The organism is Phaeodactylibacter xiamenensis (genome assembly GCF_000759025.1).
Lineage (GTDB): Bacteria > Bacteroidota > Bacteroidia > Chitinophagales > Saprospiraceae > Phaeodactylibacter > Phaeodactylibacter xiamenensis.
This window is the reverse complement of sequence record NZ_JPOS01000090.1, coordinates 288,358-346,028: the sequence shown is the minus strand read 5'-3', so window position 1 is coordinate 346,028 and position 57,671 is coordinate 288,358. Positions and strand designations below refer to the sequence as shown.

Below are 57,671 nucleotides of genomic sequence, written 5' to 3'. Positions count from 1 at the left end.
GGCGGGCTTTGCACCGGATTACACCTACGTGGAGGAGCAGATCAACCTTTGCACTAATGGGATTGCCTTTGTGCGGAGCCTCAATAATGGCAAAGCAGCGATGGGGCGTGAGAACTACCGCCTGGCCCTGCAGTATTTCAATGAGGCAGCCCAACATGGCGATGACCCCAAGCTGGAAGACCTGATCAGGGTTTGCCGGCAACGGCTCAATAGCCCGGCTCCGGCTGCTTCGCGAGAGACAGCTTACGCCAACACCATCACCCGGGGTACCAAAACAGCAACACTGCCAAAAAAACAAAAGGGCAACTGGGGCGGAACCCTGCTGAAATGGATTGGAGGGTTTGCCCTGTTTTTCATCATTTTGGGGGTCATTGGCAACCTGCTGCCAGAAGAAGAGCTCTATACTGATGAACCGGTTTACCAGTCGCCGGAAAGCGTACAGCAAATGCCTCCTGCGGAAACAGCTTCTTCCGGTCAGGGCAAGCCTGCGGCGGCTAAGCCTGCTGCCACCCCACAGGAGCTCATCCTCGGTGACTGGGCGGTAGAGGATATCGTGATGAACGGGCAGTCTCTGTCTGATTTGGCCGGACAATACGGGACCGACCTCTCGGAGTACGTGTATTCCTTCAGCAGTAATGGTCAGGTCTCTGTCTACAGCCCGGCCGGCACAGAGCAGCAAACGTATTCTATTGAAGGTCAAAATATTTACCTGTATTCCAGCGTATGGGGCGGAAGCCCGGGGGTGATCAACTATATCCGGTCTTCGGAAATGCAGCTCACCTTTTATGTGGCGGATGGCTTTGGAGGCTCAACGCCCATGATCGTTACCTTTGCCCGGGGATAAAAAGAAAACCTGTGCCGTTTATGCTCAGCACAGGTTTCCACATGTCGTCCTGCATACCGTAAATTAGTAGTCCCGGAAGACCCGGCTGGCGTTCCGGTTGAAATTGTCCATCACATCGGTGCCGCCGAAGGGGTCATTCCCGTTGAGCTCGTTGGCTGGCGCATCACGGTAAAGCTCTCTGAGCCAGCCCGGATTGTTACGTTCGCCAATAGCAGTGGAGTGGAGCAAGACGTAGTCTCCCGGAGAAAGGGACGGGTTGTAGAAAACGAACTTCACGTTATTCTGATTGGTGTACGGGAATTCGTAATAGGTCCAAATCTCGTAGGGTGGGGCAGAGGGTTCCTGATCCCGCATTTCCATATCATCGGGCTGGCCATATTTGAGGTAGTAGTATCCGCGGTCGGTTTCAAAGCCGTGGCGGAAGCCGCTGTCGTACATTTTATCGACTGCGGCGGCAATCTCCATATACTTATCGTAAGCGGTCTTAGGATTATTAGGGGACTGCCCGGCCCAGTAGCTGAACAGGTATAGCCGTTGTGCTTCGAGGTTCTCTGATTTGATCATGGTATTCACCGCCTCCACATCATTTTGTGGCATCTTCGGTGTCAGTGCGCGAAGACTATACTCCAGCTCTTCCGCATCCAGTAGCTGAACGAACTCTTCCTTTACATCGAAGTCTACCATTTCGATGGGGGCCTCCTCCAGGAATGGGTTGCTGCGCTGGAAAAAGACGGTCTTACTGCTAAGGAGCCCTTTGGTGCGGTCGCGTACTTCCACAATCAGGTTGTAGTTGCCGGAGGGTAGCTCTGTGATGTCCATACCGATGAGCACGGGTACAATGGGAGCGGGTTTCTGCCGTTTATGCCCGATCATGATGGGTTTGGCGTTTTCTTTGTTGGCAGGCTCCACAGAATAGCTGACGAGGTAGTCCTCACCCAACGCCTGGTCAGAATTGTAAACTTCATTATAAAAAATCAGTCGGGAAGCGTGGCGGCTGTAGAAGTTAAAAGGCAAGGGCTCCATTTTGATACCGTTCTTGACAAACATGTTATTTTGTCCGGGCTCGGCTTTTGTGTAGCTGGAAAGCAGGGTCAGCCCTGACTGGCATATTTCTGTTTCCGGGAAGCCAATGCTGAAGTTGGTATTGTACTCTTTGGCATTGTCCTTCTCGTTGAGGTCAGAAACGGCGACCACGAGGTTGTAGTCGCCAGGTTCAAGTGCAAAACGCTTGAGATCGATGAAATCAATCCGGGTTTTGGTCAGCGGACTGTTGAGGGCATACTTGTCAAATTTAACAATCTCCTCTCCCTGCTTGAAGAGAATAACCACTTCTACATTTGCCTGGTACAGGCTATCGGGCATCTCATTGAAGGTTACCGTTTGCCCGGCAATGTGCAGGTAAACTTCGATGTAAGGATTATCCGGCGTCCTGAAAGTCGCAAAGGAGATACTGGCGTCTATTGCGAAGAGCCCGAGCGTAAAGCAAAGGCTGGTGATCATGGTTAGGATAAACTTTTTCATGGTATAGCGTTTGAGTCTTACAACTTACAATAAAGATAGCAGTTAAGCCAGCCCAAGGGCGGGAAAAACGGGTGAATGTCAGCCCGGCGTTCGTAATTGCAACTTTTGAACTCCTGAATGAGATGTCTTTTTAATAAAAAAAAGGAAAAGGAAAAAGTTGTATTTTGGTAACAGACAATTGGCCCGCTTAAAAAAGTCAATCTTTTATGCCGTACAAATCTACCTTACAGCAGGTGTTAAGGCAGAGCCTGCTGGTCCTGGCTTCTGCATTTTTAGTTTTTCAGTCTTTTGGGCTGCTGTCCGGCATGGATTACTATGCAGATATTCGCTTTTGGCCGGCCGTATTTCTGGCCTGGGTGATCAACATGTTTATAACCGGCATATTTGCGTTTGCCGGTTTTGCCCTGCCTACACAAAGGTTACTGCCAGCCCGGTACTACCATATTGCTAACCCCGGTCAGTTGAAGCGGCTTTATCAGGCCTTTGGGGTGGAGCGTTTCCGGAAGTTACTGTTGGCTACGCTGTGGCGCAGCAAAGCGAAGCAGCAAAGGTATTTTAACGGCCGTGCCGATGGGCTGAAGCATCTTGCTGAGCAGTCGAAAAAGGCAGAGTTCGGGCACCTTCTTCCTTTTGTACTCTTGAGTGCAGTTGGCACATATATTGTTTTTTTCGTACAGCCTGTACTGGGTATTTCATGCCTGTTCATCAATTTCCTGGGCAACTTCTATCCGGTTTTGCTACAGCGGCACCACCGGATGCGGCTTCAGCGGATAGGAGCCATCAGAACAACGGCTCGTGCATAAAGGGGATAAGCGCAAAAATCAGTGGTTGGATATAGAGGGCTTCCCGGCTCACAAGCCCATTGGTGAGCAGGCCTACGGCACCACCTTTGTGTTTGGTGTTTTGCTCTTTGAAAAGGCCATCCATGACCGGCCCAAGTTCCTCGCCGCCTTCAATAGCCGCCACTGCTGCTCTTGGAAGCGGGAAGCTGGCACTTCGGGCACTGTATTCCCGGCTATCGGTGCGCACACACATCCAGCCAAAGGCTTGAAGCCCTAACCCCTGTGCATCGGCCACGCCACCCTCCAGGCCTACCCAAAAGTCAGCGTGTGGTTGTTCCTGCTGGGCCCGCTGCGCTCTTTGCCGTGCCCCGAGGAGCGTCTCCGCGTCTGTCATGGGCTGATCCCGGACACCTGAAGGGACATCCACTCCGGTGATAGAAATGGCCATATCCGGAAAGGCTTGCTCGAAAGCTTGCCGGGCTGCAGCCTGCTTTACGGGATTGAGAGAGGCAACAATCACCTTTAGTGAGGCCATAGTGGAATTTTATTCTTGGTTAGGGATAGCCCGCAGCAGGTTGAATTGGAAGGGCGTATTTCTAAGTTCAGTTTGCAGGACGAGTGTGCTGTCGGTGATGGAAGCAACGGTATATGCGATAATATTGCCATCCTGGTTTTGCTCAATACTTTGACCGGAGATTTGATAGTCGCTTTCGCCTTTAGCTACCGGCAGATTGGTCCGCATGCTGCCATCGGCGTCAAACTCGTAGTAAAGATCAGCCAGTGACCGGGTCGGCTCACCATTGCGGGTTGCCTGCTGTAATTCCCACCTGCCAGGTAAAAGCTCCTGAATATTCTGCGGCTCCTCTGTACAGGAAACCGCTAGCAGCATCAGGCCAATACACAGCATAAAGGAGTTGGAAATGCGCATAGAGTTCATAGTTATCCAATAATTTATTCGCAAAAGTACCAATTATTTTGAGCTGACCTTGAGAATCATCTGGCAAAATCAGTGGCCAAACGTACGCTATCCGGCAGGCAATTATTATAAGCTAAAAAATAGCCAGATGTTTCGTACATGACGAATTAGTTCGTAAACGAACGGTTATTTGAAGAATGTTAATTTAATTCAGGAATATTCGTTTATTTTGAGCACCGTTCAAATAATTCAACCCGTCGCTGAAGAAATGATAATACATGGCTAAAGGAACTGAAATTGACGACCTGGACAGAAAGATCTTGTCTATCCTGATGCGGAACGCAAAGAAGCCCTATACCGACATCGCCAAGCAACTCTTTGTATCAGGTGGTACCATTCATGTACGCATGAAAAAACTGGAAGATGCCGGCATCGTGAAAGGGTATCATCTGGCAGTCGACCCCAGCAAGCTTGGGTACGATATTTCTGCATTTCTCGGAATTTATCTTGATAAAAGCTCGCTCTACGAGGATGTGGCCCGAGAACTTGCCAAAATTCCGGAAGTGGTAGCGGCTCACTATACTACCGGGTTGTATTCCATTTTTGCGACTATCGTTTGCCGGGATACCAAACACCTGCGGGATGTCTTGCATGATAAGGTGCAGAAAATCAATGGTATACAACGTACCGAAACCTTTATCTCCCTTCAGGAGAGTATCAACCGGCCCATCCATATTACAGATGAGCCATTCCTGGATGAAGAAGGGTAGGTCATAACTTACTGCATTAGCAGGACGTGCCCGCCAATCGTTTTCCGACCACCGGAGGTTAGCTCCAGGATCGCCATGTAAGTATACACGCCGGGGTCCATCTGCTGTCCGCGGAAAGTGCCATCCCATCCCAGCTGTTCCCGGTTGGGCGGAAAGTCTTTGTTTTCGAACATCAGGCCTCCCCAACGGTCGAAAATCCGGAAAATCAGAACCTTCTCTACCTGTGAGGTATTGGCATAGATGTTCAGCCGGTCGTTGACCTGATCACCGTTGGGGGAAAAAGCGGTGGGGACATAGATATCCACCGACTCATCAAGGGTGATTGCAATCGTCAGCTCCGTGGAGCAGCCATAGAGGTCAACCACCCGCAAGGTGTAGGTTTCGGGCTGAGAAAGCTGTACGGTAGGGAATGGGCAGTCTGTACAGCTCAAGCCGTTAGCCGGTGACCACCGAATACTTGAGATCAGGTTGAGAGGTATGTTATATTGGGGTTGTAGCGTATCGGTCAGGCCTGATTTCAATTCCATCAAAGCTGGCAGGTCTGCAATGCGTTCATAGGCAGCCGGCCAGAGCGTGGCCTGTTCGACTTCACAGCCCATGGCATCCTGAATAGTGATCAGATAATGCTCGCCCGGCGTGAGTTGATCCAAAATTGCAGGTCCGCTAAAAGTGCCGCCATTGATAGCATACTGATAGGGGGGAGTGCCACCGCTGGCACTGGCTTTAATTGAGCCGGAGCTAATGGATTCACAGTCAAACTGCAAAGGCAGCAGGGGCGGGGGAGCGTTAATTTCGAAAGTCGCCTCCTTCTCACAGCCACTGTCATCCGTTACTATAATGGTGTAAGCGCCCGGGCTTAGCTGTTCTCTTTCCAAATCAGGCTCGGGCGTATCCAGCCAGAACCAGTCATAGGGAGGCGTGCCTCCGCCGAGGCTTACCTTAACTCTGCCATCTGTACCGGCCGAGCAGGAAGCGTTGGTAAGCTCTGCGGTTATCGTAATGGCGTTTACTTCCACCCATGCGCTGCCCCCAACTTCGCCCTCGCAGCCTAAGTCAGCCACGCGGGTCAGCTGATGAGAGCCCCGCAAAGTAGTAGGGAGCAGATAGGGCGACTGTTGGATGTTGTTCACTTGAAATGGTTCACCTTCCACCTCATAACCAATTGACCATGGCGGACTGCCCTCAAGGCTGATTGTCAGCCAGGCGGTGTCTCCTTCGCAAATAAGCTCCTCTCCACTTATGTAAGCAGTGGGTGGAGGTGTAGTGTAGGTACTGGCGGAATCCGTTTCCACATTCCCACAGGCATCAGTCACGGTCAGATAATAAGGTGTGGGTTGCTCACCGGATACGGTGATCGAGCTGCTGTTCTGGCCGTTGCTCCATGCATAAGTGAAGGCACCTGTGCCGCCGCTTATTTCTGCCGACATCGTATTGGTCCCACCCTCACATACGGCTATATCCGGGACAGAAAGCTCGAAGCCCGGGCTGTCCGTGATGTACATCGTGGTGGAGTCAGAATAGCAGGCGCAGGGAATATCGAGCTTAAGGTCAATATGCTCCAGTGGCTCTCCCAGCCCGTCATTGATCAGGTCAATGGGCAGGGTGGCATAATTCTGAAAGGCGGGAATGGTGATACTGCCGGGTAGAACCGGGAAGTCGATACCCTCCTCAGCGGTACTGCTGCTGCTGACCAGGTAACTGACAGAAAGCGGGGAGGTGTTGTCCGAACCCGGGGCTCTCTCAAACACGAAGTAATTGCCGGGGCATCCTTCCGGGGCCGGCGCTTGTGCTGTAATTCCTGTGCCAGCTCTCACCTGCACTTCGCCGCCCAGGTTAAAGCTTTCTGCCTCCAGGAAAACCGCCGAATCAAAATAGTAGTCCCCCACATCAGAAACGACCAGCCGGATATGGTAGGTCTCGCAGGGGATGAGGTTCAGAATGGCTGTAAGCTTGGTGGTGAATCCATCGTATTCAATAAACGGATGGTAAGTGCCGGTCGGTGTCGGTAGGTCGCATACATTAGCGTCCGTTGCCAGTTCATTGTGGACGTAAAGGTGGGGGTTATCCGCATAATTAACGTTGTTGATGGATACGAAATCAGATGTACCCGGGAGGATGGCAACGTTTTGGGCATTATTGGAAAACGAACCATTGATACCAGGCCCTGAGATGAAGAACCCGAAGACATCGTTGTAGATACTTCCGACAAATTCGCAGTATTCTTCAGACGCAAAAACATAGCGGAAGGCTACCACAGAGTCAAGCGGCATAAAATCAAATTCGATCCCCACTGCATCTTTAACCTGCCCGGTCGCCAGGCTGTTGAGGTCCGGGTCGCCGGAGGCATCTTCAAAGTAGCCGGACAAATCAGTATAATTGTTGGGGCCTTGGGCATTCTCAATGGGGCCGGTGGCGAGGATGACGCCCCGTTCCATCCCGATACTGCTGCTGCCTTGTTCAAAATACCCAATGCCTTCCTTGTGGCCAATAGCTTGTATGTTGGTGATGGTATTGCAGGCGCCATCCACGAAGATGTCCTGCACCAGCTCCTCAACGGTGTAGGTATTGTCGGTGACAATACTGCCTGTGGGCAAGGCATAGCTGTAGCGCTCAGACCGGTGGCTTCCAGCGAGTGTAAGCAGTACCAAAATCGTCCAAAGGCTAATATTCGCCAACCTGCACATGTTATCTGGGTCTTGGATATTTGAATCCGCACGGCCTTTCTCCAATAAGAGGCCTGATGCAAATTAATAACGGGAAAATACGCAAAATAAACTGATCAATCCGACAGGTAGAAAGGGGGTGGGTTTCAGGGATAAGCTAAACTTAAAGGTAGGCTTAATTTAGTAATAATTGGTGTGCGTTTATTCGTCAATTTGTGACACGCTAAATTTGTCTTTGATTTTGTTGCCGGGCTAAGCTTGAACAATCCAACTAATTGCCTTACCTTTGCACCCGTTAAAAACCCGCCGCTTGATATTCAAGTTACGCGGGTACGTTTTCACCACAATAATTTTAACAAGCCAATGGCAGTTAAGATGCGTTTACAAAGAAAGGGCCGCCGAAAGCGTCCTTTCTACCACATCGTTGTCGCAGACGGACGCGCACCGCGCGATGGTCGCTTCATCGAACGACTGGGTTCTTACAACCCGATGACAAAGCCTGCGACGATTGAGATCGACCGGGAAAAAGCTTTTGATTGGTTGCAAAAGGGTGCACAGCCTACGGATACCGTACGTGCTATCCTGCGCTTCAAAGGCGTGTACTACAAGCGCCACCTGATGCGTGGAGTTGCTAAAGGTGCCCTCACAGAGGAGCAGGCTGAAGCCAAATATCAGGAGTGGATCGACGCGAAGGAGTCTAAAATTGCTGCGCGCTTTGAGCAAACTGCTGCTGAGCGTGCGGATTTACTGGCTAAGCTATCTGGTACGCCTCCACCTCCTCCTCCGGCCCCTGAGCCCGAAGAGGAAGAAGCTCCTGCTGAAACTGCTGAAGCAGCAGCTGCTGCTGAAGAGACTCCTGCTGCTGAAGAAACAGCCTCTGAAGAGCAACCTGCCGAAGAAGAGAAAAAAGAAGATTAGTCTTAATTTTTTCCTCAAGGATGAAACAAGAGGGTTTGCCAGGTATAGGTAAACCCTCTTGCCATTTTGCGAACTGATGTGGATAATATTCATAAGAAAGCTTTGCGCTTTATCCCACATTAAGTTATATTTGCAATTCAAAACCAAGGCAATACTTTAATTCTATAATATCTGACCTGGTAGTGCATTAATTTGCACTATCAGGTTTGTTTTTAAAATATACATTCATGCAAGCGTTAGCCGAAGCGTATAAAACCAAACTGGAAGCCCTGGGCGCTGAGATTCAGGAGTCCGATGAACTGCAGGCCTATCTCGAAGAAGAAGAGGAAGAGCAGTATATGCAGCTCAAAGAGATGTTCGAGCCCCGCATCGCAATGGTCTACGATGAAGTGGCGGGAGCACATCCCCTGCAACTGATCGCTCTCGAGACCCTCCTTTTGCAACCGGAGTTTGAGGGGCTTTTCCTGCCGAAAATTCTTGGCTTCACTGTTTTGCGCGGAGAAGTGGATGTTGCGCTGATGAAGTACACCCGTACGCAGGAGCACTTTAAGGAAGTCCTGATGGCTATTTGCAATTCTGCTAATTTTGACCTGCTCCGTAAGCGGATCGGGCAGTCTATCCAAATGGGCTTTGCGCTGAGCAGCGATATCTGGGTGACCAACCTGATCAACGAAGTGGACAACAAGCGGGTCCGTTACTTCCTACAGGGGCAGAAATTGGACCGCTACCGGGTGCTGGAGGAGCGCGTCAAAGGTTATCAGCGCTATCAGCGGCAGTTTCGGAGCGAGAACTTTATGTCTGCAGAATTCCCGCAGGCGTTGTCCGATCTGAAAACGCTTTACTCTCCGCTCAAGCGATTCCTGCTTTACCGCGTGGATGGCAATTACGATAACAGCAGCATCATACCCCACCTGCGCAGTTTTGTGGAGCATAAAGACTTTAAGGGCCACCGCGAGTATCTGGAGGTCCTGGTGCTTTATGCTTCTTTCTTTAATCTGGAAGGCGATGACCTCGACCACTTGCGGAAGCATTTCAATGAGGTGCGCCAAAGCATGGATGATTTTCAGGAGCAATACCTGGAATACCTCCTGGAGCTGCATTTGAAAGAGGAAGTGGTTATCGACCCCGATGCCGACAAGCGCATTTCCTCAGTGATGGACCACAAGGTGAAAGACGATCTGTCCAAATATTACGACCTGCTCGACGAAGTACACAGCAAGGGTTATACTACAGATGAAGCGCAAGAAGCCGTGAAGGCATTCTATACCCAATATCAGGGCCTAAGCAACATCAATGAGTGCCTGCGGCAGACCATTTACGGCTATTTTAACCGCCTGATCAGCAACCTGGAGGAAACTGACTACCCGGAACTGTTTGAGATTTCCAAGCTCTACCCGGTCTACATGAATATTTTCGCCAATCAGCAGTTCAATCAGCAGCTCAAGGAGCTGAGCCTGGAATACGTGGGCAAGCTGCTGAAAAAATACACCGACAAGCGCGGAAAGGACTATCAGGATATCAAGAAGTTTGTAGCCACAACCTTCCAGGATCTTGGATTCCTCAAGGAGAAAGAAGTCGTGGAGATGTTTAAAACCCGCCGTAAGCGGAAGAAAACTTCATAACACGCAAAATACCAATAGAACTCTACAGCCCTTTGCTTTCCCGCGAAGGGCTTTTTTGTTAATTTTGGCAAAGACTTACTTTACATACTATGGAACCCCTCCGTCGTTTTTTCAATTGGCTGTCTCAGCTGCTTTTTGGACCATCTAACGGGCCGGGAACCTTAAAGATCATCAAGCAAAACGTCTACACCATGATCAACAACATTACCTTCTCTACAGAGATGGACACCCTTTATCTGATCGATAATGACCGGGCTATTCCTTTCTCTCTAGACAATAAAAAGGGCATCCTCATTGGCGTGCTCAAGGGGCAGCTCACGGTAGCTACCGATTTTGAGGCCCCGGCTTCACCAGAGCGCATCGAACTGGAAGATGGCCGGCAGATTGGCTTCAGCCGGTCCAAAACGGAGGTGAAGCTTTCAACTGAAAAAACAGTTTGGTCGGCGGCTTACCACCGGCGGCGGCGGGTGCTGTCTTTTATTGGCGCCACAGAGGTAGAGGTCCGCAGCAATAATGCTGAATATGACTATAAGCCGGAACTGGTATTTTTTGAGTTGGACGGCCGGGTGCTCAACATTCAGCGCAAAGGCAATTCGATCGTCGTTAAAAGCATGATTTTGGCAGATACGGATTCACCGGATCGTTAGTGCTGAGTCTTTGTTTTTGTTCTAAGTACCATTTTGAGGGGGCGATTTTGTATTCTGCTTTCCAGCCAGTTCAGCACCAGATCATCCAGTCCGAGGGGGATACGCTCAGGCGGATCCGTTTTGTACTGCCCGAGCAGGCTGGAAAATTCCTCCAAAGTGCTCCTCCGGCTACCGGAAGGCTGATCGTACAGTTTCCTTAAGTACTTAGCGCAGGCTCTGAAAAAGCGGGTAGGCGTTTCAGTCTTCTGCTGCCGTATGCTGCGCTGAAGGGCTCGCAGTCCGGAATCAAACTCGTCAATTTCATCCAGAGCATAAGTGGCCATGAGGCGGATGAGCAGGGTGGCCAGGCGAAACTGCTCGCTTTCCACCTTCCGGTTATAGTGTTGCAATACTTTGTCCGCCCATGTCCGGCATTCCTGATGCTGCTCCAGGATGAGCAAAAGTACCGTAACGTTGAAGGCGATAATCAGCTGGCTTACCGGATTCAATTTGTAAGTGGTGATGCCTTCTTCTACCCGTTGCAGTAAGCGCTCGTACCCCTCTTCAATCCCGAGGTTGATGTGATAAAGCAGCTGGTAGTTGGTCAGTTGTTTGAAAACCAGCACCTGATCGTGGTAGCTGCCCGCTTCCTCCTGCTGTATTTTGGTCAGCAACTGTTCAAACTGATCATACTTTTTCTGGCTGTAGGAGGCATGCAGCAGGTTGAAGGCATCGGCCAGATAGCGGTTGTATTCCTCGTCTTTGATATGTGGGTACTCATCCCACCATTCCACCATCTTAGCGTAGTAGGTATTGGCTTGTTCCACATCGCCAATCAGGTCATTAAGCAGAGCATGGCTTTGCAAAAACCGGCGTTGCGCATGCGCTGTAGAAGGCAGGGGCGCAGATTGTGCCTGCAGCTGTTCCGCATAAGCAGCGCTGCTGGCCTTACGGTCGGTCGCCTGACGCTGCTCTTTGGCTACCTGTATCTTATAAGCCAGGGAAAGGTAGCGAAGCTCCTCATTAATATGGTGTATGTACTCATCTTTGTCTGCCAGCAGATCTTCAATTTGCGAACCGTAGTCGCCCTGCTTCATTGTCCAGACATAATTCAGCTGCTCCCGGCTGATCTCCAGAAGCGCCAGCTGATCGTCCAGGTCCCTGGCCAAAGCTTTGGCTTGCCCCAGCCGCTCCTCGCTCTGGTGGTATAGCCCTCTTTTATAAAGGTATTTAGCGTCGAGCAGCATTTCCTTGATCCGGGCGGCTTTGGATTTGGAGCTGTTATAGTCCCGCATGCTTTTCAGGATCGCGTTATACAGGTAGTGCTTATCGGTGGGCAGGCTGTTGCCAAATTTTTGCTGTAGCTTCTCTTCCTCATAGGCTTCCATCCGGTTGATGGCCTTAAAAAGGTCCAGGTAGCGGCTACTGCTGCGCCCGCTTTTCTTTGCATCCAGTGAAAAATAGCGCTTTTCGGATTTCGACATGGATTGTATGAGGTCGAACAGGTCATTTTGATGCTTCATGGTGCCGGTTAATAGTTATTTTATACCGTTTATTGGGTTTAAACTACCGTTTAGTGGCTTTTTGTGCATTTTTTTAAAATAATTCAAGTTTTTTTGAGGAGCTTAGGAATTTAATCTGATTTAGAGTGTTGTTGAGCTGTAAGGAATTGAAAAACAGTATCTTGAAGAGGAAGGAAGCCTCTTCGAGTACAAATATAAACGTTTTTTGAGTGATTAGAAGTTTAAAGTGGGTGGGGTTGGTGGTTTGAGCGGCGGGATCAATCCCCCTACATTTGTAAATGTAATTAGTCAACAACGTTATTTGAAACACCGGGCACTACTAAGGTTAGAAACTTACTATGAGAAAATTTTCGTAGAGCAAATGTGAAGCCGTATTGTCCTCCGGGGCAGTCGGCTCCGCTCTCCGGAGTTCGGGTGAGAACCTGAAAAAAGCTATGAACAAGATATAACTGCCGAATCAGGCAGCTGAAGAATTTAGGGTGTTTTATTTTCAGAAGGGCGCGTCCACAACGGTGGGCACAACCTAATTGGAGATAAGTAGATAGTTGCTATTATTCCGGGCTGGGTAGGGGTTAAACCACTGCCCAGTTCTTTTTTTTGACAGCAACTAAAAAACCAAATGAAAAACCATCGGGACAAAGGCCGTCGTTATATCGGAGGGACAAACGGTGTGCCTGCCCGATGGTCCTGAAAAAGTTGTATTTTAGAGGCAGGAGGCTTTGGTGTAAGCCAAAAAGCTTTACCAAAAATGCTCCTTGCAGAACATGTAGACCCCGGCAATTGCCGGCACCTAAAAACCACGAGCAACTATGAACTTGAAATCTTTCCTCCTTACCCTGGGTTGGGTAGGCTCTTTCCTATTCCTATTTGAAGGGACAACGATTGCCCAAATTACCGGTAACCTAAAGGACGCTGACGCCCCAGCTGTTCTTACCCTCAATCTTGCCCCTCTGTCCCCACTCGAAGGGACCGATGTGCCCCAGCCATACCGGCAGCTTTTCCTGATTTTTAACGATGGCCAGTTTTACACTGCTGATGAAGCTAATACGGTATTCCAGCAGTCTCATGGCTTTGATGGCGCCATCCTTGGCGGCGCTACGGCGGAAGCGGTGGTCTTCTCCAAAGCCATATACAGTGATGAAGATGGTGACCCGCCCCCAAAAATTGTGTCTGGGACCGGGCCAACGGTTGCAGCGGCCACCCCGGACAAAACCAAAGCGGTTCCCGATACGGCGCTTATCGCGATCACCCCTGATCATCCGGCACTAACACCCGATGGCCGAACGGTGCTGACCGTCTCTGTGAAAAATGACAGCAACGGCGTTGTGTCCGCAGCAGCGCCATATAATGGGTATCTATTGCTTTTCCACGAAAGCAAACTCACCGTTGAAACCGCCCGGCGCCTGAAAAAGAAAGGAGTCGGTGTCATTGAGAAGCTGGAGTTCTCAAAATCAGAAATCGATGCCTTTATTGAACAAAGTTCTGAAATTTCCGGCCTGCCTAATACACTCAGGTTAGGTGCTTATGATGCCGTAGACCTGTCAGGTACCAGTTCCGGGAATACCTATCGGGCCCTTCAGGTCTTTCGGGTATCCGGTCTTCAGCCCGGTCAGGAGCAACACTTCTTCCTGCCTGTCTTCAACCGGAATGTACATTATGACTCTATTCCGGAAGGTGGTTCCGGTGCGGCCAGCTACGCTGCAGTGCTGTTGCTGGAACCCGGCAACTTCAGCTTTCCTCAGCTGAGTGCTGAAGAAGCGGAAGGGGTAAGCAAACTTAACCTGTCTGCCCTGTTGGAGCAAGGCATACCACTTGCCACTTTAGGAGACCCATCGGGTACGTTGACACTTGGGGAGTTGCAGCCGGCAGCTTACACGAGCGCCATGCAGAGCGTCCGCAGGTCCTATGATCCGAACCTCATTGAGCTTTGGGCGTGCGCCTGCCCGGATACGAGCCTTGCCGGGCAAAAACTGCTGATCAAGGTCGCCTTTGAGAATGAAGGAGCCGGGGCAACCGGTGCGGTAAAAGTGCGCATACCGCTGCCTGCTGCTGTGGATGTGGCCAGCATTTCCGATCAGGAACTGTTTTCTGTAGCGCCGGGTATTGAAACTTTTGATATTGAGAAAGACACTGCTGCCAATACGCTGACAGTCACTTTTCCCAAGCTAAGGCTTGCAGGCACGAGTGAGCACAAAAGCCTGGCTGCACGTTCCGGCTACTTTTCCTTTCTGGCCTATACCCGTTCGGGCACCGATATTGGCACGCTGCCTCCTACACAGGCTTGCATAGCCTTCAGGGATGAAAATGCGCCCCCCGACACCTACAATAGTGAAGTGTGCACTCCGCGGGGCACCGTTACCCTGATTGACGAGGCAGGTATCGCTGCCAATGACCTGGCGCTTAGCTGTACTATTTGTGAGGTGAAAATGGCAGAAGGTATCACGGTGCTGGGTATGCCACTGTGGCTGTTTTTGCTGCTTCTGGTAGTTGTCATTGGCGCCATTTTACTGGCGTTCTACAGCGATGACTGGCTGGGGTAACCCATTTTCTTAAGTTTTTCGCACAACCCTCCTCCTTATGAAAACTACGATTCAGGGGCTGCTGCTTTGTTTCGCCCTACTGCCTTTTCTATCGGCCCATGCATCCGTTGGCCTGGATTCCCTTGGGCAAGTTTACCAGGCACAGGCTATCGCCGCTATCGATGAGCAAGACCGGGATTGTTTTTTCGCAATGCTGGAGAATGCCGGAGCGGCTTTCCAAATTACTGACGACCTGGAAGGCTGGCTGAAATTGTACAAGGAAGCAGGCAAGGCTCTGCGGCAAAGTGACTGGGCAGATGCTGTGCAACAGTCGGTACAGGTGATGCAACAAGGGCTAAAAAAGGATTTCGGCCGCTCACCGGATACCCCTGAGGAGTGGGATGCCTTAATCTGGCTGCATGTCAACCTGGGATATATACATTTGCACTATCAGGACGATTATCAAAACGCCCTCGTGCAATACGAAACGGCCAGCCGGCTTTTCCAGCGTCATTTTGAAGAAGAAGACTACTACACGGTCAACTACATCTATCGGCCCTTAGCCAACCTGTACAGTCGCTTCGGTGATTTTCAGACGGCCATCGGGCTGCTTCGTACGGCTTACCGTTTTTTTAAAGATACCGGCCGTGTTGCTGCTCAGGCCAAAGTCCTGAATGACCTGGCTATCGCGGAGGAATTGGCAGGGGAGCCGGATGCTGCCTTGGGGCATATTGAAGCAGCCCTGAATCTGGAAAACCTTTCGGCCAAAGACCTGGTGCTCCTGCATAGCGCACGGGCAAGAGTGCTTGGGGTGTTGGGCCGGCACGAAGCGGCACTGCACGCTATTGACGCTGCGTTTGCCCATTTGCCGAAAGTGGAACAGGTGCCACCTGCTTACCTTCGCGAGTGGGAGGGCTCCCTCTGGAATGTCCGGGGCAGCATTAATGCAGCACTCCAGCGATGGGCAGCCTCCGCGCAGGATTTTGCCGAAGGCGAAGCCATCCTGCGCACCTCCGGCGAGGTCAGCTACCGACGCTCCCTGGGGAAACTGCTGGTAGACAAAGGCGAGATGCTGCGGCAAAAAGGGGCTTATCAGACAGCCGCAAAGTGCCACCAATCGGCTATAGAAGCCCTGCTGCCCGGCTACCGTTTCCATCACTGGCAGGAATTGCCTGCACTGGAGTTGCTCTATGCCGAAAATACCTTTTCGGAAGCCCTGACCGGCTGGGCCAATAGCCTGTGGGCATGGTACGAACAGGAGGGCGGGCAGGAGAAACTGGAGCCTGTGCTGCAAGCCTGCAACCTGATTTTTGAAGTCGAGCAAATGCTGCGCCGCCGCTATCAGGGCGAATCGGCCAAGCTGTCGAGTGTGCAGGGCATCCGGGCGCGGACGGAGCTTGGTGTCCGTGCCGCTTTGGAACTTTGGGCACAGACCCGTCAGCCGGGCTACAAGGAAGCAGCGTTTGAGCTTGCCGAGCAAAGTAAAAGCCTGCTGTTGCGGGAAGCCATGCAAAAAGCCACTGCCGAAAGACAGGCTGACCTGCCCGCTGCAGTCCTGCAGAGAGAGCGGGCGCTTCAGCAAGCCCTGGCTGATGTTGAAGAAAAGTGGTTCCGCCTGCAATTGGAGGAAGTCAATGCTGGCTCAATGGAGGAAGCCGAAGCGGCGTTATTCGGGCACCGGCAGGCTTATGCCGCCTGGATCGATAGCCTGGAACAGCATTACCCGGATTACTACCAGCGCAAGTACGACCTGGAGGTGGCTAGCCTGGCGGAGATACAGCAGGATTTGCTGCAATCAGGGCAGGCGCTGGTGGAGTACTTCACCGGTAGCAGCCTGAGCTGTGCTTTTGTGGTTACCCAAGATCAGTTGGAAGTCATTCCTCTGGATGTCTCTTATCCGCTGACGGAGCAAGTAAGCACCTGGCGGTCTGCGATTGAGGCATTCCAGTTTGGCAGCGCTGACCGGCAGGCGCTCTGTGAAGTATATCGGCAGGTGGGCCACGAATTGTATGAGGTATTGATAGCACCGCTTGAAGCGCAGTTGGAACTGCCGGAGCAGTTGATCATCGTGCCGGGCGGGGTGCTGGGGCTTTTGCCCTTTGATGCGCTTTTGACCGAGCCGGCCGGGCATTGCAATTTCCCTGAGATGCCTTACCTGATCAACCGATACGAAATCAGCTATGCTTACGCTGCGACTTTCCAGCGTACCGTGCAGCAGCGTGCGGTGAAGGGAAAGGGGCTTGCGGCTTTCGCACCGGATTTTGACGGCCGGGGCGGGTTCGGCGCACTAGCCTACAATCAGCCGCAGGCCGCAGCGGTAGCCGGCTTGTTCAGAGGGCGGGCATTCTTAGGGCCGGATGCGACGCGGGCGAAATTGCAGGCTGTGGCAGGAGAGGCCGGTGTGCTGCACTTTTCCACCCATGCACAAGCCAATACGGAAACGGGCAATTTTTCCTTCATCGTTTTTGCAGATGGGAAGGGCGGCTATGATTCCCTTTTTGTGAAAGACATTTACCTGCTGCCCCTTCAGGCTGAAATGGTCGTGCTGAATGGGTGCGAGACCTTTGTGGGCCAATGGTACGATGGGGAAGGCGTTATCAACCTGGCGCGGAGTTTCCTGGCGGCTGGTGCCAACAGTGTGATCTCTTCTCTGTGGTCCATCAACGACGATGAAAGCTCCCATGTGATGGAAACCTTTTATGCCGGGCTGAGTGCCGGTCAGGCCCGCTCAGCAGCACTGCGCTCAGCAAAGTTGGAGCAGGTGGCTTCCGGTGGTAAATTAGGGGCGCACCCGGTTTACTGGGCGGCTTTTCATGCGGTGGGCAAACCGGGGAAGCTGCCTGCTTCCGGTGGGGGCTCCCGCCTGCTGTTGTGGAGTGTGGTGGTTAGTAGCCTGCTGCTGGGCGTGGTGTACTGGCGTTTTCAGCTGTAACCACTAATTCGCCCACCTGTACCATGTAGACTCCAAATCCTCCAGCAATCGTTCTGCTTTATCCGCGTACTCATGGCCGGGTGTTGTACGAATCCGCCATGCCTCCGCAATGACATCAATGGGCGGGTTGTCCATAGCTGTGGCAGCGAGGAGGCGGTTCCAGCCCGCTTGTTCCAGCAGCAGGGTTTTGTTAAAATCATCCAGGTTAGAGCGGGGGATTTCCCGCATCAGACTGTCAAATGCCATAAATGCGGCGTTGTATTCCTTCCCAATCAGTTGGCGGTGCGCAAAGTCCATTCTTTCTTGCAGGGGTGTGCTTTCGGCATTTTCTTCGCCCATCGTGCGCTCGGAAATGGGCGACTCATAGTAAGCACAGCTTAGTGCGGGCCCGCTGTAGTTGACCTTCAGGTAAAGGCTGAAGGTGGAGAGCGCGATGAGCAATGCTCCGACCGCCGCCGCTGCATACTGCCACACGGGCCGGCGGCTGACGACCTTCAGTGTGTTCCCGGAATCTGCCTGCTGAGCCATTCCAGCCTCCCAATCCTCCAATTTGTTGCGGAAATCCTCATCCTGCGCCGCCTCCATGCCGCCAATAAGCTGCTGATAAGCCATTACCTCTTCCCGGAAAGCCGGGTCTGCCGCCATTCGGGCCTCCACCATTTGTTGTCCCTCAGGCTTCAGCTGCCCCTCCAGGTACCAGGTAATAAGTTCTGTTTGGTCATTGGCAGCCGTTTCTGCCGACCAGTTGTCCAGTTGGGCCCGGAAGTTTTCTTCCTGCAGGGCGTCCAGCCCTTCCAGCACCCGTTGGTAAGCAGCCACTTCAGCACGCAGCTGTTCGTCCTGCTCCAGGTCGGCTTTGAGCTTCGCCTGTTCCGGGGCAGGCAGCGCCTGACGGAGGTAAGCTTCAATCTGTTCTGTAGTCCAATTTTCTGCGTCCATGATCAATGAATTAAAGTGGCATCAAGCAGTCATCAGCTCTCGCATTTTGCGGAGGCAATCGTGTTTGCGGCGTCTGGCAGCTCCGGGAGACGGCAGATCCAGCTCCCTGGCAATGGCTTCCATGACATAGTTTTTGAGGTAAAACAGCTCCAGCAGTTCGCGGCAGGGCGAGCCCAGGCGGTCCAGCAATTGCCGGGCAAGCTGAGCTTTGGCCTTGCGTTCCTGTTGGTCTTCCACCTCGGGAAGGATGGGGATTTCCGGAATTTCTCCTTCCCATTGCTGCGTGTCTGTCCCTTTGCGCATCAGCAGCACCCGGCCGATCCCAATAATATAGGTACGAAGGGCGCTTTTTAGCGGTGCCTGAAGCTTCCCGGTCCGGATATTCCGGTTGAGAATGACCATGGCTTCCTGGAACATCTTTGTGGCGACCTCCGGTGCCGTCCCGTACCGGATAAAGTACAGCCGGAAGGGGGAGCGGACCTCTTCGTACAGGTTCCGCCAGGCATTTTGGTCACCGCTGCGCAGTTGCTCCAGCAGCGCATTGTCTTCTGAGTAGCTTTCACTCATTGATCGTGTTTTTTGAAAGCATGTTACGTCTTCACCCGAAATTTACTGGTTTTTCCCGGAAGTCCCTGCCCGGATAGGGATTTACCGGTGTAAAAAGTGGAGGTATGTTTCACGCAAAGGGCGCAAAGAGGCTGTTGATTCTGCTTTGCGTTCTCTATGTGCCCAGTTCATGATTTGCGAGAGATTTCATGCTAAGGAGAGGAAGATTTTCGCACAGGGCGCGAAGTGGTGCCATTTGTTACTTTGCGTACTCCGCGTGCTCCCTCCGCGCTCTTCGCGTGCACCACAAAAAAACTTTTCCAAAATTTTTTCCTTTCAATCCGTAACGTTTAAAAACCTGAGCGGATAAAGCAATGAATTACACCTAAAACCTGTATAATCCCATGACGCCATTGACCGGTGGGGAGGGGTAAAAGCCTCCTCTGCCGGTCAATAATTTAGATTAAAGAAAAGAATATTTGATTTTTTTCGTTTCTTTGGGCAGCAAATCAAAATCCAGGGGAGTCTTAAACCTAAGACTATGTTGGGAATTCGCTTTTGGAGCGAATGTAGTCAAATTTTATTCTGAACAAGGCGCGATGAAGGAGCCTAGCCTGAGCTAAGCGACTGAAGAGCAACGAAGTACAGGATGAAATTTGACAAATGCAGCCCAAAGGGTGAAATCCCAATATAGTCTAAACTGCTGATCTATTTCCGGGATCAGTAGCCGACTTCCCCCCAAGTCCGGAAGAGCAACTAACTACAAGACGACCTAATCTGCCCATCAGCTACGGCTGATGGCAGAGTGGTCATGCCGTTGGTGCCTGAGGATTTGGCCTTCCCATCTTGTTCTCAACAGATTACCACGGTTTACCCTAAATATGGTTTCTGCTTTTGCGTTTCCCAAATTTCGCAGGGGCAGAACGGTAGCAACATACAATGGTAGCCGGCAATTTTCCCAATTTCTTCGTTTGACTTAATGCCTGCCTGCTTATCCCAAAAGCAAAGGTAAATTTTTCAAGTCCGGCTACCTTTTTTTACCTCGCTATCATTGTACTTTTCTGACAGATCGAGCGCCATTTAGCTGGTCGTTCTGTACAAATATTAATGTAGAGACTGACTCCAAAATCAGAAAACGCTTACCATTATAACTTCACCAACTTCTTCATGCCTATCACTCCATTAGCTCCCATCACCCTGCAAAAGTAAGTCCCGCTGGGCAATGCCGCTGTTTCCAGCAGGATATGCTGTGCGCCTTCTCCTGCCGTTTGTTGCAGTACCGGCTGCCCCTGAAGGCTGTAGAGGGTGACATTTGCCCTGCCGGAAAGCGGGGTGCTGAATTCCACCGTCGTAAGCCCGGAGGTAGGGTTGGGGTAGAGGCTGAAGCCGGGCCCGGCCTGTAGCGGCACAGCAGGCGTACTCACCACCGTCTCGCAGGGCGGAGGCGGTGCCTCGCCGGGGATTAGGGGGCCGAGGCGGTAGTTGGGGAAGTGGGGGAGTGTACTAGCGAGCCGGTGAGGCAGTTGTAGCCCCCTTTGCTCTACCTGACAGGTAGTGCCTCTTTCATTGGGCTGGTGTATGACATGAAGATAAGGCACGGTAGCAAATACATTACTATAAATTTTACAGTCTGGCCCAAGTTGAAGGTTTCCAAAGGTAATAGCATAATTATCCAGAAAGCCATCATATACCGCAACGACAACACCGGAAGCTTCAATGTCCGGTGCCATGAGGTCAAACTGCATAATGGTATCAAAGGCGCTGACGTAACACAGCTCTGAGCTGGGGGAGAAGGCTACCCCGCCCCGTGCATGCACGTCCGGTATGGGGATATGCTGAAACGCACTCAGCGCCCCGGCCTGCCGGTCGAATTCCATGAGGAAGAGCCCGTCGGCACTGTAGCGGGCGTAGTAGCGGCCGTCGGGGGAGAAGCTGGCCTGACCGCCTCTTGATCCACTATAGGAAGCTGGCAGGCCCATTGAATCTATATGAGAAAACGCAGCGCCCGTATTATCGAGTAGAAAAAAAGCATATTCTGGGGATTGATCCAAAGCGTTCACAATCCACCAATCTTCCCCGTTGGCGTGCTTTACTGCCGTTAATTGCCCCCCTACCGTAGGTTCCTCAAAAAGGGCAACATTTTTCTCCACCACCCGGCCCAGCCCCTGATTGGCGCTCATATCTACTACAGAATAAAGGATACGGTCGGTGATGACATCAAAGACCGGCTCTTCCTGATAAATGATCCGCTTGTGGAAGAGGTAGTAGAGGCTGTCGCTGCCGGGCATGGGCAGAATTAAACTGCTTTGGCGGCCGGCGGTGTAGCCAATTAGGCCACATTGAATCTGGTGGATAGCCCCTGGATTGATACTGTTGCCGTTTTCCATGATGTTTTCTGCCATATTGTAAATATGACAGCCATCGGTATAAAAAGCAGGGCTGCCATTTTTGTCCGAAATGGATGCACTGCTTATATAGAGATTTGCAGTTATAGGGAAGGGGGCTACTTCGGGGGGCATTTCATTGAAGTTAAGAACCATGCCTTCATAGCCTATTGGGTTTTCACTATTGTAGCCCATAAGCCACGCAAAATCATGCTTTTGAGCATTTGCAGTGATCAGAGCAAGCAAAAATAAAGGTAGAAGTATTTGTTGAAGCCAGTGTTTCATGTTTTACGCTTTATTCAACAAGGGCTATCCAAGACATTACTGGATAGCCCTTGGTTATGATCTTATAACTTCACCAACTTCTTCACGCCCGTTATTCCATCAGCTCCAGTCACCCTGCAGAAGTAAGTCCCACCGGGTAAAGCTGCTGTTTCCAGCAAAACGTGCTGTGCGCCCTCCTCAGCCATTTGTTGTAGTATTGGCTGACCCTGTAGGCTATAGAGGGTAACGCTGATCCGGCCAGTGATCGGCGTGTTAAATTGTAGCACCGTAAGGCCGGAGGTGGGGTTGGGAAACAGGGTGAAGTCAAGCGGTGGTGCTGCTTTTGGCACCTGCATCGCCGCATTTTGTTGGCAAAGGGCTGAATTGTTAAATCGATATGTCGGATCGACCAAATGGTAAAGGCTGCGGGCCCGGAAGACGGCATCGCCCATGCATTGATTATTTTCCATCTCATAGCTATTGTTCAAGGCAATATAGCCTGATCTTAATTGATTTTCAAGTTACTAATACGATCTGTAATAGATTAGTGCCGGTCAAGAAGTAATAAAAACCTTCAATTAAAGGTAAAAGGACAATGCTTTTAAAGGAGTTGGGGCAGCATTAAAACTCAGGCTGTAGAAGTCAATAAAAAAAAACGGCCGTGCCACAACTACAAGAGTGGCACGGCCGCTGTATTTTCAAAATACTATTCTACAACCACTTCACCAGCGGCAAATCCTGACGGTGCGCCAGCTGACCGGATTTCGGGAAGGCCCGGAAACCGTATTCGTACACACCCGCCAGCTTGGGATCCAGCTCGCAGTGGTAGGTGGCGACGCCGTCTTTGACTTCCTTCAGTTCCAGCTCTTCCTTGAATTGAAGCTTCAGGACTTCTTCATCCACGCGGCTGAAGAAAACGACTTCCACGCCTACGTCTTCGGCAGATACTCCATTGAGGTAGAGCTTGAGGTCAGCGTAAAAGTGCTCGCCGACCTGCAGGGCGCGGTTGTCGCTGTCGAAGGTGTCGGCTTGCGCCAGCTCGATGCGGTCCCAGCGCTGCTCCATCGTATGCTTCCACTTTGCTACCTGACGTGCACCGGCGTAGTTGTCGGCACGGAGGGCACGGCCCCGCTGCGCCAGCTTGTGATAGAAGCGCTCGTAGTAGTGGTCGAGCATCCGCTTCATGGTGAAATCGGGGGCGACCTCCGCGATGATTTGCCGGATGTAGCTGACCCACTTTTCGGAAATGCCGTTCTCATCCTGCTCGTAGTAGGTGGGCAGAATATCAAACTCCAGGATATTGTAGATGGACTCGGCGTCCAGCTCATTTTGGAGGTCCTGATTGTCGTAGGTGCGCTCCAGCGGCAGGGCCCAGCCTGCATCCGGACGGTAGCCTTCTGCCCACCAGCCATCGAGTACGCTGAAGTTCATCACGCCGTTCAGAGCCGCTTTCATACCGCTCGTACCGGAAGCTTCCTTCGGGCGGGTAGGGGTATTGAGCCAGATGTCCACACCTTGTACCAGCAGCTTGGCCATCTCCATGTTGTAATTCTCGAGGAAGATCACCTTGCCGCGGAATTCAGGCCGCTTGGATACGTCAATGATGTGCTTGATCAGCCCTTGTCCACCGCCATCAGCCGGGTGGGCCTTACCGGCAAACAGGAAGATGATCGGTCGGTCACTGTTGCTGACGATGCTGCTCAGGCGCTCCAGGTTGGTGAACAACAGGTGGGCCCGCTTGTAAGTGGCAAACCGGCGTGCAAAGCCAATCACCAGCGCGTTGTCTTTGATGGCGTTGATCAGCTCAAAAATACTGCGTGGGTTCTCGCCCCGGCGGGTCAGGTCTTCCTGCATAGTCTCCCGCACATAGTCGAGCAGGCGGGCCTTAAGCTTGCGGCGGATGCCCATGATTTGCTCAGAAGGGACATTGTGGATTTTGCGCCAGTACTCCTTATTGGACTGATCGCGGAGGAAGCCATTACCAAAGGTCTCCAGGTAAAGGTCATTCCACTCTTTCGCAATCCAGGTCGGGTAGTGGACAGAGTTGGTCACGTATCCCAGGTGGAGCTCCTCGGGGTGGTAGCCCGGGTAAAGCACTTTGAACATCTTTTGAGAGACCGCCCCGTGCAATTCACTTACCCCGTTGACCTCCTGTGAAAGGCGGATGGCCAGGTGGCTCATGGAGAACAGCTCATCGTGGTTGTGCGGGTCAATTTTGCCCAGGGCGACGAACCGCGACCACTCGATGCCAAGCTCCGCAGCATAGCTGTAAAGATATTCCCGCAGCAGGTCTTCGTGGAAGTAGTCGTGCCCGGCCGGTACCGGTGTGTGGGTGGTGAAGAGGGAAGAGGAACGCACCGTTTCCAGTGCCATTTCGTAGCTCATGCCCTCGTGCTGAATGTAATTCTTCAGGCGCTCCAGGTTGAGGAATGCCGCGTGGCCTTCGTTGCAGTGGTAGATATCGGCATCATCATAGCCTAAAGCCCGCAGCGCACGGATGCCCCCGATGCCCAGGAGAATTTCCTGGCGCAGGCGGTGCTCATTGTCCCCTCCGTACAATTGGTGGGTCAGGGAGCGGTCGTGCCATTCATTCTCATCAATGTCCGTGTCGAGTAGGTAGAGCGATATCCGGCCTACTTTGAGTTCCCAGACTTTGGCGTAGACCATACGGCCCTTCAGCCCAACGCTGATTTTGACCCACTCGCCCTGCTCATCGCGCACCGGCTGAATGGGCAGTTTGGTAAATTTCTGTGGCGGGAAGTTGTTGATCTGATCGCCGTGGAGGGAAATGGCCTGCTCGAAGTAGCCATAGCGGTACAGCAAGCCTACGGCGATCATATTGGAATTGTCGTCCGAAGCTTCCTTCAGGTAGTCGCCGGCCAGCACGCCCAATCCTCCGGAATAGAGGCGCAGGGAGATGTGCAGCCCGTATTCCATGCTGAAGTAAGCAATTTTGGGGCTGCCCGCTTCCGGGCTGACTGCTATGTAGGCTTCAAATTCCCTGACCACACCTTGCAGGCGCTGAAGAAAGTCCTTGTCATTCACCAGTTCTTCGGCCCGCTTTGGCGAAAGCTGCTCCAGCAGAGCAACGGGGTTATAGCGCAGCGCAATGTACTGCTCCTTATCAATGTACTCGAAAAGCGCGATGGCCTCCTTGTTCCAGGACCACCAGATGTTGTTGGCGAGCACCTTCAGGGGCTGCAGGGCATCCGGGAGTGTAGACTCAATGAAGATGCGCTTGAGTTGTATTTTATTGTCTTTCAATTGGCCAATCATACAGAATGGTTTTTAATGAGGCTGCAAAAATAACCGGAATTCACCGGAAAGCACAGGTATTCTTGTGAAAAGTACACTAAGCCGGGTTGCGGTTCTTATAAAGTGAAGGCGCATCCTGTGCTCACCTGTATGCCAGTCCGCTATATTGACAGGTAAAAACAGGCTCAAAACCACTAAAACATGATGCAATTACTGCGACTTCTCCTTTTTTTGACGCTATTTAGCGCTGTTAGTGCCTCTGTGTGGGCACAACCTGCTTTTACCCCTGGCAAAATGGACGAAATCCTATATGGGGTGGCTTATTATTACGAATACCTGCCCACCGACCGCCTGTCGGAAGATGCTGCAATGATGAAAGACTGCGGGATCAATGTGGTGCGCATTGGGGAATCGACCTGGGCTTATCAGGAGCCGCAGGACGGTGTGTTCAAAACGGACTACCTTACCCGCATCCTTGACACGCTGCATGCCTATGGGCTAAAGGTAATTATTGGTACGCCCACTTACGCTATACCTTCCTGGCTGGCTAAAAAACATCCTGACATTTTGCTCACCAACAAAAACGGGCAACGCCCCTATGGCGCCCGGCAGATTATGGATATTTCCAATTCGGCTTTCCGGTTCCATGCCGAGCGTATCATTCGCAGGCAGATGGAAACTACGGCCCGCCACCCGGCGGTGATCGGCTTTCAGGTCGATAATGAAACCAAACACTACGGTGCGGAAGGCGCCAATGTTCAGGCGCAGTTTGTGGCATACCTGAAGGCTAAATTCGGTGAGCCGGAAGCCATGAACAAAGCCTTTGGGCTGCACTACTGGAGCAACTCTGTTTTTGACTGGGCGGACATGCCTTCCACCATCGGTACCATCAACGGCAGCCTGCGCAATGAGTTCGAAAAATTCCGCCGCCTGCTCGTGACGGAATATCTGGCCTGGCAGGTGGATATTGTCAACGAATACAAGCAGCCGCATCAGTTCGTGACGCAAAACTTCGATATGGACTGGCGCAGCGGCAGCTATGCCATACAGGCTAGCGTAGACCACTTTGAAGCCGCCCGGGCTATGGATATTGCCGGTATCGATATCTACCATGGCACCGGTGACCGCCTCGACGGAGTTATGATTGCTTTTGGAGGTGACCTGGCCCGCTCTATGAAGCAGGACAACTACCTGGTGGTGGAAACCTCCGCGCAGAGCATCCTTGGTCCTTCCAATCAGGAGTTGCTGTACCCAGGGCAACTCCGCACTCAAGCCTACAGCCACCTCGCCAATGGAGCCAACGCGGTAATGTACTGGCACTGGCACTCCATTCATAACAGTGCAGAGACTTACTGGAAAGGACTGCTCTCTCACGATATGGAGCCCAACCCCACTTATCTCGAAGCAAAGGAGGTCGCAGCCGAACTTGAAGAGCTCAGCCCGGCCCTGGTAAATCTTAAAAAAGACAATGAAGTCGCTATCTACTTCAGCAATGAAGCGCTTACTTCCCTTAAGGAATTTGCCTTCAGCAAACAGATGGACTATAACGATATCGTGCGCAACTGGTACGAAACCCTTTACAAAATGAATGTAGAGGCAGATTTCGCTGACCATACCGTGGATGACCTGAGCCGATACAAACTGTTGCTTGTGCCTCCGCTCTACACCGCTTCTGATGCTGAGCTCGAAAAGCTTAATGCTTACGTGGAAAACGGCGGGCATATCCTTTATGGTTTCAAAAGCGGGTTCACGGATGAGCACGTACAGGTGCACATGGAGCGGCAGCCCGCAATGCTTAGGGAAACTTTAGGGTTTTCCTATCAGCAGTTCACAGGTATTGACCGCCTGCCGTTAAAGGACGACCCGTTCGGGGTGGGGGAATCGGACAATTATGTCTCCATCTGGGCGGAACTGCTAACCCCCGAAGGAGCGGAGGTGCTGGGGCGCTACGATCATCCTCACTGGGGCAGGTACGCCTGCATTACTCAAAACCGGTATGGCAAAGGGCAGGCCACCTACATTGGAGCGTGGCCCTCCCCTGCGATTATGCAAAAACTGATCGCTGACGCAGTGGGCAAGGCAGGAGTAGAGCGCCCAAATACACACTTCCCTGTTATCATCCGCAAAGGCGTAAACGGGCAGGGAGCCGTCCTGCACTACGTTTTCAACTACAGCCCCGAGCCTCAAACGACCGCAGGGCCAGTCATGCGCAGCACGGATCTGCTGACGGGCAAAAAGTACAATGGGCAGACCGTACTTCCGCTGGAGCCCTGGGGGGTGGCCATTCTTCGGGAAGACTAAGAAAGTACTGCCTGCAGAATCCCACTGCAGGCAGTATTATCTGAAGTTTTGATGAACATTCCCCGCCCGGGAAGATTTCTTACATCAAAAACCGAAGCTATGCCAACCAAGCGGATCCTCCTCACCTTCACTTTCTTCAATTTTTTGATGTTGGGCTATGCGCAGACCAATGCCCTGACCGATTTCAACCAAAATCGCCTGCAGAAACAGAAAACCAGTATGATGGTACTGGGAGGCTGGGCGGTAGGCAATATCGCCCTTGGTGCCACATTAGCCAGTCAGCGCACCGGCGAGAGCCGCTATTTCCATGGGATGAATGCCGGCTGGAACCTGGTCAACCTGGGCCTGGCCACCGCTGGGTACATCGCTGCCACCAAAGGCGACCCCTCTGCCCTAAGCCTGGCGGAGAGCATCAATGAGCAGCACAGCGTACAGAAAATCTTCCTGTTCAATGCCGGGCTGGACGTAGGGTACATGCTGGGCGGTGCCTATCTGATAGAGCGTGCTAAAAACACCGAGGAAAAGCCGGAGCGCCTGCGGGGTTTTGGGAAATCCATCATTCTTCAGGGCGGGTTTCTATTTGTTTTTGACCTGGCCGCCTACTTCTGGCAGGCGAGTGGCAATGACGACCTGCAGCCCCTGCTGCAAGGGCTTTCCTTCACCGGCAACAGCATTGGGTTCCGGCACCAATTTTGAACTCGTAACGGCAGTTTGTAAACATAGGTGCCTGATTTCCAGTTTTATAAGAAATCAAGCATCACGATATGAATAAGATTGCAATTAAGTACGGACTGTTATTATTAGCCAGTTTTGTTGGGCTATTTTTATTAATGCACGAGGTCATTCAAATCCGAAATTATAACCTGAGGATACTCAACGGTTTTGCGCACATTGGATTACTCTATATGGCTATCCGCCGCTACCGGCGCGAGAATCCGGATACTGTTAATAATTATGTGTCCGGTGTGGTAACCGGAATGTACGCCTCCATCATCGGGGTATTGCCGTTCACCGCTTTTGTTATGTTTTACCTTATTGGCGACGATACTTTCATGAATTATATTCAGGATACCATTCCGATTGGAAAGTACTTCAACCCATTCACAGCCAGCCTGTTTGTCTTTACGGAGGGTATTGCGGTGAGCCTGATCGGTTCGTATATTGCCGTTCGGATAATTGACATGAATTTTGAACAAAACCACTCAGAAATACCTACGGAATACGCTGAATAGTGCTATTCCTGTAAAGAAATTGAAAAGCCGCCCCAGGTACTCCGGAAGCGGCTTTTTTAGTATGTGGTTTCAAAGTGAAAAACTTACGCCCTTTTGCAGGTACTCAGTCCAAAGGGAGCATAGAGCGGGCAAAAGCTAATGACGCTTGTGAGTACAAAAACGCCCGCCAGGACCAATAAAACAATACCCAAAGTGCCTGTAATGGTATTCGTGAAGTACAGAGCAGCGATGATTACAGCAATGATGACCCGGACCAGCTTGTCGGTGTTTCCCATGTTCTTTTTCATGACGTATTAGGTTTTAATTGAAAAAACGGTTGTCAGGCTTCCAATTTACTAAACTCGCCTGACAACCGGTTACCGGTAGACCTATATTTCAATCTGTAGTCCGATACTTGGCACCACCGTACCCGTAGCATCATTAATGGTCTTGAGCTGGAACTGCTGCTGATTGATAGGTGCATCGGGGTTGACGATGATGCCGCCGCCGACCGGTTGCCCGTTTTCATCCAGCGGGCGGTCCAGGATGAGCTGATCCTGGCCTACGCCATTGCCGGTAACGTTCTCGATGTCCAGGAAGATATTCAGGCTCCATTTGTCGAAAAACCACTTTTTATCCACCCGAATATCAATCGCGCTGAACAGGTCCGCACGCCGGGTATTGAGCAGGTCGAAATCCCGGATGCCCCGCCCGTTGGCCTGCCAGTTGAGGACGAGGGCGGACGCCTGCCGGTCGAAAGGAGTGAAAGGCAGCCCGGTCTGGAAGCGCCAGTTAACCCCCACTTCCCAGTTTTTCTCAAAGCGCTTGCCGATGACTATGTTGGCGATGTGGCGGGCGTCCCAGGAGGAAGGGACGAAGTTGCCATTCTTATCCTCAAACTCGCTCCAGCCCAGGGTATACGATGCTATGCCGTAGAAACCCTTGTACAGGCGCTGCTGAAAGAGGAATTCCAGTCCATAACTGCGGCCTTCAGAACGGGGGACAACCGGCTCGTTGCCCAGTACCCCAAAGTCGCCGCCCAGGTTAGCCAGCGTAAGGCTGTCGCGCAGCAGGAAAGGGTAGTCATAGTAGTATTTGTAGTAGCCCTCGATGGAAATTTTGGAATTGGAAGCCGTGTTGTATTCGAATCCAGCCACCACATGATCGTTTCGGATGTACTTAATGCCATTCTCCCGGTTCACGAACACGCCGTCCTCCTGATAGCCCAGTATGGTGTAAGGGGGCAGCTGGTAATAAATGCCGGTGTTGAAGTTGACTGCCAGGCGTTCAGTCAGGGCATAAGAAGCAGAGAAGCGTGGCGAGAACTGCTGCCCCAGGTTGCTCATCTCGGTACTGTAGTCATTGGCATCCATCCGGAAGCCCAGGGAGAGGGTCAGGCGCTCATCCACAAATTTTTGGCTGCCCTGAGCAAACAATGCATAGCGGTTGAGGTCAAAGTTGGAGGCAAAGTCGATGGTCTGTGGCCCGGCGCTGGTGAAGATGCGGTTAAAAGTGCTCACGTTGTACTTCACATACTGATAGCCCAGGCCATAGTTGAGCTTGAAATCGCCAAAGCGGATATCGTGTTCCACCCGCAGCTTGTTTTCAATTTCCTGGGATTTGTAGCGCAGGGTCAGGTTCTCCTCGCTGCTGTCGTCGTTGTCCAGGTATTTTTCGCTCTCGTTATTAAGCATATTCCGGCTCACCACAAAGGTCCAGAAGCCATTGTCGGCGTAGTGTTTGTAGACAAGGCCGTTGGTGTAGTTCCACTGTGGGGAGACTGGCAGCTGATTGAGCAGGAACTGTTGCTCTTCGGTCTCGTTGGCGTCCAGGTTGAGCTGGAACTGATCAAGGGCGCCCAGGCCGATGAAAGTCAGCTCGTTTTTCTTGTTAAACTTGTGCTTCACCTTGACCTGGAAGTCGTTGTAGGTCGGCAAAAACGGCAGCCCGATCACATCAAAGAGGAACTGCAGATAAGAACGGCGGGCGGAAGCCAGGAAAGTGGTCTTGTCTCCAATAGGGCCCTCCAGCGTCACGCCCACATCCGTGGCACTCATCAGGAAGGTGCCACCAATGCGGTCATCCCGCCCATCGCGCTGCTTGAACTCCAAAACTGAACTCAGGGTGTTGCCCCGGTTGGAAGGGAAGGCGCCACTGTAAAACTCTACCTCCCGGATGAAATTCACATTGATCAATCCCACGGGCCCGCCGGAAGCCCCCTGTGTGGCAAAGTGGTTGATGGTCGGCACCTCTACGTCATCAAGGTAAAAGCGGTTCTCATTCGGTGCACCGCCTCTGATGATAAGGTCGTTTCGAAAGCCGGCGGGAGTAGTCACACCGGGGAGGGTTTGAATGACCCGGGAGATATCTCTGTTGCCCCCCGGATTCCGCTGAATTTCGGCCACCCCTATGGTGCGCAGGGAAAGCGGGCTTTCTTCTGTTTTGGTGAATGGCGAAGCTTTGACGACCACCTCCTCTAAATCCTGGGCGGACTCGCTCAGGGCCAGATTGACGATGGCGGGCTTGGAGTTGGTCACTTGCACTTCATACTCTGTCTTATTGGTATAGCCCAGGTAAGAAGCGCGCACATCGTACAATTTCGGCTCCAGCCCGGTGATTTCGAAATTGCCGTCTACGTCAGTCGTAGTACCAATGTCGGTACCCAGCAAAAGCACATTAGCAAAAGCGATAGGTTCATTGTTCAGGGCATCGGTCACCTGCCCCTTAATGATGCCCGACTGGGCCCAAAGCGCAGGGCTTAGCAGCAATCCAAGCCATAAAGTCAATAAATGTTGAACTTTCATTATGTCGTTTTGTCGTGGTGATGGATTTGTTATTTATGCCAGCAGAACATTCTGTTTTTGAAAGTGTTTATATGACATCAAACTTTTTTAGTACAAAATAGCACTTTATGAAAATCGAAGACGCCAAACAGGTGATCGACTGGCTGGGCGCGTTTCAGGAGCAGCACAAAGCCGAACACCTTTCTCCGGTTGCCTTTGGGGAATGGCTGCAGCAGCAGGAGCGGGGCGGCAATATGGAGGGAAGCCTGCCCCCCAATACGGACGGCCTGATCTCTATGTTCTTCGGTTTTATGGCCAATTATGCGGCCTACTACGCCCGGCGTATCTTCCGCCACCTTGATCTGTATTCCATGACAGATTGGGCATTTCTGGCCACTCTGGAGCAGGAAGAACCCCTGACCAAGTCGGTCCTGATCCAGAAAAATATCCTGGAGAAATCCACGGGCACCGAAGTGCTCAAGCGCCTGAAGAAGCAGGGCTACATCGAAGAGCTTTCCAACCCAGAGGACCGCCGCGCCAAGCTGGTCCGGCTGAGCGACAAGGGGCGGAAGGTAGTGGCAGAAGCAAATGCCCGCATTATACCGATGGGGGAAGTGGTGACGGGTGACCTGACAACGGCTGAAAAGCAGCAGTTGCTGAATCTGCTGCAAAAACTGCATCGGTTTCATCAGCCAATCTTTGAAGGTGCAGATGAGCGCGAGCTCCAAGCGCTGTTGCACCTGTAGTTGTACATCGTTCCTATGTTGCAGGTGAAACAGGTGTTTTTTACCCTGCTGTTGACTACCACATTTACTTTTTTACTTTTGCAGTTTAGAAATAAGGTATTGACCGCTCTGTAATTGTTTTTTTAACTACGCCCAACATAATGTTACGTTCCGCTTCCTTTTTTTTTGTTGCTTGTATGCTCTTTTTGATTCAGAACAGCCATGGGCAGGAAATTCCTGACTCCTTGCAGGGGCGTTTGAAAGTATTACAGCAGGAGGCTGATTACGTGAAAGCCGTGCTTCAGTATGCGCAGGCGCTTCTGGAAAAGCGCGACACGCAATACTATGAGTTGGCACTGTCAGAGGCAGAAGAACATCTGAAAGTCACTGGGGATACCCTTGGGCTTGCCCGTTTCTTCTACGAGCGGGGGATGCTCGCCTATTACGGAGGCGACCATGAGACATCTGAAACTTTTGCAGATGCAGCAATAGAACAGGCCAGTGCAGCCGGAGACACCGTACTGCTGGGCAAAGCGTTCGGTTTAAAAGGCGTATTTAGCTATCTGGACAGAGATCATAATCAGGCTATTCATTACTGGAGCAATGCGACCCGCTGTTTTGAATCACAAGGGGCTACCGGTGAAGCCGCGCGCTACTATTCCAATATAGGAGCAATATATTTGGACAAAGGCTACTTCCATTCTGCTTTCCGGTTTTTCGACAAAACCACAACGGTCCTGAGGGATAGCATAAGGTTGCGGGATGCCTTCCAGATGGCGCAAATCAACAAGGGGGTTGCTCTGTTGCGCATGGGAGCATTGGAGCAATCTGCTGCAGTGCTGAAGGATATAGCCCTGTCCGAGGCCAACAGCAATGTCCGCACCCTGGTGCACCTCAATCTGCTGCAGGTCTATGCCAAACTGGAGCAACGCGAAGCATTTTACCGGCATCTTGATTCTTTCGAGCTGTATCAGGACCAAAACCGGCAGTACGGCAGCCGGTTGTTAACAGCCAAAGCTAATGCCTTTATCAGTTTTAGGGAGTGGGAAAAAGCACGGGCAATTCTGGAGGATTTTAAGGCCGAAGCCATAGTAGAGGACAGCCTTGTGAAAGTGCCTAACCTCAATGTCTTCTATTTGTATTATAAAAAAACCGGTGAAAACTTGCTGCCGGAGGCCATTATAGATAAGATACTCGACCGGATCGCGGATCAGTCGGATCTGATTATGACGCACCGGGCCTGGCAGATTAAGGCGCTCGCTGCTGCCGGTCGCGAAGATTATCAGGCAGCCTATCAGTATACGATTACTGCGGATTCTATTTATCACATTTCCGAAGACAGTACTGATGTTCGGAAGCTCATGGATATGGGGGTCCTTTATCAAACTGAAACGCTAAAGAAAGAAAAAGCAGCTTTAGGGTCTTCTTTACAAAAAGCGGGTTACACTATTACTGGTCTGGTTATTTTGTTTATAGCCGTCATTGCCATGTTAATCCTTGTATACCTCAATTATCGCAAAGCCCGTAAGCTGGCTGCACAACAACGGGAAATTGCAGCCTTTCAGGCTATTCAGGCAGAAGAGAAATTGCAGGCACAGCAGCGGGATGTGGAACAGCGCGAGCGGGAGATGCAGAAAAATGCTACCCTCCTGCTGTACGCCCGGCAAGTAGAAACCCGTATGGTCCGGCTTTTGCAAAAAGCCGCAAAGTCATTATCACAGGAGGACCGCAAGGAAGTGGAGGAAATTCGGCGCAATATGGATCAGTTTCAGGCTACCCACCTTAACTTTTCCATTGAACAGGAACTCAACCGGCAAATGGCTTCCTTTATGGGGTTCATCGAAGAGAAATACCCTGAGCTGACTGCATCCGAGCGGCAGGTCTGCGCCCTGATCTACCTGGGCTACTCTAATAGCGAGATTACCCAGATTCTGGACCGCTCGCTGAAGAGCGTCGAAAATTTCCGTTACCGGGCCCGGAAAAAAATGGAGGTCGAAAATCAGATCGACTTCACTACTTTCCTTACCCAACTAGTCAGGGGGCAGCAGCTATAAACACCAAAGCGGTTGGCAGGCCATCCCGGAACCAAGTGTGATGTGGCTTTTTTTAGTGCCACACACTATTGAGTTGTGCTTTTTTAAGTTCTGGTTATCAGGTACTTGTATTTTTGAGGGGTAAATGAGGGGGGACATCAGTAGGCTTTTTTTTCTTTAGCTATTAGTTTTGGAAAAATTTCAATCTGGGGTTAGTCTCCAACCAGTTAACATTATCCAAAACAAATTTGCATCTATGAAAAAGTCTTTGGCTTTAGTGGCAATCCTATGCCTGTTTTTCAGCCTGCTCCAGGCACAAGACACTCCACAAATCAGTATTCAGGGTACTTTCAAAAACGCCAATGGTATGGCCATACAGGATGGCACACAGCAGGTCACTTTTCGGCTGTATCACGAAAACAGCGGTGGTAGTGCCCTTTGGGAGGAGACCGCTGCGGTTGAAGTCGTAGGCGGCCTGTACAGCCATAATCTTGGCAGTGTGACAGAACTAAACCCGGATATCTTCAGCAGCACCGTTTATCTGGGCATAGAAGTCAGCGGCAGTGAGCTGCAGCCGCGTGCCCAGCTGACCTACTCGCCCTACACCATGTTCGTACAGTACGCCGCTACTGCTGGTCGGGCAGATAATGGCGTGCCGGCCGGTACCGTTCTGCCATTTGCCGGCCCGAAAACGAAAGTGCCCACCGGGTATTTACTTTGTGATGGGCGCAGTATAGTCAAAACCGAGTATCCCGATCTTTTCAATGCGATTGGAATTACCTACGGTGGCACCTCCAACGGCGCTACCTTCAACCTGCCCGACTACCGGGGGATATTCCTGCGCGGCAATGACGAAGGCCGGGGCATTGACGAAAACCGCGAGCTTGGCAGCCTGCAGCAGGATGCTACGGCTATGCCGGAGAACCCCTTTACAGGGGAAACTGATCAAGCCGGTGCGCATACTCATGAAGGCGTCACCTTAATGCCATTCATAAATAGTGGTTCAAGTGTTGGCGCTGATTATGCAGCTAGCGGTTCGAGGTTTCCGTGGAAGACTAATCCTAGCCTCGCTGGCGCGCATACCCACAATGTAGAAATCTCCGGCGGCGACTCCGAGACCCGCCCGGTAAATATGAGTGTGAACTACATGATCAAGTACTAGTACACTGTGTAATAAATTTTTAAGCATTTTGAAGGGCTCTTTTTCCCTCACTCATCGTTGCGTGCTCACCTTCGTAGCTTAGGCTACGAGACTCCGCAGCGCCTTGATTGAGAAAAAAATACCCTCGTTCAAAATACTCACTAACTTAATACACAGTGTACTAGGCCTACAGCGCTAATTATATCCCACCAAAAAAATAAATGTAATGCTAAGATACATCTTGCTTACGGGATGGCTGTGCCTTTTGCTGGCCTCCCCCGCCCGTTCTCAATTGGATACCGTTTGCAACCCGGCTGAAAACCTGGAGGTTGCACAGGGTACGGTCAATTTTAACTTCGGTAGTGTAACCAATGCATTCAACCTCAACACCAAACAGGATTTCACAGTGGGGCAGCCCCTTACTGCCCGCTACCAGTCTCAGCAGCGGACAATGGAGCATGGTTTCTGGGCCCGCTTGTATATGCCACCTACTGCACCGGTAACACTTGCCTCGCAGGGCGACTTCCCTGACCGGGTACTGCTGGAATGGGAAATTGACCCCCTCAGCGCAGCCCCCTCCGATGGTTATGTCATCCTTCGGGACGGCGCTTTTCTGGGGGAAGTCGAGTCAGGTGTGTCGCAGTATATCGACTTTAATGTTCAGGCTGGCGAATTCTACGAGTACAGCGTTTACGGCCGTAATCAGTTTGGCAACGGGGCGCGGGGACATGCCGTTGGATTTGTCAACCCCAATGGTACCGTTACCGGCAAGCTCGAGTCCTTCTCTGGCAACCCGGTGGCCAATGCCTATGTGACGCTAACGCCTACGATCGGCCGTTCTCTGCGGTTCGACGGCGCAAACGACAATCTCTGTATCGATTACCACGAAGCCCTGCCTGCTAATATGTGGACGCTGTCGGCTTTCGTGCAAATCGGCGACGGCAATGATGGTAGCGGTATCGTAGACTTCGGCAGCGACATGAACCGTAACTTTTGGCTGCACACCCTCCCCGCCGGGCAGGGCAAAGGCATCGTAGCCGGTATTGGCGATGGGAGTATGGCCACGACCATAGCTTACGAATTTGAAGAAGACCCTAATGCATGGCATCAGGTGTCTGTGGTGTACAACGGCAGCACCATGCTGCTCTATGTGGACGGGCGCTACGCCACTTCCACGCCTGCCAGCATTGATAGCCGGCCCGCCCGGTTCACCATTGGCAGCCGCCGCGATAACGACGGGTTCTTCTCCGGCAAAATTGATGATGTACGGCTTTACAACATGCCACTCAATAGTACTGACATCTTTCTGACAAAGGATCTGACCGTATCCAAGGCTGCCGAGGGCCTGGTTGCTTACTGGAAGTTTGACGAAGGGCTGGGCAACAAAGTCTTTGACCTCACGGATAACAGTATGGATGCGCTGATCTACGGCGCACAATTTGATGGAGACACCCCGGACCTGAAAAACGCAGGCTTTACCGACGAGGGAGGCTTTTACGTAGTAGAGGGCGTCAACTACAGCGAGGAACAAACCTTTACTGCCCGCCCGGTAAAGAACTTCTACAGCCACTACGCTCTGGAGTTCAACGCAGCTTACGAAGCCTATGCTACTCTTACGGATTTCGACCTGCCGGATACGGCCACCGTGGAAATTCTGGTACACCCCTTTGAGATGAACGCCCGGCAGACTCTGCTGAGCAAAGGAGAGGGAGACTTTGAACTCTGGCTGGAAGATGCAACCTACAAGCTGACCATTAACGGGCAGACTCAGGTGCTGGGGCCAGCGGCCTCCCGCTACCAGCATCTCTCTTTGGGGCTCAACACTGGCACCGCTACCGTCAGCTATTACCTCGATGGGGAGCCTCAGGGCGATATCCCGTTTGCCAACCTTACCGGAGACTGGACAGGTAGCCCCTGGCAGCTTGCCGCCCGAAGTGCGCCTGCTCAGGACTTCTTTACCGGCCTTATTGATGAAGTGGCTTTCTACGATACGACCCTAACCCTGCCGGTCATTCAACTCAATGCCTCTCCGGTACAGAGTGCGGGTACAGATGTAGGCAATCCGAACTTGCTCAGTTACTTCCCGCTCGATGAAGGGGGGGGCACGTCCATCTTTGATTTCGGCCCGCAGATGAGCGGAGAAGGGCAGCTGATAAACGGCTCCTTTTCCATTATTGCCTTCCGGCAGGAGGCTACTCCCAATGCTTTTCAGCCAAACGTAAGGGTAGTCAATATCAACCCAAGCGCAACAGCGGTAGGCAATGTAGATTTTGTGAACAACTCGACCGTTACGATCGCGGGAGTGATTCGTTTTGAGGATACCTTCTGCTTTCAGGACAGCGTGGAAATTCTTGTCAACGGGTCATCCTATTTCCCCCGGATTTTCACCGATGAAGAAGGGCGGTTTGTGGCTGATTTTGAGCCAGGCAGTAACGTTGTCCTTACACCGGTTTACGATGAGCACCTTTTCAGCCCCGGCTTCTTTGAAGCGCGGCGGCTCATCAGCCCGATCGGCGGCGTGCTCTTCCAGAATCAGACCAAGCGGCAAATACGGGGACAGATGGCAGGGGGCGACTGCCGCCTGAGCGTTATTCCCGACGGAGCCGTAGTCAAAGTTAAGGCAGCTGCTCTTAATGGCTGTTACAGCCAGGAAATTACGATTGATAATCCGGCAGGTAACTTTAGCTTTAATAACCTACCCCCGGTGCCTATGGCAGTTTCCGTGACCCAGCACTCCAACAATGTCATTTATGATTACTTTCAGCTTCAGGGAGGGCAGGAGACTGACCTGCGGTTGATCGAAGCCGATACGATAGACTTCATCTATGTCGCACCCCCTAATGTTGAAATAGCCCCCTTTCCGGAAACGGGCTGCCCGGGCAGTGGCGTGGCTTTCATTGAGCAGTCAATGCCAACCAATAATTACCGGGAGTACACGACAGACATCCGGGTTTTTGAACGCTATGATGGAGGAGACTGCTACCTGGATAGTTTTAATCTGATTATCAACAATGAAATTGCGGATGCCGATGAGTATGAGATCCAATCCGATACTTCGACTTATCCGCTGAGGTACTTTGCCGGTATTCCCAATATCGTTCCGCCATATACTAAGATCCTTCAGGTCACCGCAGAGGTAGATGGTTCCCAGGCCACAGAGATCGCAGAGGTGGTGATCATCGGCGAAAAATCCCGGGAGTCTACCTTCACTACAGCTTCGCCGGCTATGCCGCTCCTAATTCTTCGGGACCCTCCGGGCGATGGCTCTTTTGCAAGTGTGGCGGAAGGGTCCACGACTTGCACTAACTGGTCGAATGCAACGCTTTTTAACACTGAAAACAACCTTGAAACCAACATTGACTTAGGGGCTAAAGTTACCACTTATGCAGGCACTCCATTTGGAGGGGTAATTACAGAGACTGAGCAAATTGCGGAAGTAGATATTACCGCTTCGATAAGTGCAGGAACTACAGAGACTAATTCTTCGGAGCTTTGTGTCACTGTTGACAAGAGTTACAGTACCTCCAGTGCTGACAATATCCTGTATGGAGATGCAGATGTGTACGTCGGAGCAGCAGTTAATTTTGAATTCAGCTCTACCGATGTGCTCAAGTATGATCCGGAGAACTGTGAATTCTTCCTGGATAACAACCTCAGGGTTTGGCCGGAAGGGTTCGGCACAAAGTATGTATACAGTGAGTGGCAGATCAAAAAGGATGTGATTCCCTCTCTGTTGCTTATTGGAGACACCACATCTGCCAAGGCATGGGAAAACATTCTGACATATAACCAAGAGCTGAAAGATGCAGCTAAGTTTCGGGAGAATATCACATTTGACGGTCTTACGGAGTATTCAGAGACGATCACCACTGTAGAAAGTGTAGAAACGGAATTTGCCTTCGAATTTGCATGGGAAGCAGGCTATAATACCACACTTGGTTTTGAAATCTTTGAAGTTGGGACTACTGTGAGTATGGGCTTTACAATAGGAGGAGGCGAAGAATTCAGTACAACAACCAGTGAAGAAACTTCCCGGGAGGTGAGCTTCACCTTGGCCGATGACGATCTGAATGACAATTTTACGATTGATATTGCAGATGATCCTATATTCGGTACTCCCGTATTTAAGCTGAAAAGCGGAGAATCTAAATGCCCATGGGAGCCTGGAACGCTTAACCGTGAGGAGGTATCCTTCTCGATCAATCAGCTGAGCGCCATCAATGTACCGGAAAATGATCTTGCTATCTTTGAGGTGACTGCAGCAAATACTGGAGGGGCTGAAGGTGTAAGTAATGACCCTTCCGTCTTCCTGGTCGGTCTGGTACCTGATTCCAACCCCAATGGCGCTGCTTTTAGCCTGAGTGGAGGAGACGTCACCGCAGCACCATTTGAGTTTCAGCTCTTCCCCGGAGAATCGGTCGATCTCCTTTTTGCTATTGAGCGTGGGCCGGAGGAATATGTTTATGAAGATATGGGTGTTTTTATCGCATCAGGTTGTCAGTGGGAGCATTCCTTTGATGTTGGCTATGATCTTTCTGCTGCACAGGACCCGGATGCTTCGGAGACTCAGGGTCAGTATCAGACCAGCGACCTGACAAAATTCTACAAAGAGTTTCGGATAGATGTCGAATACCTTGAACCCTGCAGCCCCATCGATATCAGTTTTCCGCTGCAGGATTGGGTAATGACGCCCGATGACGGCAACATTATGTCCATTACACTCAATGATTATATCAATGATGACCCGGATCTGGAACTGGTGCGCGTACAGTACCGCCGTACCGGAGGCGATGGTGCATGGATCAACATCGAAGAGCTGCCAGCTTCGGAATTTGCGAACGCCCCTGTCTTTAAAATTGTACAATGGGATATGACTGAACTGGTGGACGGCCCATACGAAATACGGGCTATTACTCAGTGTTTCGACGGCTCTCTAAATCCAGGTATTTCCAGAGTGATCAAAGGCCGGAAGGAAACGCGCCCACCTGAAGTTTTTGGGACCCCACAACCAGCAGATCAGGTACTTAGCCCGGGCGACGAAATTTCCATCACCTTCACCAAGCGGATCAACTGCAATGAAGTCTTCCAGGCAGATGGCATCGGTACAAATATCAACAACAACAACCTTGGTCTTTACGATGCTACGACCGGACAGCTGGTAGATGCCATTATTACCTGTAATGAGGATAAGATCATTGTCGTACCGAATGTGCCTAACCAGTTTATCGAAAACCGTGTACTCCGCGTACAGGTCGAAGCCATCAAAGACCTGGTTGGTAATGAACTGGAAGAACCTGCGGTATGGGAGTTTTTGGTGAATCGCTCAACGCTCTACTGGGCAGGCGGTCCGGTCGTGGAAGCTATGCAAGAGGGCGAATCGCTCTCTGTTACACGCCTGATCCGGAATCAAGGCGGTTTTGCTATGGATTATACCATTGGTAATGTACCGGACTGGATGGAAGTCTACCCAAATACTGGTACAGTTCAGCCCGGCTCTTCTGTGGAAATTACCTTTGAGTTTCCTGCCGAGCTGGTCGCACAAATTTATGAGCATGAATTGATCATGTCTACCAGTGAAGGAGAGGAGCCTTTAGACGTTCAGCTGCGGGTGACCTGCCCGGGACCATCCTGGTTTATTAATCCGGCAGATTTTACCTATTCTATGAACATGACGCTGGAGCTGGATATAGAAGGTGAGGTTTCAGCTGATAAAATGGACATGGTTGGGGCTTTCATCAATGGTCAACTAGCAGGTTTTGGTTATGTGGAGGCTGCCGAAGAACTTGACCGGCACCTTGTATTCCTGACTATATTCAGTAATGAGCTGGAGCCAGGGATGATCAGTTTTCAGGTTTGGGATGCCTCGGGTTGCCTGTTGTATGGAGATATCCTTGAAAGTTTTGATTTTGAAGCTGATGGGCTCATTGGTACGCCTCTTTCTCCGCAGTCTCTGCAGACCAATGCATTGGTACAGCGCAACGTAGGGCTTGTACCGGGCTGGAACTGGATATCCTATAATGTGGAGCTTGCCGATCCCTCGATTAATACAGCACTTGGCTCGCTGACAGCGCCCGGTGGCGGCTTAATTAAAGGGCAGTCTGCATTCAGTCAATACTTTTCCGGTGGTGGTAGCTGGATAGGTTCATTATCAGAAGTCAGCCACCTTACAATGTACCAGTATCGTTCGCAGGCGCTGGATTCAGTCCAGTTTTTGGGGGCGCCGGTTGACCCTGGCAGTATTAGCCTGCCACTTGAGGCTGGCTGGAACTGGATCGGCTATCTGCCGCGTCAGGGTATGAGTGTTAATGAAGCGCTTTCTTCGCTGACGCCACTAAATGGTGATGTTATAAAGGGTCAGGCAACCTTTGCACAGTATGTTGCGGGCGCTGGCTGGGTAGGCAATCTTAATTTTATGGCACCAGGGCGAGGCTATCTGCTCAATCTTTCTTTCCCGGATGAGCTGTCCTACCCGTCTAACCTGACTGGGGGTGCCAACACAGAGCGATCTGTGAGCATCGCAGGGCGTAGCTATACCGGTGGCAGACACTGGGAGGTAGATCCTTATGCATATGAACACTCCATGAATTTGATTGCGGTGGTGCAAAGCGAAGCTTTGGATAATTGCCTAAAGGAAGGGGACGAGGTTGGCGCGTTCGTCGACGGTGTGGTCCGGGGGAGCAATCAACCGGTCTACGTGCCAGCTCTTGATGCCTACTTGCTGTTTCTGACGATCTACTCGAATACAGAAGGCGGAGAGCTTCTGTCTTTCCAATGGTATGATGCAGCTACCGGAACGGAGCATCCTATTAATGAGGAATATACCTTTATTTCTAATCGCCTGGAAGGAAGTGTTGATGCGCCGGAAATATTGACACTGAGTGGATTATCGGATATCGATGAATACCCTTCCGGGCTGTCTTTGAGGGTTTTTCCAAATCCTGCACGCGATGAAGTAAATATAGCGTTTACGGCAGCAGCAGCGGGAGAGGGCCGGCTCCGGATAACGGATGTCCTTGGACGGTTAGTTTATGAGGAACAGGCTTCTGTAGCTCCTGGTGCAAACAGGCTACAGTTATCACTGTCGGGTATGCCAGCCGGGCTCTATACGGTTATGCTGCTGCATGAAGGGCATCACAGTAGTCAGCTGCTTGAGCTCCACTAAACCTATTCAACAAACTGACCTTTCAGCCCCTGCCTTCAGTATTAAGGCAGGGGCTCATCAAAATACAAGCCATGAAATTTCTTTTTGCGATCCTGTTGCTGGCGGTATTCTTACCGCTTAGTCTGCTGGCTGGCCCGCCGGCTTGGCAGGCACCGGCAGCGAGCCAATATGCCTATTCTGCTAATCTGACTGCAGTACTTGAGGTAGACGGTGAGCCTTACCATGATGCTAATGATCTAATAGCAGTGGTCAAAGGGAGTGAAATCCTTGGGTTAAGTATGAGTGTCCCGGGGGGCAGCGAGGTATACCATTTTATGACACTCTATGGTGATGTCCCAAGCGGCGTTTCCTATACCGTTTTGGTATACCTGGCAGAAGAGGATGCAATCTATCCTGCTACCATTCTTTTTGATTTCCAGCATTTGTCCTCGACAGGGAGCCCTGACAACCCGTATATTATCTCTGTTGATACAGATGGAGATGTGGCGATAAGCCTGGACAGCCTGCCAGCAATTACGCGCCTTGAGGGTATGGCGTTCGCGCCCCTGAATCTGAATGCGTATCTGTTGCAATGGGACAATGACCCTGTCGAATGGTCCGTTAGCACTTCCGACCACTTTATCGTTAGCCTGCAAGACAGCTTATTGGAGCTGTCCCCCTTACCGGGTTGGACAGGTACAGAAGAGCTGGTGATAACAGCTACAGAACAGGGTTTGAATAATTATAGCGCCTCTTCGGTCTTGTCTCTTACGGTTACTGAGGGCTACAATGGGCCTTTATTAGATTCGGTGCCCATCCAGAGTGTACTTGTGGGCGAGCATTTTGATATGTTGCCTCTTGGTGACTTCGAAGATAGCTATACCGGGAGTTGCCTGGAGTGGTCCTTGGAGCCGCTTCTGGAAGAGGGCGTACTTCAGCAATCAGTCTCCTGGGTAGTCGGAGGAAGTAGCTGGCCATATACAATGAGCCTGGTCGGCGAAGTGCAATATACCCCATCTTTAGGTTTTATCTCTAATGACGATTTGCTAGGTGCTTTTATAAACGGTGAATTACGTGGAGTAGCTTCGCCTCAGGAACTGGGAGGCAGGCGGGTGTTCATCATGCAGATCTATCACACAGAGCCTTCTGCTAACTTGGAGCTACGTTATTTTAGTGCTGCTCTCAACCGGGTGTTTAACGAGCCTGCAACCCGTTCTTTCATCAGCAGTTCGCCGCTGGGCACTCCTGATAGCCCAGAGATTCTGGACTTTTCCCCTCTGTCCTACACCCTTGACAGTCAGACGGGCGCGCTGTCGGTAGGCTTGCGCGTGCCAGGCTGGGAAGGCGTGGAGGAGGTGCAGTTCCGTGCATCAGACTGCAGCTACCCTGCCGAGCTTCAGGATACGGTCACTGTATTGTTTTGCTCGGGCCCTGATACGGATGGGGACGGGCTGTGCGATCAGTTGGACCCGGATCCTGATGATGCCTGTAACCCTGACGCCCTGAACGGGAACTGCGATGCAGACGGGGATGGGGTATACGCGGACGCAGACCCTGATGATGGAGACCCCTGCAACCCGCTCATAGAAGTGGAGGTGCTGAGCGCAGCGGGCCCGTCCTGCCCGGAAGCTACGGACGGGCATGTGGAGATCGGCCTGACAACGCCCTATTGCAGCGGCGGCCGTTTTGATGTTTATCTGGGAGAGGCATCGCTGCCGGTTCAGCAACTGGGCAGCGGGCAGCTACTGCCGGACACATTCCGGGTAGAGTCGCTGGGAGCGGGTACATATAGCCTCCGTATAGAACTGTCAGAAGCGGGCAGCTGCACGTACAGCAGCAGCTGTTTCCCATTTATTACAGACAGTTTGGCGCAGTTGGTGAGCCAGGACAGCCTCAGCCCCGCTCTTTTTGTGGATGCAGGCAGCGGAGCCCTGCCGGCTTCTGACACGCTGGAGTATTTCGCTGGCCCCGAGGCCTGCGGGCTGTCGTTATCGTGGCAGGCAGAGGTGTCAGACAACTGCACTGCGCCACCGCTGCAGTACAGCGTATCCTGTGAAGGGTGCAGCGAAATGCCCGAAGCAGCCATAGCGGGCAGCACGCTGAGCCTGTTTGCGGGCATAGGGGCGAACCAACTGGAGCTATGGGCCACGGACGCGGACAGCAACAGCATCAGGCATACCTATGTGCTGATGGTCCAGGATACGGTGCCCCCGCATATGTTGTGCACAGGCCACACCATCTACCTGGATGAAGAGGGCATCGGCAGCATAGCGGTAGGCGATATAGATGGCGGCAGCAATGATGCCTGCGGTCTGGACACGCTCTTCCTGAGCCAGACGGTCTTTGGTTGCAGCGATGTGGGCCCGAATACGGTTACGCTCACCGCAGTGGATAAGAACGATAATGAAGCTTTCTGCACGGCTACGGTCACAGTGCTGGATAGCATTGCTCCGCAGCTGTTGTGCACAGGCCAGACGATCTACCTGGATGAAGATGGCATCGGCAGCATAGTGGTAGCTGATATAGATGGCGGCAGCAACGATGCCTGCGGTCTGGACACGCTCTTCCTGAGCCGGACTGTCTTTGGTTGTAGCGATGTGGGCGAGCTGCCGGTCACGCTAACGGGCGTTGATGAAAACGGTAACAGCGGCACTTGTACGGCCACCATAGCGGTAAGGGATTCTGTGGGCCCTGTGATGCTGTGCCAGAACCGGACGGTAACACTGAGCGTCTTCGGTACGGGCTTGCTGTCAGCAGCTCATGTGAATGCCGGCAGCAATGACGCCTGCGGCGCAGTGAGTCTGAGCCTGAGCCAGTCATCTTTTGATTGTGGTGATGTTGGTGTTCAGTCCGTTACCTTAACGGGCACAGACGTGAACGGTAACAGCAGCAGTTGCGAGGCCCAGGTCACAGTAGAGGATTTGTCCCCTCCCTCGGTATTATGCAGCTCGCCGGAGGTGCAGGTGAGCTACGATGGCACTTACGAGCTATTGCTGAGCGATGTGTATGCAGGCGGGTTTGATGCCTGCGGTATAGATACAATACTGTACGACGCTGCCATTTACACCTGTGAAGACATCGGGGGCACGTACGAAGTGCAGGTCACATCGATAGATGTAAATGGGAACGAGTCGTCCTGCACCTCCACGGTGAGCGTACAGCAGAGCCCGGGGCTGCCACCGGAGTGGTCGGTGACGGGGCTGAACGGTTCACCGGGCAGTGCCACATGGGACATCTGTACGGATAACGGGACGCTGAACCTATGGTCAGGGGGGTATCATTCAGGCAGTGGCGGCAGCCCAGACGGCTACCTGTTTGTGCATCAGCCGTTTTGTGCGAGCAAAGGTGGGCTGCAGTTGGACCTGGGCGCGGTCTCCGGGGACAGCTATATTGGGCTGAGCGCGCGGAGCAGCCTGTTGCCGGATGCGGCTATGGTCGGCTTATATTGGAATGGCAGCGGGCTGTTGCGCTGGGAAGTCCGCGGAGCAGACGGTGACCTGCGTGAAGTTACGCTGCTGGATGCGCCGAATGCGAAAAAGATCCGCCTGGAATATTCCAACGGGACGTGGCGCGGGCGTTATCAGATACTGGGCGCAGGGTGGCTGAACCTGGCGGCGGTATCGATGCCACAGCCATTGGGGAGCTGTTTTGAAGTGGGAGTGGGGGGCTTTACGGTGGACCCATCGGGCAGCATGTCGGGTTCGGTGAGCAAGGTGCGGGTCGTGGTACTGGAGCAGCAGGTGTGGTCGCCTCCGGTCACGAGCCATACATCCGGCCCTGGCAACGGGCTGATTATCTGGCCCAACCCAACGGCTGGCGCTGCGGTACTGGAATGGGCGGTACCTCTGGAGGCAGGAGCGGAAGTACGGATATATGGCCCGCTGGGGCAGTTGGCCCTGCCGGTTCAGCAGGCGGTGGCCGGGCAGCAGCAATTGAAACTGGATATGGAGGGGCTTCCGGCAGGCGTATACACCGTCCAGTGCAGGTCTGCCGGAGGCCCCGGTCAGTTGGTAAGAATAATAGTGTGCGAATAAGATAGAGTTGGTGCAGCAGCTACGATAGCTTGAGGTTTTTGTGGGCGTTTTATTTGTGCATTATTTTCGGCTGGTATGCTTAAGTGTATACCAGCCATTGTTTTTTCGGCTGAATATGCTTTGAAATGCCTTACTTTTTTTGATAAATCCCGCGCAAATCGTTAACGGTGAGTCTACAAGCGGGCATTTTCGCTCTACAAAATCATTTAAAGCAGAGTAAATCAACGACTTATGTTATTTTAACCTTTGGGCTAATTTCTTTGATGTTTTGAGAATCCCCCTTATGTTTGAAAAAGAATATACGGGTCTACATTAATAAGAACTATGAATAACGACTAAGCTTTACTAATTAGATCTAAGTTTTCAGTGAGTACGAATGCGCTCCTCTCTTAATTACTCCTCCTGATATGGAAGCTAATCAAAGAAGGTTAGCTTCCCGGGGGGAAGACTTCTCATTCTGTTTGGGTAATTTTATGTTAAAGCTGGTGGCCTGTTGGGCACCAGTTTTTTTATCTGATCCTTATGTGCCCTTTCAGCAATGATAAATAAAGAATGCTCTCATTTGCTGTTTGCAACACGAATACGAACGATCCTTACTGTAGGGTTGCACAATTCGATTGGGTCGTTTTTTGGGAAGGATGGGAAAAAAAACTAACTTAGTTCCTTATAAGGAACAGATATGCACAGTAAACGTATGAAACGGCAGTGTTTGTCGTTATGTCTCTGCCATTGCAGGCAGGGCATCCAGCAATTGGCTCTATTCAGTATTATTTTTTTGGTGTTGCCCCTTCAAAGCTGGTCTTGCGGGCAAACAGAAATAGATACCCCCTGTGGAAACAGCCTCAGTGAACAGGATAACACCTATTCACCCAGCCGCCTGCTTGAACTCTTGCAACAGGCAGAAAAAACCGGTAGCCCAGAGGCAGAATGCTATGACAGCCTTTATAGAAGCTTGTTTTTCCCATCAGATTCTCTTCAGTACGAATACCATAAAGCCCGGCTTAGAATGGTGTTGTACAGCGGTAAAACGGAAGTGATAGAAGGCGTACTTGATGAGTACAAATCCCTGGCTGACAAAACGAATTCTGTCCAAATCAAAGGAGGGTACTGGCTGTCGAGGGGCAATGCCTACTTCGCAAATGGGGAGAAAAGCCTTGCTGAATCCGCATATCGCAAAGCAATTGTGTTCTTCGATCAGGCAGAAGATCAACGCCGGCTTTATCTGGTTTACAGTAACCTCAGCATGGTTTATCTGTATAGTAAAAAATATGAAGCGGCTTACCAATATCTTTTGCTCAGTCAGCAATTAGCAGGAAAAACAGAGACGCTTATCTCTGAGCAGGAAAAGGCGGTCGTGCTAAATAATATAGGGCTTACCTATCTGCGTCGGGATATGTACCAAGTTGCTGATTCTATTTTTACAGAGGTACGGGAAAAAGCCTCGGCTATTGAGGACGGCGCCTACCCCATGGTATTAAGTTTGATTAATCAAATAGAAGTTGCTGGTTTACAGGAGGATTGGGAAAGAGGTGAAGCATTACTGGAAGAGCTTGACCTGTATATGGAAGAGTTCAATTATCTGTTGCCCGCTTACACAGAGGCTGCTTTCAGAATATACTTAGGTAAGCAGCAATACGCCCGTGCTGAGTATGTACTGGATAGCCTGCGGCGTTATGAATTAAATAAGAGGACTTCACTCTCGTACGACTTTTACTTCATGAAGATTGAGTACCATCTTGCTTTAAATCAGCCAGATCAGGCTCTTGCTGCTATTGACCTGGCCGAAGGTCTGGCTCGCGAGGATGCACAGTCCCGGGTAGCGTTATCAGAGTCCCGGGTCAAGGCTCTTCTTCTGAAGGGGGATGCAGGTCTTGCCTCGATTGAAATGCGTGAATTAGGTCGCAGGCATAACGCTTTTCGGCACCTAAGTAAACAGCTACGCGTGGAGGAAATGGCAGCTATCTATGAATTGGAAACTTTTAAGAACCAACGAGACCAGGCCGAGCGTGTCGCACAGGCAGCTGAGTTAAGAGCCACATTACTGGAGCGGAACCGTCTTTACCTTGGTGCAGCTTTGTTGTTTGCTATTGCAGCACTGATTACCCTGGGCATGCTTCTGCGCAGTAACCAAAAAAGGATGGCAGAGGCAAGAGCAAAAGCACAGGCAGCCAGAAAACACAGCGAGCAGCTGGATAAACAGCTCAAAGTGCAGCGTCAGAATGCCTTGCAGAGTGGTATCGGAGCTGCACAGTTGAAAAATAATGCTATGGATGCAATAGAGCGCTATGAATCCAACCCGTCTTTGCTGAAGCGAAAGCTGAGTGTTTTAATACATGATTATACAGAGAAGACCGATTTTGTAGAGCCTTTTCTTTTATCCTACCCCGGCTTTTTCAAGTCATTGTCAGAAAAAGCTCCGGATTTGACAAAAACACAGCAGCGCTACGCTATTCTTATCGCCCTGGGGGCTTCGACTATGGAGATTGCGTCTACTCAGGGGGTGAGCGAAAAAGCAGTGAATATGGCGCGGTACCGTCTTAAGAATAAGCTGGAACTCGATAATGAGCTTGGTCTGGAGCCTTACCTTCGCCATTTGCTTTTGGAATAGGGCACTTTTGGTTACTTTCGTCTAAACGACTGTACTATGCGCATCCTGATTGCCAGTGATACTTTCAAAGATGCACTGCCCGCCGAAGCAGTTTGCCAGGCTGTTGAAAAAGGGCTGAAAACTGCCAATGATAAATTTCGGGTAACCCTTATGCCACTGGCTGATGGGGGCGAAGGCACCGCTGCTATACTGGCGCACCATACCGGAGGGCAGATGGTGGAAGACCGCGCCTCCAATCCACGCTTCGAACCCATAATGGCCCAATATGGTATGTCTGGTGATGGTAAGACTGCATTTATCGAAATGGCATCGGCTTCCGGGCTTCAGTTGCTGAAACCAGAAGAACGAAACCCGCTTAGGACCTCCACAATGGGCACCGGCGCTCTAATCATCGCTGCTATGGGACGGGGGGCGGAAAAGATTATCCTGGGTCTTGGTGGAAGTGCCACTAATGATGCGGGTATGGGCATGGCTGCTGCCCTGGGTTACCGTTTTCTGGACAGACAGGGCCACGAACTGGAGCCGGTGGGGGAGAACCTCGTGAAAGTACATCGTATTGATGACCGCATGCTGTTCCTGGATCCGCGGCAGATTGAGATCATTACCCTATGCGATGTGGATAACCCGCTTTTTGGCGAGCATGGCGCTGCCCGGGTTTTCGCACCTCAGAAAGGAGCCGATCAGGCAGCAGTGGAGTTGCTGGATGCCGGTCTGCGGCATATCGCTCCGCAAATGGAAAAGCTTGCCGGAAAACCCATAGCCGAAGTACCGGGCAGTGGCGCTGCCGGAGGCATGGGGGCCGGGTGCCTCACCTATCTTGGCGCTTCATTGAAACCAGGTATTGAAACCATCATGGAGGTGGCGGGTTTTGAAACCGCCCTTGATCAGGCCGACCTGGTTATCACCGGGGAAGGGCGCCTGGACGAACAAACACTCAGAGGCAAGCTCATCAAGGGCATCACTCAACGTGCACGCCAAAAAGCTGTGCCGGTGATTGCTCTGTGCGGTGCCCTTCAGGCCAGCCCGGAAGCCGTCCGCTCCATTGGGCTGCAAGCGGCATTCTCCATCCAAAATCGTCCGGTTGACCTGGAAACAGCACTGCAGGAAACAGCAAGCCGCCTGGAGGAAACTGCCTTCCATGTTGGACAGTTATTATTAGCCGGATAATTTGGCAGGATAAGACAATTGCTATTATCGTTTTTCCCGGAAATTGCTTTCAAAAAAGATGAAGCAGTTCTGGATGATGCTAATCCTGCTCTGTGGAACAGGGCTTGCCTGTGCCCAGCCTCTTGCTGTAGCGCATGCTCACTTATTTTTACCGGATACCATCCAAATCAAAGACACCTGGTGGGGTGGGCAGCGGTATCAGCTGGAAGGCGATTACCTCAGGCAGCGGGAGCTCAAGGCTATGCTACGATCAGATCGCGAAGCCTGGCGGTCCTGGCGGAAAGGGCAGTGGTGGCACTGGAGCTCGGCGGCTGTCTTTGCCAGTTGTTTTTACGTCGTGCGCACCGATCAGCCAAACTGGAGTTGGGCGCTGCTGGGCTCCAGCGTGCTCATGCAGGGTATTGGCTACGGACGGAAGCATCAGGCCGTAGCCCGGTATAACCTTAGCCGACGGTAAACTTACTGTACAATAAGCTGCAAAAGGTACACGTTTTCTTTACTTAAAATCTTGATATAGTGGGTCCCTCCTGTCCATCCTTTTAGTGAAATACATCCCGGTATTTGCCGCAAGGTACCCTCAGCCACAAGCTGCCCGGTAGCGTTGAAGCATTGCCAGGGGAGTGGGAGCTGCAACTCCGGGACAGCCTGCAGGCAGGTTTGGTTGCCTGCAGGATTGGGCGACAGCCATATTTGCCGCTTCTGATCGGTGGCCGTTGTGGAAGAAGGCTGTAGGAAGATCGTCTCTGTTACTGCGCGGGAGCAGTTGGGGTTAGACGCGTTGAGGGTGACATCATAAGTGCCGGGACCGGGAAAAGTATGTACCGGGTCCTCTGCTGTACTTGTTTCCCCGTCTCCAAAGTTCCAGGAGAAGAAATCAGCATCCGTTGACAAATTGGTAAAAGTGACGGTCAGCTCATCCGTATCATAGGTAAAGGCGGCGGTGGGCCGGATATAAATGATGACTTGGTCCTGAATGGTCGCCTGTTGTGGGGCAAAGGCACTAAACAGGGTAAGGCTGACATCATAAGTCCCCGGCGTCTCATAGGTAATTGTGGGATTTGGCTGCGTGGAAGAGGCGGGCGTACCTCCGGGAAAGGCCCAAAGCAGGCTGTCAAAGGTACCTGTGGACTGATTGACGAAGCCAATGCTCCGTGGGGCACAGCCACTGCTGCTACCGCTCACGCCAAAGTCCGGCACGGGCGCACTGCCTACGGTAATGGTTTGCTCAGAAGTGGCGGTCCCACAGGCGTTGGTGACCGTTAGGGTGACAGTATAAACACCAGAGGAAGGGTAAGTATGAGCCGCCCCGGCAGAGGAGGAAGTATTTCCATCCCCAAAATTCCAGGTGTAGGATATTGCATCCATGCTGACCGGAGAAAAGGTAGCGGTCAGGCCATTCAGGTCCACCGTAAAGTCAGGTAGAGGTGGGGCCCCGCTTGTCACTTCAATCACACTGCTGTAAACTGGCGGGAAGCAGCTGGAGATTGCCGACAGGCGGAAGCTCGAGCCAGCGGAAGCAGCCGGGGTATTGAGCAGCAGGTTGGGGGTGTTGACCCCATCATAGTCGGCATTATCAGGCACGGGCATAAAACCGTTGCCGTTGTCGAATTCCCAGATCAGGGTATTGAAACTTCCGTCGGGCAGTGCGCTTAGGGTAAGGGTTTCTGCACAAGCAGTAAGCGTATCCTGATCGGTAGCGACTATAGGAGGCTGTGGTATTGGGATGGTGCTAAACGGGAAGGTCAGCGGGCCTTCAAGTAAGCCATCTGTGCCCGGAGTGGCTCCGTTTGGTGATTCCGGACATTCGGAGGAATTGAGGGAGAGCCCGGGCGCTCCGCCATTTAACAGGATATCGGTGTCAAAGCCTTCGGGTGCGCCGATGTAGCCTCCGCTGCCACCGCCGCCCGGACCGAAGCACTGATCCTGATTGTTGTTATTGGCACTGCCGCCGTTGCCGCCCATGGCTGAAAAGGTGATTGGGCCGTTGATGTTGTTGGCATTCAGCAGGATCATGCCACCTGCCCCGCCGCCGCCAGCACCATCGCCCCCGGCATTTTGGGCATGTTCTCCATTCGTTACAATGACTCCGTTATTGCTTATGATTTGGCCGGCTTCCAGCAAAATAATGCCTCCACCTTTTCCACCGTCCGTAGCTACATTATTATTGCCATGGCCGGCCCCGCCGCCCCCGCCCAGGAAGAGCCGGCTATTGTTGGGCAAAGACCAGCCTGCGGCACCTTCTCCAAACCCTTTGCAGCCCAGGAAGTTAGGGTTGTCATTTTCCCCGCCCCGTCCGCCGGCAGTGAGTAGCGCCCCACCGCCTCCACCGGCATTATGGTCGTTGCCGCCTCCGCCCCCGTTGGCAGCCGCACCTCTGCCCCGGGGCCAGGCCGTTGGTACGCCGCCTATGCCTTCTCCCTTAAGCCCGCCGCGAATGCTGTTGGCTCCGAAGCGGTAGTCCTCATAGTTGATCAGCCAGGTACAGCTCCCATCGTAATTAAGGGCAGCGCTCCCGCCCCGGAACCCTTTTCCCGTTGCAGTAAGGCGCCCATTCAGCGTAAGCGTACCTGCCCGGAAGGCCAGGATGCCACCGGTTTGCCCGTCCCAGGCCTGGGCGGCTACCGAATCGGTGACTAGAGCTTGTTCGTAATAGGGGATACTCACCACCTGTACATTGCCAGCTATATTATAGGTGTGAAGCAAAGACTGAGTGAGCAACAGGTCATTTCCCTGAACCTCCTGAATGACAGCCTGCTCCCAGAGGCCTGCTGTACCCAGCTCCGTCAGGGAACCAAACTGGGAATTGTCGGCAACAGAGATGGCCGCGCCCTGCATTTGGGCAATTAACAGGGTATCGCCCTGCTGAAAATTGGCGGCACTGCCTACGGTCAGGCGGGCGGTACAGGTGTCAATAGCGGATACAGGGCTGTAGTGGTTGAGAACTCCGCTAAGGGTATCTGTCTGAGTAAATAAATTTGACAGGAAAAATAGGGAAAGCGCAAAGCTGATTATAGTTTTCATATTTCGGGAATTGTGTCCATCATTTATGACAAGATAGCCAATTCCCGGGACTTAAGCTAGGCTTCTTCGTCTTCAGGAGCCAACTGCACCTTCAGTCCATTGAGCTCAGGCGTGATGCGGAGCTGACACCCCAGGCGGGAGTTGTCTTCCACAAAGAAAGCCTGATCGAGCATGTCCTCTTCGTTTTCGCCCATTTCGGGCAGCTCATGATCGCTTTCCACATAAACGTGGCAGGTAGAGCAGAGTGCCATGCCGCCGCAGGTGCCTTTTACCGGCAGCTCATACGCCTTGCAGACCTCCATGAGGTTCATGTTCATATCTGTAGGGGCTTCAAGCTCGTGGGCTTCTCCCTGCCGGTCTACAACGGTAATTTTTACGTCCATAATCTTTGTAGCTGTTTTCGCAGCGCAAATATAGTGCATCCGTCGAGGTTGGCAACTGCCGGGGGCATTAATTCGGAAAGGTTGTGTTTTGGCAGGAGCTCCGGCAGCTTTCTGTTTTTGTTGATTTTTTTGTTTCGGTTTAGGTTTTTCAAAATTATTGGTTTACCTTTGCACGTCTAATTGAAGGACCCTGACAATACTCAAATATCAGTACGATGGACGCTATTAAGTTTGTAGAAGATCAGCTGTTGGCAAAGAAGGACTTTCCAACTTTCCGCCCCGGTGACAATATTGTAGTAAGCTACAAAATTGTAGAGGGCGATAAGGAACGTATTCAGGACTTCCGTGGTGACGTGATTAAGATCAAAGGCCATGGCAGCAACCTGATGTTCACCGTTCGGAAGACTTCCAGCGGCATTGGTGTAGAACGTATCTTCCCGATCGTTTCACCAAATATTGTTGACATTAAGGTGCTGAAGCGCGGTAAAGTACGCCGTGCGAAGCTGTACTACCTGCGCGATCTTGTGGGCAAGAAAGCTCGTATCAAGGAGCGTGCGCGCGTGAAGTAAAAAAAATCAGCGATTTGCTGATAGCATATTATCCGGTCCGTTTTCCTTTTGTAGAAAGCGGACCGGATTTTTTGTGCCTGCCCGTGAGGTGCTTCATCGAAATTTAGCGGCCAAGGATTAATCCACCCGGAACTGTTTGATCATCACGGCTCCGCTCTCTTCCAGGTTGGAGCTTACGATGATGACCTGTTCGCGCTCCCCATCATCTACGGAGACGGCCACGGTATTGGGCCGTATGTCGCCCAGGTCGTCTGCGTGGAGGACGAGGAAGTTGTCGGTTTGCGAAAGCGTAACGGGAATGCCGATGCGCCGCTTAGAGACGCGGTGCTGATTGAGGATGCGCTCTCCGTTGAGGAAAAGGGTGGCGACATCGCCGTCCACGGTGCCATTGTCCCAAATTTTGATCCGGATATTCGGGCTGCTCACTTCCAGAACCCGCTGGACTTTGATCTGCCGCTGATTTTCCAGCTGATAAGGTTCGGCAATGGCCTGCCGGGTTTGTACGATTTCCCTGGTCAGTATTGGCTTCTCAAGGTATAGGGCGCCACTGGCGCAGGGGCCGGATTCCATATCATACCCCTCAATATACCCTTTCCAAGTTCCCTCCAGTACGAGGCGGCTGCCCTCACGTCGGTAAGCCAGGTCGCCCGATTTAATGCACCAGGGCCAGGCCGGGTCCTCCTTTTTAATAACGGAGCCTTCCTGAAAGTGCAGTTCGTTGCTGTTGGCGTTGTAGGTATACTCGAGGTCCATATGAGCGCTGCCGCCGTTGCCTTCAGATACGATATAGGAGCCACCCAGCCCGCGTGGCCCCAGGTCCACTTCGAAGTAGAAGCCATAGTCGCGGTCGGACTGAGAAAGCGTGCCTGTCCACTTACCGGCAACCGTAGGCTTTATTTCCTGTACGACCGTATCCTGTATGGTTTTGACCGGGCGCTGAAGGAAGAGTTGCCCCGGTGTGCAGCCATCGGCGCGCCAGGGGCCGGACAGGGTAGGGATGCCGTCCTGCTCTCCTGCCCGGAGGGTCGCGTATTTAATGCACCACTGAGGCGATGCGGGCTCGATCTGTTCGACCTCCTGAAGAATGAGCTTTTGCCCATCCCAGAAACCAGTAAGGAGAAACCGGGCGGTGTGCTGCCCGTCAGCGGTGGCGGAGTAGGCTTCGCCGTTCAGAGAGGTGCCGGACTGCTGTAATTGGACGCGGTATACAAAGGTATCGGTTTTGCCGCCCTGAGAAAGATGCCCTTCCCACTGGCCGCCCAAATTTTGTGCAAAAAGTACCCCCGGGGCGAGGAGCCAACCGATAATCAAATGCCATCTCATAGTTTTCCCATTCTGTGGAGCCTGATTTTCAGACCGCTATAAAGGTAGTGATAAGGATCAACTACTGCAACTGATCTTTGTCAATGCGCCCCCGGCTGTGAGGGCATACCTTGGAAGTATTAAATCACTAAAACGGAATCCACCAGAAACTTAAAAAGGACGAGACCGCAGCCCTAACCGCTGCCGAAATCAACCAGCCTAACCGAACTAGAAAATTGAACTTATGAAAGTACAAGTGAATTCCACCTTCGAGGTAAACGAATACCTAAATGGTGTTATTGAAGAGAAAGTCAGCAAATTAGCCAATTATTCAGATCGGATTACGGAAGCGGAGGTTTACCTCAAGATTGGGGAAAAGCGCCACCGCCAGCCGGAAGATCAGATTGTGGAACTGCGCCTGACGGTGCCCGGCCATACTTTTTTTGCCGAGGACCACAGCGATGCTTTCGAAAAGGCTGTAGCCGGTGCTGCTGATAAAGTGAAGCGGCAACTGTTGAAATACAAAGAACAAGTTACGAATCATCATTGATCTGAAACGGGGAGCACAGACCACTAATGTTTACTGATCGCTATTCCCCTTCATCTTTTGGAAATAGCGCTTTGGCAGAGGCTTTATATATACATCAGTTCCGCTTACGGAGCTTCTCAGTTAATCCAGCCTTTGCCTCTTACGCCGGGCAGCAGCATTCTATTGTCACCTTACCTCCGCTGCCCGGCGATTTTTTGTCCCTTACGGAAAGCGGTGACAAATGTCAATGCCTGCCTGACCAAAGTCACCTTGTTATTTGATCTAGATCACAAACCCCGCCTCCCAAACCCCTTTAATTTGTAATCGTAATCAGAAACAATATTTGAATAATGATTTGCAAGCACCACAACCGTTGCCCCTGAGCAGAAAGCCTGGGTATTTTTTTACCCTGAATCATGAATGAATGATCATATTTTAAGACAATAATCTATTACTTCAGTCCAAACCTTGTAAAATTTTTTAACCAATGAAAGTAGAACAAATATATACCGGATGTCTGGCCGAAGCGGCTTATTACATTGAAAGCAATGGCGAAGCTGTAATTATCGACCCTTTGCGCGAAACGGATCCTTACATCGAGCGCGCAGAAGCTGATGGTGCACGCATCAAGTACGTTTTGGAGACGCACTTCCATGCGGATTTTGTTTCCGGTCACCTGGACCTGGCCAATAAAACCGGCGCCACTATCGTATTCGGTCCTACTGCCAAGCCAAACTTTGAAGCGCACATCGCTACTGATGGCGAAGAACTGAAAGTGGGTAATGTAATTATTAAGGTGCTGCATACGCCCGGGCACACCATGGAGTCTTCCACTTTCCTGTTGTTTGATGAGGAAGGCAAAGAGCATGCGATCTTCACCGGTGATACCCTTTTCCTGGGTGATGTGGGCCGTCCTGACCTGGCCGTTAAAACAGACTTATCCCGCGAGGATCTCGCCGGCCACCTGTTTGACAGCCTCCGCAATAAGATTATGCCACTGTCTGACGAGGTGATTGTGTATCCTGGCCACGGTGCCGGTTCGGCTTGTGGTAAGAAAATGAGCTCTGAAACCTGGGGCTACCTGGGCGATCAGAAGAAGACCAACTACGCCCTGCAAGCTATGACCCGCGAGGAATTTGTGAAGGAAGTGACCGATGGCTTGGTGGCGCCTCCACAGTATTTCCCCAAGAACGCGGTGATGAACAAAATGGGCTATGATTCCATCGACGACATCCTTGCCAAAGGCCTCAACCCGCTGAGCGTACGTGCCTTCAAAGCGGCATGGGCAGAGGAAGAAGCACTGGTGATTGATACCCGTCATCAGGATGACTTTGCCAATGGCTTTATCCCGGGTTCTATCTTCATCGGTATTGATGACAACTTCGCGATGTGGGTAGGTGCGCTGATTACTGACCTGCAGATCCCCATTCTGATTGTTGCCGATGAGGGCCGTCAGAAGGAGGTGGTAACCCGTCTGGCCCGCGTAGGCTATGATAACCCAATCGGTTACCTGGAAGGCGGCTTCGAAGCCTGGACAGCAGCCGGTGAAGAAGTGGATGCGGTTGAAGAGGTAACAGCTGCCGACCTGGCTGACCGCTTTGACAAAGAAGGTATGAACGTACTGGATGTGCGTAAAGCCAGCGAGTATAACGCTCAGCATATCGTCGGTGCCCAAAACTTCCCGCTCGACTTCATCAAC

At 51.8% G+C, this 57,671-nt stretch carries 37 protein-coding genes (2 of these 37 only partly in view); 22 read left to right on the top strand and 15 right to left on the bottom strand.

Going from position 1 to position 57,671, the window contains the following annotated elements:
• Positions 1-844: the end of a caspase family protein gene (locus tag IX84_RS27385; protein ID WP_044228743.1), read on the top strand. 1,178 nt of this gene lie to the left of the window's left edge; the window shows 844 of its 2,022 coding nt (coding positions 1,179-2,022); its start codon lies beyond the left edge, outside the window; it ends in the stop codon at positions 842-844.
• Between the two features lie 63 nt (positions 845-907).
• Here the strand turns inward: IX84_RS27385 and IX84_RS27380 are convergent, their stop codons facing one another.
• Positions 908-2,365 carry a GWxTD domain-containing protein gene (locus tag IX84_RS27380; protein WP_044228740.1) on the bottom strand — a complete coding sequence of 486 codons (1,458 nt, stop codon included), beginning with the start codon at positions 2,363-2,365 and terminating at the stop codon, positions 908-910.
• A gap of 206 nt (positions 2,366-2,571) precedes the next feature.
• Between IX84_RS27380 and IX84_RS27375 the strand changes: the two genes are divergently transcribed.
• Positions 2,572-3,168, top strand: coding sequence for a glycosyl-4,4'-diaponeurosporenoate acyltransferase CrtO family protein (locus IX84_RS27375; protein ID WP_044228737.1), 597 nt, complete (start codon positions 2,572-2,574; stop codon positions 3,166-3,168).
• Here IX84_RS27375 and yjjX read toward each other — a convergent pair.
• The gene (gene yjjX / locus IX84_RS27370) at positions 3,146-3,682 is read right to left on the bottom strand and encodes an inosine/xanthosine triphosphatase (protein WP_044228734.1); all 537 of its coding nucleotides are present in this window, start codon (positions 3,680-3,682) and stop codon (positions 3,146-3,148) included. The genes IX84_RS27375 and yjjX overlap by 23 nt on opposite strands.
• 9 nt (positions 3,683-3,691) lie before the next feature.
• Entirely contained in the window at positions 3,692-4,084 is a 393-nt protein-coding gene (locus tag IX84_RS27365) for a lipocalin-like domain-containing protein (protein WP_044228730.1), read from the bottom strand.
• Between the two features lie 257 nt (positions 4,085-4,341).
• Between IX84_RS27365 and IX84_RS27360 the strand changes: the two genes are divergently transcribed.
• Positions 4,342-4,833: an Lrp/AsnC ligand binding domain-containing protein gene (locus IX84_RS27360; RefSeq protein ID WP_044228728.1), complete on the top strand. Its 492-nt coding sequence runs from the start codon at positions 4,342-4,344 to the stop codon at positions 4,831-4,833.
• Positions 4,834-4,841: 8 nt separating this feature from the next.
• On the opposite strand, the gene IX84_RS31630 is transcribed toward IX84_RS27360, so the two are convergent.
• Complete coding sequence (locus tag IX84_RS31630; RefSeq protein ID WP_052516454.1) at positions 4,842-7,517, bottom strand: choice-of-anchor L domain-containing protein; 2,676 nt, start codon at positions 7,515-7,517, stop codon at positions 4,842-4,844.
• Positions 7,518-7,871: 354 nt separating this feature from the next.
• On the opposite strand from IX84_RS31630, the gene rpsP reads away from it, so the two are divergent.
• From rpsP to IX84_RS27340, 3 genes are all read left to right on the top strand, one after another.
• Positions 7,872-8,414: a 30S ribosomal protein S16 gene (gene rpsP / locus IX84_RS34445; protein ID WP_316931700.1), complete on the top strand. Its 543-nt coding sequence runs from the start codon at positions 7,872-7,874 to the stop codon at positions 8,412-8,414.
• A gap of 227 nt (positions 8,415-8,641) precedes the next feature.
• On the top strand, positions 8,642-10,036 hold the full coding sequence (locus IX84_RS27345) for a hypothetical protein (protein WP_044228722.1): 1,395 nt from the start codon (positions 8,642-8,644) through the stop codon (positions 10,034-10,036).
• A gap of 191 nt (positions 10,037-10,227) precedes the next feature.
• A complete protein-coding gene (locus IX84_RS27340; RefSeq protein WP_152605267.1) occupies positions 10,228-10,683 on the top strand; it encodes a hypothetical protein in 456 nt (151 codons plus the stop codon).
• Here the strand turns inward: IX84_RS27340 and IX84_RS27335 are convergent.
• On the bottom strand, positions 10,680-12,185 hold the full coding sequence (locus IX84_RS27335) for a hypothetical protein (protein WP_044228716.1): 1,506 nt from the start codon (positions 12,183-12,185) through the stop codon (positions 10,680-10,682). The two genes, IX84_RS27340 and IX84_RS27335, sit on opposite strands and share 4 nt — an antisense overlap.
• 809 nt (positions 12,186-12,994) lie before the next feature.
• Between IX84_RS27335 and IX84_RS27325 the strand changes: the two genes are divergently transcribed.
• A complete protein-coding gene (locus tag IX84_RS27325; protein WP_044228710.1) occupies positions 12,995-14,725 on the top strand; it encodes a hypothetical protein in 1,731 nt (576 codons plus the stop codon).
• A 37-nt stretch (positions 14,726-14,762) separates the two neighbouring features.
• Positions 14,763-17,636: a CHAT domain-containing protein gene (locus IX84_RS27320; protein ID WP_044228708.1), complete on the top strand. Its 2,874-nt coding sequence runs from the start codon at positions 14,763-14,765 to the stop codon at positions 17,634-17,636.
• Between the two features lie 3 nt (positions 17,637-17,639).
• Here IX84_RS27320 and IX84_RS27315 read toward each other — a convergent pair whose 3' ends face one another.
• From IX84_RS27315 to glgP, 5 genes are all read right to left on the bottom strand, one after another.
• On the bottom strand, positions 17,640-18,575 hold the full coding sequence (locus IX84_RS27315; RefSeq protein ID WP_044228705.1) for a hypothetical protein: 936 nt from the start codon (positions 18,573-18,575) through the stop codon (positions 17,640-17,642).
• A 21-nt stretch (positions 18,576-18,596) separates the two neighbouring features.
• Positions 18,597-19,142 carry an RNA polymerase sigma factor gene (locus IX84_RS27310; protein WP_044228702.1) on the bottom strand — a complete coding sequence of 182 codons (546 nt, stop codon included), beginning with the start codon at positions 19,140-19,142 and terminating at the stop codon, positions 18,597-18,599.
• 1,124 nt (positions 19,143-20,266) lie between these two features.
• On the bottom strand, positions 20,267-21,790 hold the full coding sequence (locus IX84_RS27305) for a T9SS type A sorting domain-containing protein (protein WP_044228698.1): 1,524 nt from the start codon (positions 21,788-21,790) through the stop codon (positions 20,267-20,269).
• Between the two features lie 62 nt (positions 21,791-21,852).
• The gene (locus IX84_RS27300) at positions 21,853-22,239 is read right to left on the bottom strand and encodes a T9SS type A sorting domain-containing protein (protein WP_081968982.1); all 387 of its coding nucleotides are present in this window, start codon (positions 22,237-22,239) and stop codon (positions 21,853-21,855) included.
• Positions 22,240-22,480: 241 nt separating this feature from the next.
• Positions 22,481-25,045, bottom strand: a complete 2,565-nt coding sequence (glgP, locus tag IX84_RS27295) for an alpha-glucan family phosphorylase (RefSeq protein WP_044228691.1) — start codon at positions 25,043-25,045, stop codon at positions 22,481-22,483.
• A gap of 273 nt (positions 25,046-25,318) precedes the next feature.
• Here glgP and IX84_RS27290 point away from each other — a divergent pair, with 273 nt between their 5' ends.
• From IX84_RS27290 to IX84_RS27280, 3 genes are all read left to right on the top strand, one after another.
• Positions 25,319-27,325, top strand: a complete 2,007-nt coding sequence (locus IX84_RS27290; RefSeq protein WP_044229003.1) for a beta-galactosidase — start codon at positions 25,319-25,321, stop codon at positions 27,323-27,325.
• A 99-nt stretch (positions 27,326-27,424) separates the two neighbouring features.
• The gene (locus IX84_RS27285) at positions 27,425-28,021 is read left to right on the top strand and encodes a DUF6992 family protein (RefSeq protein WP_044228689.1); all 597 of its coding nucleotides are present in this window, start codon (positions 27,425-27,427) and stop codon (positions 28,019-28,021) included.
• 68 nt (positions 28,022-28,089) lie between these two features.
• Complete coding sequence (locus IX84_RS27280; protein WP_044228686.1) at positions 28,090-28,557, top strand: DUF4199 domain-containing protein; 468 nt, start codon at positions 28,090-28,092, stop codon at positions 28,555-28,557.
• Between the two features lie 83 nt (positions 28,558-28,640).
• Here the strand turns inward: IX84_RS27280 and IX84_RS27275 are convergent, their stop codons facing one another.
• Both IX84_RS27275 and IX84_RS27270 read right to left on the bottom strand, forming a co-directional pair.
• Entirely contained in the window at positions 28,641-28,844 is a 204-nt protein-coding gene (locus IX84_RS27275; protein ID WP_044228683.1) for a YgaP family membrane protein, read from the bottom strand.
• Between the two features lie 81 nt (positions 28,845-28,925).
• Positions 28,926-31,340 (bottom strand): TonB-dependent receptor, encoded by a 2,415-nt coding sequence (locus IX84_RS27270; RefSeq protein ID WP_044228681.1) that lies wholly within the window; start codon positions 31,338-31,340, stop codon positions 28,926-28,928.
• Positions 31,341-31,447: 107 nt separating this feature from the next.
• Here IX84_RS27270 and IX84_RS27265 point away from each other — a divergent pair, with 107 nt between their 5' ends.
• From IX84_RS27265 to IX84_RS27230, 8 genes are all read left to right on the top strand, one after another.
• Complete coding sequence (locus IX84_RS27265; RefSeq protein WP_044228678.1) at positions 31,448-32,065, top strand: MarR family winged helix-turn-helix transcriptional regulator; 618 nt, start codon at positions 31,448-31,450, stop codon at positions 32,063-32,065.
• A 236-nt stretch (positions 32,066-32,301) separates the two neighbouring features.
• On the top strand, positions 32,302-34,098 hold the full coding sequence (locus IX84_RS27260; protein WP_160213962.1) for a helix-turn-helix domain-containing protein: 1,797 nt from the start codon (positions 32,302-32,304) through the stop codon (positions 34,096-34,098).
• Between the two features lie 235 nt (positions 34,099-34,333).
• Positions 34,334-35,239, top strand: coding sequence for a phage tail protein (locus tag IX84_RS31625; RefSeq protein ID WP_052516453.1), 906 nt, complete (start codon positions 34,334-34,336; stop codon positions 35,237-35,239).
• 205 nt (positions 35,240-35,444) lie between these two features.
• Positions 35,445-42,380 carry a LamG-like jellyroll fold domain-containing protein gene (locus IX84_RS27250; RefSeq protein WP_044228672.1) on the top strand — a complete coding sequence of 2,312 codons (6,936 nt, stop codon included), beginning with the start codon at positions 35,445-35,447 and terminating at the stop codon, positions 42,378-42,380.
• Positions 42,381-42,451: 71 nt separating this feature from the next.
• On the top strand, positions 42,452-46,393 hold the full coding sequence (locus IX84_RS27245; protein ID WP_044228669.1) for a T9SS type A sorting domain-containing protein: 3,942 nt from the start codon (positions 42,452-42,454) through the stop codon (positions 46,391-46,393).
• A gap of 1,183 nt (positions 46,394-47,576) precedes the next feature.
• A complete protein-coding gene (locus IX84_RS27240; protein ID WP_160213960.1) occupies positions 47,577-49,001 on the top strand; it encodes a helix-turn-helix transcriptional regulator in 1,425 nt (474 codons plus the stop codon).
• A gap of 36 nt (positions 49,002-49,037) precedes the next feature.
• Positions 49,038-50,168: a glycerate kinase gene (locus IX84_RS27235; protein ID WP_044228661.1), complete on the top strand. Its 1,131-nt coding sequence runs from the start codon at positions 49,038-49,040 to the stop codon at positions 50,166-50,168.
• A 58-nt stretch (positions 50,169-50,226) separates the two neighbouring features.
• Positions 50,227-50,625, top strand: a complete 399-nt coding sequence (locus IX84_RS27230; protein WP_044228659.1) for a hypothetical protein — start codon at positions 50,227-50,229, stop codon at positions 50,623-50,625.
• Positions 50,626-50,627: 2 nt separating this feature from the next.
• Here the strand turns inward: IX84_RS27230 and IX84_RS31620 are convergent, their stop codons facing one another.
• Positions 50,628-53,189 (bottom strand): PKD domain-containing protein, encoded by a 2,562-nt coding sequence (locus IX84_RS31620; RefSeq protein WP_052516452.1) that lies wholly within the window; start codon positions 53,187-53,189, stop codon positions 50,628-50,630.
• A 56-nt stretch (positions 53,190-53,245) separates the two neighbouring features.
• Positions 53,246-53,572 carry a 2Fe-2S iron-sulfur cluster-binding protein gene (locus tag IX84_RS27220; protein WP_044228656.1) on the bottom strand — a complete coding sequence of 109 codons (327 nt, stop codon included), beginning with the start codon at positions 53,570-53,572 and terminating at the stop codon, positions 53,246-53,248.
• A gap of 215 nt (positions 53,573-53,787) precedes the next feature.
• Here IX84_RS27220 and rplS point away from each other — a divergent pair, with 215 nt between their 5' ends.
• Positions 53,788-54,141, top strand: a complete 354-nt coding sequence (rplS, locus tag IX84_RS27215; RefSeq protein WP_044228654.1) for a 50S ribosomal protein L19 — start codon at positions 53,788-53,790, stop codon at positions 54,139-54,141.
• A gap of 117 nt (positions 54,142-54,258) precedes the next feature.
• Here rplS and IX84_RS27210 read toward each other — a convergent pair whose 3' ends face one another.
• The gene (locus tag IX84_RS27210; protein ID WP_044228652.1) at positions 54,259-55,464 is read right to left on the bottom strand and encodes a hypothetical protein; all 1,206 of its coding nucleotides are present in this window, start codon (positions 55,462-55,464) and stop codon (positions 54,259-54,261) included.
• 223 nt (positions 55,465-55,687) lie between these two features.
• On the opposite strand from IX84_RS27210, the gene hpf reads away from it, so the two are divergent.
• Positions 55,688-55,993 (top strand): ribosome hibernation-promoting factor, HPF/YfiA family, encoded by a 306-nt coding sequence (hpf, locus tag IX84_RS27205; protein ID WP_044145907.1) that lies wholly within the window; start codon positions 55,688-55,690, stop codon positions 55,991-55,993.
• 466 nt (positions 55,994-56,459) lie between these two features.
• A protein-coding gene (locus IX84_RS27195) for an MBL fold metallo-hydrolase (RefSeq protein ID WP_044228648.1) crosses the window boundary here: on the top strand, positions 56,460-57,671 show its 5' portion. It continues 195 nt past the right edge of the window; the window shows 1,212 of its 1,407 coding nt (coding positions 1-1,212); its start codon is at positions 56,460-56,462; its stop codon lies off the right edge, out of view.

Coding starts and splice junctions, on each gene's coding strand:
- IX84_RS27380 (WP_044228740.1), bottom strand. CDS start 2,365: ATGAAAAAGTTTATCCTAACCATGATCACCAGCCTTTGCTTTACGCTC.
- IX84_RS27375 (WP_044228737.1), top strand. CDS start 2,572: ATGCCGTACAAATCTACCTTACAGCAGGTGTTAAGGCAGAGCCTGCTG.
- yjjX (WP_044228734.1), bottom strand. CDS start 3,682: ATGGCCTCACTAAAGGTGATTGTTGCCTCTCTCAATCCCGTAAAGCAG.
- IX84_RS27365 (WP_044228730.1), bottom strand. CDS start 4,084: ATGAACTCTATGCGCATTTCCAACTCCTTTATGCTGTGTATTGGCCTG.
- IX84_RS27360 (WP_044228728.1), top strand. CDS start 4,342: ATGGCTAAAGGAACTGAAATTGACGACCTGGACAGAAAGATCTTGTCT.
- IX84_RS31630 (WP_052516454.1), bottom strand. CDS start 7,517: ATGTGCAGGTTGGCGAATATTAGCCTTTGGACGATTTTGGTACTGCTT.
- rpsP (WP_316931700.1), top strand. CDS start 7,872: ATGCGTTTACAAAGAAAGGGCCGCCGAAAGCGTCCTTTCTACCACATC.
- IX84_RS27345 (WP_044228722.1), top strand. CDS start 8,642: ATGCAAGCGTTAGCCGAAGCGTATAAAACCAAACTGGAAGCCCTGGGC.
- IX84_RS27340 (WP_152605267.1), top strand. CDS start 10,228: ATGATCAACAACATTACCTTCTCTACAGAGATGGACACCCTTTATCTG.
- IX84_RS27335 (WP_044228716.1), bottom strand. CDS start 12,185: ATGAAGCATCAAAATGACCTGTTCGACCTCATACAATCCATGTCGAAA.
- IX84_RS27325 (WP_044228710.1), top strand. CDS start 12,995: ATGAACTTGAAATCTTTCCTCCTTACCCTGGGTTGGGTAGGCTCTTTC.
- IX84_RS27320 (WP_044228708.1), top strand. CDS start 14,763: ATGAAAACTACGATTCAGGGGCTGCTGCTTTGTTTCGCCCTACTGCCT.
- IX84_RS27315 (WP_044228705.1), bottom strand. CDS start 18,575: ATGGACGCAGAAAATTGGACTACAGAACAGATTGAAGCTTACCTCCGT.
- IX84_RS27310 (WP_044228702.1), bottom strand. CDS start 19,142: ATGAGTGAAAGCTACTCAGAAGACAATGCGCTGCTGGAGCAACTGCGC.
- IX84_RS27305 (WP_044228698.1), bottom strand. CDS start 21,790: ATGAAACACTGGCTTCAACAAATACTTCTACCTTTATTTTTGCTTGCT.
- IX84_RS27300 (WP_081968982.1), bottom strand. CDS start 22,239: ATGGAAAATAATCAATGCATGGGCGATGCCGTCTTCCGGGCCCGCAGC.
- glgP (WP_044228691.1), bottom strand. CDS start 25,045: ATGATTGGCCAATTGAAAGACAATAAAATACAACTCAAGCGCATCTTC.
- IX84_RS27290 (WP_044229003.1), top strand. CDS start 25,319: ATGGACGAAATCCTATATGGGGTGGCTTATTATTACGAATACCTGCCC.
- IX84_RS27285 (WP_044228689.1), top strand. CDS start 27,425: ATGCCAACCAAGCGGATCCTCCTCACCTTCACTTTCTTCAATTTTTTG.
- IX84_RS27280 (WP_044228686.1), top strand. CDS start 28,090: ATGAATAAGATTGCAATTAAGTACGGACTGTTATTATTAGCCAGTTTT.
- IX84_RS27275 (WP_044228683.1), bottom strand. CDS start 28,844: ATGAAAAAGAACATGGGAAACACCGACAAGCTGGTCCGGGTCATCATT.
- IX84_RS27270 (WP_044228681.1), bottom strand. CDS start 31,340: ATGAAAGTTCAACATTTATTGACTTTATGGCTTGGATTGCTGCTAAGC.
- IX84_RS27265 (WP_044228678.1), top strand. CDS start 31,448: ATGAAAATCGAAGACGCCAAACAGGTGATCGACTGGCTGGGCGCGTTT.
- IX84_RS31625 (WP_052516453.1), top strand. CDS start 34,334: ATGAAAAAGTCTTTGGCTTTAGTGGCAATCCTATGCCTGTTTTTCAGC.
- IX84_RS27250 (WP_044228672.1), top strand. CDS start 35,445: ATGCTAAGATACATCTTGCTTACGGGATGGCTGTGCCTTTTGCTGGCC.
- IX84_RS27245 (WP_044228669.1), top strand. CDS start 42,452: ATGAAATTTCTTTTTGCGATCCTGTTGCTGGCGGTATTCTTACCGCTT.
- IX84_RS27235 (WP_044228661.1), top strand. CDS start 49,038: ATGCGCATCCTGATTGCCAGTGATACTTTCAAAGATGCACTGCCCGCC.
- IX84_RS27230 (WP_044228659.1), top strand. CDS start 50,227: ATGAAGCAGTTCTGGATGATGCTAATCCTGCTCTGTGGAACAGGGCTT.
- IX84_RS31620 (WP_052516452.1), bottom strand. CDS start 53,189: ATGAAAACTATAATCAGCTTTGCGCTTTCCCTATTTTTCCTGTCAAAT.
- IX84_RS27220 (WP_044228656.1), bottom strand. CDS start 53,572: ATGGACGTAAAAATTACCGTTGTAGACCGGCAGGGAGAAGCCCACGAG.
- rplS (WP_044228654.1), top strand. CDS start 53,788: ATGGACGCTATTAAGTTTGTAGAAGATCAGCTGTTGGCAAAGAAGGAC.
- IX84_RS27210 (WP_044228652.1), bottom strand. CDS start 55,464: ATGAGATGGCATTTGATTATCGGTTGGCTCCTCGCCCCGGGGGTACTT.
- hpf (WP_044145907.1), top strand. CDS start 55,688: ATGAAAGTACAAGTGAATTCCACCTTCGAGGTAAACGAATACCTAAAT.